This window comes from Bradyrhizobium tropiciagri (assembly GCF_018130505.1).
GTDB lineage: Bacteria > Pseudomonadota > Alphaproteobacteria > Rhizobiales > Xanthobacteraceae > Bradyrhizobium > Bradyrhizobium tropiciagri_B.
This window is the reverse complement of record NZ_JAFCKH010000004.1, coordinates 501,746-559,416: the sequence shown is the minus strand read 5'-3', so window position 1 is coordinate 559,416 and position 57,671 is coordinate 501,746. Positions and strand designations below refer to the sequence as shown.

General features: G+C 65.9%; 38 protein-coding genes (2 of these 38 running past the window's edge). 15 read left to right on the top strand and 23 right to left on the bottom strand.

The window, feature by feature from the left end; all coding sequences use genetic code 11:
- The 3 genes from JQ633_RS13355 to JQ633_RS13345 all read left to right on the top strand — a co-directional run.
- Positions 1-1,321, top strand: the 3' portion of a protein-coding gene (locus tag JQ633_RS13355; protein WP_211985472.1) for a substrate-binding domain-containing protein. 605 nt of this gene lie to the left of the window's left edge; the window shows 1,321 of its 1,926 coding nt (coding positions 606-1,926); its start codon lies beyond the left edge, outside the window; the stop codon is at positions 1,319-1,321.
- Between the two features lie 269 nt (positions 1,322-1,590).
- The gene (locus JQ633_RS13350; RefSeq protein ID WP_211985471.1) at positions 1,591-3,528 is read left to right on the top strand and encodes a substrate-binding domain-containing protein; all 1,938 of its coding nucleotides are present in this window, start codon (positions 1,591-1,593) and stop codon (positions 3,526-3,528) included.
- A gap of 389 nt (positions 3,529-3,917) precedes the next feature.
- Positions 3,918-5,900, top strand: coding sequence for a substrate-binding domain-containing protein (locus tag JQ633_RS13345; RefSeq protein WP_211985470.1), 1,983 nt, complete (start codon positions 3,918-3,920; stop codon positions 5,898-5,900).
- 299 nt (positions 5,901-6,199) lie between these two features.
- Here the strand turns inward: JQ633_RS13345 and JQ633_RS13340 are convergent, their stop codons facing one another.
- The 3 genes from JQ633_RS13340 to JQ633_RS13330 form a co-directional block, all read right to left on the bottom strand.
- Complete coding sequence (locus JQ633_RS13340) at positions 6,200-7,105, bottom strand: FkbM family methyltransferase (protein ID WP_211985469.1); 906 nt, start codon at positions 7,103-7,105, stop codon at positions 6,200-6,202.
- Positions 7,106-7,153: 48 nt separating this feature from the next.
- On the bottom strand, positions 7,154-20,368 hold the full coding sequence (locus tag JQ633_RS13335) for a filamentous haemagglutinin family protein (RefSeq protein ID WP_211985468.1): 13,215 nt from the start codon (positions 20,366-20,368) through the stop codon (positions 7,154-7,156).
- A 382-nt stretch (positions 20,369-20,750) separates the two neighbouring features.
- Positions 20,751-21,263 carry a hypothetical protein gene (locus JQ633_RS13330; protein ID WP_211985467.1) on the bottom strand — a complete coding sequence of 171 codons (513 nt, stop codon included), beginning with the start codon at positions 21,261-21,263 and terminating at the stop codon, positions 20,751-20,753.
- A gap of 343 nt (positions 21,264-21,606) precedes the next feature.
- Here JQ633_RS13330 and JQ633_RS13325 point away from each other — a divergent pair, with 343 nt between their 5' ends.
- The 3 genes from JQ633_RS13325 to JQ633_RS13315 are packed head-to-tail and all read left to right on the top strand — an operon-like array spanning position 21,607 to position 26,831.
- Positions 21,607-23,754 carry a hypothetical protein gene (locus tag JQ633_RS13325; RefSeq protein WP_211985466.1) on the top strand — a complete coding sequence of 716 codons (2,148 nt, stop codon included), beginning with the start codon at positions 21,607-21,609 and terminating at the stop codon, positions 23,752-23,754.
- Between the two features lie 52 nt (positions 23,755-23,806).
- Positions 23,807-26,164, top strand: a complete 2,358-nt coding sequence (gspD, locus tag JQ633_RS13320) for a type II secretion system secretin GspD (protein WP_349631557.1) — start codon at positions 23,807-23,809, stop codon at positions 26,162-26,164.
- Between the two features lie 19 nt (positions 26,165-26,183).
- Positions 26,184-26,831: a hypothetical protein gene (locus JQ633_RS13315; RefSeq protein ID WP_211985464.1), complete on the top strand. Its 648-nt coding sequence runs from the start codon at positions 26,184-26,186 to the stop codon at positions 26,829-26,831.
- Between the two features lie 12 nt (positions 26,832-26,843).
- Here JQ633_RS13315 and gspG read toward each other — a convergent pair whose 3' ends face one another.
- From gspG to JQ633_RS13300, 3 genes are all read right to left on the bottom strand, one after another.
- Positions 26,844-27,332 (bottom strand): type II secretion system major pseudopilin GspG, encoded by a 489-nt coding sequence (gene gspG, locus JQ633_RS13310; protein ID WP_211985463.1) that lies wholly within the window; start codon positions 27,330-27,332, stop codon positions 26,844-26,846.
- A gap of 175 nt (positions 27,333-27,507) precedes the next feature.
- Positions 27,508-28,584 (bottom strand): S1/P1 nuclease, encoded by a 1,077-nt coding sequence (locus JQ633_RS13305; protein ID WP_211985462.1) that lies wholly within the window; start codon positions 28,582-28,584, stop codon positions 27,508-27,510.
- A 100-nt stretch (positions 28,585-28,684) separates the two neighbouring features.
- On the bottom strand, positions 28,685-29,491 hold the full coding sequence (locus JQ633_RS13300) for an enoyl-CoA hydratase/isomerase family protein (RefSeq protein ID WP_211985461.1): 807 nt from the start codon (positions 29,489-29,491) through the stop codon (positions 28,685-28,687).
- Positions 29,492-29,565: 74 nt separating this feature from the next.
- On the opposite strand from JQ633_RS13300, the gene nthA reads away from it, so the two are divergent.
- The 4 genes from nthA to JQ633_RS13280 all read left to right on the top strand — a co-directional run bounded on the left by nthA (position 29,566) and on the right by JQ633_RS13280 (position 32,914).
- Positions 29,566-30,192 carry a nitrile hydratase subunit alpha gene (gene nthA, locus JQ633_RS13295; RefSeq protein ID WP_211985460.1) on the top strand — a complete coding sequence of 209 codons (627 nt, stop codon included), beginning with the start codon at positions 29,566-29,568 and terminating at the stop codon, positions 30,190-30,192.
- Positions 30,189-30,848 carry a nitrile hydratase subunit beta gene (nthB, locus tag JQ633_RS13290; protein ID WP_211985459.1) on the top strand — a complete coding sequence of 220 codons (660 nt, stop codon included), beginning with the start codon at positions 30,189-30,191 and terminating at the stop codon, positions 30,846-30,848. The genes nthA and nthB overlap by 4 nt, the downstream gene beginning before the upstream one ends.
- Positions 30,848-31,225 carry a nitrile hydratase accessory protein gene (locus JQ633_RS13285; protein WP_211985458.1) on the top strand — a complete coding sequence of 126 codons (378 nt, stop codon included), beginning with the start codon at positions 30,848-30,850 and terminating at the stop codon, positions 31,223-31,225. The genes nthB and JQ633_RS13285 overlap by 1 nt, the downstream gene beginning before the upstream one ends.
- A 510-nt stretch (positions 31,226-31,735) precedes the next feature.
- Complete coding sequence (locus JQ633_RS13280) at positions 31,736-32,914, top strand: hypothetical protein (RefSeq protein ID WP_211985457.1); 1,179 nt, start codon at positions 31,736-31,738, stop codon at positions 32,912-32,914.
- A gap of 26 nt (positions 32,915-32,940) precedes the next feature.
- On the opposite strand, the gene queC is transcribed toward JQ633_RS13280, so the two are convergent.
- Positions 32,941-33,669 carry a 7-cyano-7-deazaguanine synthase QueC gene (queC, locus tag JQ633_RS13275; RefSeq protein ID WP_211985456.1) on the bottom strand — a complete coding sequence of 243 codons (729 nt, stop codon included), beginning with the start codon at positions 33,667-33,669 and terminating at the stop codon, positions 32,941-32,943.
- A 129-nt stretch (positions 33,670-33,798) separates the two neighbouring features.
- Here queC and mazG point away from each other — a divergent pair, with 129 nt between their 5' ends.
- Entirely contained in the window at positions 33,799-34,653 is an 855-nt protein-coding gene (gene mazG, locus JQ633_RS13270; RefSeq protein ID WP_211985455.1) for a nucleoside triphosphate pyrophosphohydrolase, read from the top strand.
- 129 nt (positions 34,654-34,782) lie between these two features.
- Here mazG and mgtE read toward each other — a convergent pair whose 3' ends face one another.
- The 8 genes from mgtE to dusB form a co-directional block, all read right to left on the bottom strand.
- A complete protein-coding gene (mgtE, locus tag JQ633_RS13265; RefSeq protein ID WP_211985454.1) occupies positions 34,783-36,153 on the bottom strand; it encodes a magnesium transporter in 1,371 nt (456 codons plus the stop codon).
- A gap of 116 nt (positions 36,154-36,269) precedes the next feature.
- Complete coding sequence (gene hflX / locus JQ633_RS13260; RefSeq protein WP_211985453.1) at positions 36,270-37,682, bottom strand: GTPase HflX; 1,413 nt, start codon at positions 37,680-37,682, stop codon at positions 36,270-36,272.
- 11 nt (positions 37,683-37,693) lie between these two features.
- Positions 37,694-37,942, bottom strand: a complete 249-nt coding sequence (hfq, locus tag JQ633_RS13255; RefSeq protein WP_006020546.1) for an RNA chaperone Hfq — start codon at positions 37,940-37,942, stop codon at positions 37,694-37,696.
- Between the two features lie 391 nt (positions 37,943-38,333).
- Positions 38,334-39,704, bottom strand: a complete 1,371-nt coding sequence (locus tag JQ633_RS13250) for a sigma-54-dependent transcriptional regulator (RefSeq protein ID WP_211985452.1) — start codon at positions 39,702-39,704, stop codon at positions 38,334-38,336.
- An 18-nt stretch (positions 39,705-39,722) separates the two neighbouring features.
- The gene (locus tag JQ633_RS13245; protein WP_211985451.1) at positions 39,723-42,131 is read right to left on the bottom strand and encodes a sensor histidine kinase NtrY-like; all 2,409 of its coding nucleotides are present in this window, start codon (positions 42,129-42,131) and stop codon (positions 39,723-39,725) included.
- 231 nt (positions 42,132-42,362) lie between these two features.
- Complete coding sequence (gene ntrC / locus JQ633_RS13240; protein WP_211985450.1) at positions 42,363-43,805, bottom strand: nitrogen regulation protein NR(I); 1,443 nt, start codon at positions 43,803-43,805, stop codon at positions 42,363-42,365.
- Positions 43,806-43,814: 9 nt separating this feature from the next.
- The gene (locus JQ633_RS13235; RefSeq protein WP_211985449.1) at positions 43,815-44,990 is read right to left on the bottom strand and encodes a two-component system sensor histidine kinase NtrB; all 1,176 of its coding nucleotides are present in this window, start codon (positions 44,988-44,990) and stop codon (positions 43,815-43,817) included.
- The gene (gene dusB / locus JQ633_RS13230) at positions 44,987-45,988 is read right to left on the bottom strand and encodes a tRNA dihydrouridine synthase DusB (RefSeq protein WP_283812775.1); all 1,002 of its coding nucleotides are present in this window, start codon (positions 45,986-45,988) and stop codon (positions 44,987-44,989) included. Before dusB ends, JQ633_RS13235 begins: the two co-directional genes overlap by 4 nt.
- Positions 45,989-46,278: 290 nt before the next feature.
- Here dusB and JQ633_RS13225 point away from each other — a divergent pair, with 290 nt between their 5' ends.
- The 3 genes from JQ633_RS13225 (at position 46,279) to JQ633_RS13215 (ending at position 48,616) form a co-directional block, all read left to right on the top strand.
- Complete coding sequence (locus JQ633_RS13225; RefSeq protein ID WP_211985447.1) at positions 46,279-47,475, top strand: bifunctional 2-C-methyl-D-erythritol 4-phosphate cytidylyltransferase/2-C-methyl-D-erythritol 2,4-cyclodiphosphate synthase; 1,197 nt, start codon at positions 46,279-46,281, stop codon at positions 47,473-47,475.
- Position 47,476: 1 nt separating this feature from the next.
- Positions 47,477-48,076 carry a CinA family protein gene (locus JQ633_RS13220; protein ID WP_211985446.1) on the top strand — a complete coding sequence of 200 codons (600 nt, stop codon included), beginning with the start codon at positions 47,477-47,479 and terminating at the stop codon, positions 48,074-48,076.
- 150 nt (positions 48,077-48,226) lie between these two features.
- Complete coding sequence (locus JQ633_RS13215) at positions 48,227-48,616, top strand: BA14K family protein (RefSeq protein WP_211985445.1); 390 nt, start codon at positions 48,227-48,229, stop codon at positions 48,614-48,616.
- 205 nt (positions 48,617-48,821) lie between these two features.
- Here the strand turns inward: JQ633_RS13215 and JQ633_RS13210 are convergent, their stop codons facing one another.
- Positions 48,822-49,286, bottom strand: coding sequence for a type II toxin-antitoxin system RatA family toxin (locus tag JQ633_RS13210; RefSeq protein ID WP_211985444.1), 465 nt, complete (start codon positions 49,284-49,286; stop codon positions 48,822-48,824).
- 5 nt (positions 49,287-49,291) lie between these two features.
- Positions 49,292-50,251, bottom strand: a complete 960-nt coding sequence (gene lipA / locus JQ633_RS13205) for a lipoyl synthase (RefSeq protein WP_211985443.1) — start codon at positions 50,249-50,251, stop codon at positions 49,292-49,294.
- 136 nt (positions 50,252-50,387) lie between these two features.
- Between lipA and JQ633_RS13200 the strand changes: the two genes are divergently transcribed.
- On the top strand, positions 50,388-51,014 hold the full coding sequence (locus JQ633_RS13200; protein ID WP_211985442.1) for a DNA-3-methyladenine glycosylase: 627 nt from the start codon (positions 50,388-50,390) through the stop codon (positions 51,012-51,014).
- On the opposite strand, the gene JQ633_RS13195 is transcribed toward JQ633_RS13200, so the two are convergent.
- The 6 genes from JQ633_RS13195 to JQ633_RS13170 form a co-directional block, all read right to left on the bottom strand.
- The gene (locus JQ633_RS13195) at positions 50,994-52,298 is read right to left on the bottom strand and encodes a lanthionine synthetase LanC family protein (protein ID WP_211985441.1); all 1,305 of its coding nucleotides are present in this window, start codon (positions 52,296-52,298) and stop codon (positions 50,994-50,996) included. The two genes, JQ633_RS13200 and JQ633_RS13195, sit on opposite strands and share 21 nt — an antisense overlap.
- On the bottom strand, positions 52,295-53,188 hold the full coding sequence (locus JQ633_RS13190; protein WP_211985440.1) for a T3SS effector HopA1 family protein: 894 nt from the start codon (positions 53,186-53,188) through the stop codon (positions 52,295-52,297). Before JQ633_RS13190 ends, JQ633_RS13195 begins: the two co-directional genes overlap by 4 nt.
- Positions 53,189-53,313: 125 nt before the next feature.
- Positions 53,314-54,411: a phosphotransferase gene (locus JQ633_RS13185; protein WP_211985439.1), complete on the bottom strand. Its 1,098-nt coding sequence runs from the start codon at positions 54,409-54,411 to the stop codon at positions 53,314-53,316.
- Positions 54,412-54,492: 81 nt separating this feature from the next.
- Positions 54,493-55,578 (bottom strand): hypothetical protein, encoded by a 1,086-nt coding sequence (locus JQ633_RS13180; protein WP_211985438.1) that lies wholly within the window; start codon positions 55,576-55,578, stop codon positions 54,493-54,495.
- Positions 55,579-56,056: 478 nt separating this feature from the next.
- Positions 56,057-56,443 (bottom strand): VOC family protein, encoded by a 387-nt coding sequence (locus JQ633_RS13175; protein WP_211985437.1) that lies wholly within the window; start codon positions 56,441-56,443, stop codon positions 56,057-56,059.
- Positions 56,444-56,456: 13 nt separating this feature from the next.
- Positions 56,457-57,671, bottom strand: the final stretch of a protein-coding gene (locus JQ633_RS13170) for a valine--tRNA ligase (protein WP_211985436.1). It continues 1,650 nt past the right edge of the window; 1,215 of the gene's 2,865 nt are visible here — the last part of the coding sequence; its start codon lies beyond the right edge, outside the window; it ends in the stop codon at positions 56,457-56,459.

Genomic DNA, 57,671 nt, shown 5'->3' with positions numbered 1-57,671 from the left:
GAGCCCGACCACCACCTACGTCACGCTGGCCAGCCTCACGGTTTCCTCCGCGGCGCCAACCGTCAGCTACAACCCGACCGCGTTCGGCCCGGTGATCCAGATTCCCGCGTTCGAGGTCAACGTCGCGATCGCGGTCAACACCGGTGGTCTCGACCAGAACCACTCGGCCGTCGCCGGCACGGGCGCTCTTCCGGGTACCCAGGCCAACCAGGGCGCCGCCATCCAGCTCAACGCCGGACAGCTCTGCGCGATCTTCTCCGGCCTGGTGACCAACTGGAACGATACGACGGCTCTGAACGTGCCCTACCTCACCAGCGGTGGTACGGCATCGCTCGGCGCCTTCAGCGACGCCAACACGCGGACCTCCGGCTCCGGCTCGGATGCCTACACATCCACCTCCAAGGCCATCACCGTGGCCTATCGCTCGGACGGCAGCGGAACGAGCTTCATCCTGACCAACTATCTGAAGACCGTCTGCCCGCTGCTCGATCCGACCGACGCCAAGAAGTACAAGTCGATCTTCGGCGCCGCCAACCTTCCGAGCACCAACTTCAGCGCCCTGATCACCAACATCAACGCCTTCCGCGTCAACGGTTCGACCATCACGGCGACCTGGATCGGCGCGAACGGCAGCGGCGGCGTGGCATCGGCGGTCAGCGCCAACGATGCGACGAAGGGCGGCCGGATCGGCTACGTCAGTGCCGACTTCACCAAACCCTACACCACGACGGTCGCCGGCGTCACCGCGCCGCTCTCGGCTGCCCTGCAGAACGAACAGCTGCGCATCGCCGGCGTGACCGTTCCGAACGACACCACCGGTACTCTGACGTTCATCGCCCCGACACCGGGCGCTGCACTCAATGCGTGGAGCGACACGCGGCTCCGGGCCACCGCAACGACCTGGACCTGGGCTGACTTCAATATCTACAACAACACCTTCGTCGTCCCGACCACGACCACCCAGGTGATCCAGGGCGGCGTGGATGTGTCCGGCCTGTCGGTGTTGCCGCTCAACAACGTGTCGGGAGCCTATCCGCTCAGCGGCACGACCTTCCTCGACCTCTACAGCTGCTACAGCACCACGGCGGGCGTCGCGCCGGACACCAACCGCGTCACCAGCCTGGTCAACTTCCTGACCTGGTACTACAGCGCCTCGGACAGCCGTCCGACGACAGTGATGCAACGGGCCGGCTTCAACCCGGTTCCGACCGGCTACGCCTCGCTGATCCGGAGCAAGTACCTGGGCACACTCAGCAGCACGCGTATCGCGGCGGGTCTCACGGCCGGCACCGGCTGTGCCAGCGCCAGCGGCGCGCTGTAAGCCGAACGCTGACGACGTTCAACGACACGACGACCGGGCGCCTCGATCGAGGCGCCCGGTTTTTTGGTGCCTGGCGCCACGGCGACGACGTTCAGCATCATTCAAACTTTGAAGGCATCCGAAATCACGTCGCACAACTACAATATTCGGCCGAACGCCTGCGCATCATGCCGCGTGAGATTGTCTTAGAGATACAAGCAGTGCGTGTGGGTGGCGACACTGAACCCGAGAATGGCCCCGCGCCTGCCGCAACAAGCAGGAGCATGACAATGAAGAAGCAAAAGCAATCCCTGGCGGAACATTTGCGCGATACGACGTCCGTATTGGCGCTATCGGCGGCGGCCCTGTTCGCCTCCTCGGGCACGCCCGCGCATGCGCAGGCCACCCTGGCCACACGGCCGATCTACTTCGGCGGCAGCACGCTCGCCTCGCTGGTGTTCCGGCAAATGTTCGACTGCTACTCTCACGGCATCGTCGGATACGGCACCGCGCACAGTGACGGCTTCCACTTCGGCGTGCCCACCGGACCGGGCTCGATCACAACCGCTTGCAGCACCATCGTCACCACGCAGGTGAACGGCCTCTATGCCGGCGTCGGCGCCGGCAACGGCATGCGCGGCTTCATCGCCAACAATCCGCAGCAATGGTATGGTGGCACGATCACGCCGCCCTTGTCGGGCACCACAACGAAAATCGCGTTTCTGCCGGCGATCCAGCCGCCGATTATCGATTACGCCAACGCCGGGGCGCCGCCGACCGTGTTCGGCAGCTATCCTTATCCGCGCGTGGATGCCGGCCTCTCGGAGGCGCCGCTGACGATCTCCCCCGGCACTGCGACGCTAACGACGGTGTCGCTCAGCCTCACCCCGACGCAGAGCTGGGTCACCACCGGCGGTGGGTTGTCGTTCCTGACGGTCAGCAGCTCCACGACAACGGTCAGCTACAATCCGACCAATTTCGGCCCCCTCATCCAGATCCCCGCGTTCGAGGTCAATGTCGCGATCGTGGTCAACACCGGCGGGCTCGACCAGCTCCACTCCGCCGTGGCCGGCACGGGCGCAGTGCCAGGGACCCAGGCCAACCAGGGCGCAGCGATTCAGCTCACCACGGGACAGCTCTGCGCGATCTTTTCCGGCTTGGTGACCAATTGGAACGATACGACGGCCATAAACGTCCCCTACCTCTCCAGTGGTGGTGTGGCGACGCTCGGCGCCTTCAGCGACGCCAATACGCGGACGTCTGGCTCCGGCTCGGATGCTTACACGTCTATCTCCAAGTCCATCACCGTGGTCTACAACTATGACGAGAGCGGAGAGAGCTACATCCTGACCAACTATCTGAAGAATGTCTGCCCGCTGCTCGATCCCACCGATAGCAAAAAATACAGGTCGATCTTCGGCGCCTCGAACCTGCCGAGCACCAGGTTCGCCAACCTAATCGATAACATCAAGGCATTTCGTACCTATGGCTACGATATCACCGTGCGTTGGATCGCTGCGATCGGAAGCAGCGGCGTAGCATCCGCGGTGAGCGCGAACGACCCAACGAAGGGCGGCAGGGTCGGTTACGTCGGTGCAAATCTTACCTATCCCTACACCACCACGGTTGCCGGGGTCACCGCGCCGCTTTCGGCTGCTCTGCAGAACGAACAACTGCGCATCGCCGGCGTCACCGTTCCGAACGACGCCACGGGTACTCTGACGTTCATCGCCCCGACGCCGGGCGCTGCACTCAATGCCTGGAGCGACACCAGACTCCGGACCACCGCAACGACCTGGACCTGGGCCGACTTCAATATCTACAACAACACGTTCACTCCTAACCTGCCCTTCTCGACGCAGGTGATTCAGGGCGGCCTTGATGTGACCGGCCTGTCGGTGTTGCCACTCACCAACGTGTCGGGCGGCTATCCGCTCAGCGGCACCACTTTCCTCGACCTCTATAGCTGCTACAGCACCATGGCGGGCGTCTCGCCGGACGCCAACCGCGTCACCAGCTTGAGGAACTTCTTGAGCTGGTACTACAGCCCCAATGACACCCGTCCGACGATTGTGATGCAGCAATCCGGATTCAATCCGGTCCCCGCCGGCTACGCGGCGCTGATCAGGAACAAATATCTACTTGTCCTTAGTGCCAACGTTATCCAGGCTGCTGGTACGCCCATCGGGGCGAATCGAGGATGCGTCAGCGCCATCGGCGCACTTTGAGCCAACGCCTATGACGGCTCAGCCGGGCCACCTCGATCAAGGGCCCGGCTGTTTCTCTCGCCCGCGAAGCATGGCGTTGCGAGGGACAAGGCGCACGACAGTTCAGCGACGTTCGTGCCGCGCCAAACATTGCTTCGCCGCGAAAATAAGACAACGCGCGCTGCGCTTCGCCTCGATTCAAATTGTCTAACAAGTGTGAGCAATGCACTGGCGTCGTCGATCGGGTGCGGAGGGTTTTGCCCTGCGCGTCTTGTTGCACCGTGATTTACGGACTCTCCCGAAGGTTCTTCATCGCAATCCGCTTCATTCCGTTGAGCAGAATCTTCCGGTCCCGAATCACGAGGCAGGTCGCGGCGCTGCATCACATCGTCAAACAGGGAGTTAAGAACATGAAGACGACATCCTTCGCCGGGCGCCTGCTGGGCTCGACCTCGCTGGTCGTGCTGTCGGCGGCGGCCATTCTCGGCACACAGCCGGCTGCGGCACAGACCACGATCTCGAACGGCATCTATGGCGGCGGCAGCACGCTGTCGTCGCTGGCGCTGCGCCAGCTGTTCGACTGCTATGCCGGCACCACGGTCGCCAATGACGGCCAGACCTTCTCGCCGGCCTTCACCATCGCGCCGCCGAGCCCGAACCTGCTGCCGACCAGCTGCACGCAGTTCTCGACCCCGGTCGAAGGCATGTTCGCCGCGGTCGGCGCCGGCAACGGCCAGCGCGCCTACGTCGCCAACGATCCACGCCAGCTGTTCCGCGGCAGCCCGGACTCCGCGCCGGCGCTGGTGCGCAAGCCCTCGGCGAAGCCGCCGTTCCGCGACAGCGCCAATGCCAACTTCAAGACCTATCCGTATCCGCGCATCGACTTCGCCACCAGCGACCTGCCGCTTGCCGACACCGTTGCGAGCCTGACCACCGTCTCGTTCAGCAACTTCCTGCCTTCGACCAACTGGCAGAACACGCTGCTGATCGCGGCGCTGAGCAAGTCGAGCGCGAGCTTCAACGCCGCGTCCGTCGGCGCGCCGATCCAGGTCCCCGCCATGGAGGTCCCGGTCGCGATCGCGGTCAACACCTCGAACTCCGCTTCGGGCGTGACCTGGACCAACCAGTCGGCGCTGTCGCCGAACAGCCAGGCCGGCGGCGCGATCCAGCTCTCGACGGCGCAGCTCTGCGCGATCTTCTCGGCGACCGTGACCGACTGGCACGACGCCTCGACCATGATCCCCTATCTGGACGCCAACGGCACGCAGCAGTTCCAGCACTTCTATGACGACAACACCAACGGCACCCTGACCCCGGTCGCCTATACCAGCGGCCGCCTGCCGATCAAGGTGGTCTACCGTGCGGATGACGCCGGCACGAGCTACATCCTCACCAACTATCTCGCCAACCTCTGCCCGCTGCTCGATCCGACCGGCACCTACAGCTACAGGAAGATCTTCACCGGTGTCGGCGTCGACGGCAGCACCAGGGCGAACCTGCCCTCGAGCAGGTTCTCGAACCTGCTCGCCAACATCAAGGCGGTGAAGGCGACCGACCAGAGCGATCCGTACGACGTCGACGACGATGCCGAGCGGCCGGATCCGCGCTGGATCAGCGCCTCGGGCAGCAACCATGCCGCGCTCAAGATCGGGACCAACCCGCTCCTCGCCGGCCGGATCGGCTATCTCAGCGCCGACTACACCCAGCCCTATGCGCAGACCGTGACCGAGGAAATCGCCGGCATCACGATCTCCGCCGCGGCTCCGCGCTCGGCCAGCATCCAGAACGAAGCGCTGCGCATCTTCGGCGTCTATCATCCGGGCCAGACCGACGTCACCGGGACGGCGCAGAACTTCGTCGCGCCGACACCGGACAACGTCGCGCAGTCCTTCAGCGGCCTCTCGGCTCCGGCGCTGGGCGGCAGCTACAACGGCTGGAATATCTACGCGCAGCGTTATGCCGACGGGACCGTGCTCGGCGGCGTCGACTACAGCAGCCTGTCGGTGATCGGCATCCCGCTGGTCTCGACCAGCGACTATGCGCTGACGGGCGCGAGCTACGTCAACGTCTATAGCTGCTACAGCGATGCCGGCAGCACGCGGGTGCCCACGCTGAAGAACTGGATGGCCTGGTTCTACGGCGGTTCGGTCTCCGCGCTGCCGGCCTACAACCCGGCGATGTCGAATGCCAACAATCCCGGCTTCGACCCGAACGTCGCGCAGCTCATCCGCAACAACGGCTTCCATGAGCTCGACCCGACCTGGGCCAGCAACGTCCTGGGCGCCTATCTGCGCACCAGCGCTGCGGGCGGGACGCCGGCCTCGATCGCGGCGTACAACGCCTCCGGTGCACAGACCGACGGCTGCGTGGGCGTCACGGGCGGCGCCAAGTAGGCGCGCAAGTAAACGCGCAAGTCGGCGCGCATGAGATCGTGATCCGAGCCGATCGGATCACGATCAAGACTTCGACGGCCGGGTCTCCTTCGAGCCCCGGCCGTCTTTTTATCGGTGACGTAATCTAGCGAAGAGCGCTTCGCCTCTCCGCAGCGAGACCGCCGCAGGGGGCGCGCCGCCAAAACACCGAAAACAACCCCATGCAAAGTAGCGGGCGGCCGCCGCTCGACAGGTCAGCTTGACACGTCGGGCAACTCAGGGGTATTCTTCCAATATTCCGAAATAACGCTTGGCGCTGTTCAGGCCGTCGTCGACGTCTGCGGCCCGACGTTGCGCAGCTCGGTGCCGGTGCGCGTCGCCCGAACGTGATCGAAGTAGCGGCTGCCTGCTTCGGGATCGACCGCCTTGCGGTTGATCAGATGCTGGATGCTGATCGCCGCGAGATCGTGCGACCCGTAGCAATGATGGGCCACCAGCGCGAGATGCTTGAGCGGCTCGGTGCCGATGCCGTCGGCCTGGGTGAAGTCGCGGACATAGACGGCATCCGCCTCGAGCAGCTGATGGATCGCCGCGAACTTGTCGGCGCCGACCATCGGCCAGATCATGCGCCGGTCGATCGAGATCAGGGCATGGGGAATGAATCCCTGGCCGCGCAGTTCGAGGTCGATCTCGCCGAACACCGGCTGCTTCTTGTACAACGGCAGGAACGAGACCTCGGTCTGGATCGCGACGGCGTCGGCAAGGCAGCGGCGCCCGTTCTGGAAGATCGCAAGCTCCGAGCCCTGCACGTCGATCTTCAGGTAGTCCATCGCGTCGATCTCGGCGATGTCGTCGAGCTTGCGCGTGTCGATCCTGCTGTCGGCGACGACCCGCCCCCAGTCGAGGAATCCCGGAAAATGCTTGAGCACGTTGCGGTCGGGCTCGAGCAGGCTGGTCATGCCCGGCGACACGCATTCGCGAAGGCGGGCCTGCTCGCCGTTGCCGACGACATAGGGCAGATAGGTCTCGAGCTCGCTCTTGCGGGCGTTCAACTCGGCCAGCGCCGCGCGCTGCGGCTCGAACCCGAACACGCGGCACAGGCCCTTCTGCAGCATGGCCTTGTAGGGCGGATCGCCGCCGATCGGGTTCGCGCCGATGTCCACGACGGCGGTGAGACGTTGCGGCGCCAGTAGCGCCCACAGCGGATCGCTGTCCGCCGATGGCATGCGCGGAGTGGCTGCCGTCGATTGGGTTGATGATGTCACCACCGAGCCCTACTGCTGCTGTTGCTTGCGGCGGCGCTCGTCGTCGCCGCCGTTGGTCGCGTCATCGCCGCCGCTGCCGCCATAGCCCAGCACCTCGACGATCACGATCGATGGCTGATCGTTGGGCTTGCTCTGCGTCGGCTGGCCGGCCTGCTGGGTGGCGGCGGTCGCGTTGTTGTTGACCGCGGCCAGCGCGGTGTTGGGCGGCTGCGTGAAGGTGAGCCCCGTCACGGTGCCGGTCGACTGGATGTTGAAGGCGTTGAGTACCACCAGCGCCACCAGCGTGATGTCGTTGCCGCGGATGCCCGCCGAGCCGAGGTCGATGGTGCCGCGCGGCGCGATCAGCGTGACGTTGCTCTTGGTCGGGTCCTGTCCGGGCAGCGTTACCAGGCCGGCGATGCCGGCGCCGGTCACCAGTCCCTGCGGATTGGTGTAGCAATAGCCGCCGGTCGTGCAGATCTCGCTGACCGAGGGACTGGAGACGTAGGTCTTCGGTCCCGAGCCGGCGTTGATGTCGCCATTGGCGACGAACAGGCCGATGTCGCCGCCCTGCTGCGTCATGATGCGGCTCTGGTTGACCAGGATCGAGTCGTCGCTGAAGGCACGGATGCTGCCGCCGGCAAGCGTCAGGATGCCCTCCTGGTTCGGCGCCAGCTTGTCGAGCGAGGTGTGCCCGACATTGATGCCGCCGCCCGGCCCGATGATGTTGATGTCGCCACCCATCTGGGTCTCGAGCACGGAGGCGGCGATGTTGAGCTTGCCGGTCGCGATCTTCGGCGCGGCCTTGCCGTCAACGCTCAAGCTGTTGTCGGTGTAGCCGAGGCCGGCCGGGAACAAGGTCGAGATCGCGGTGTAGGCGCGCGCATACTGCGCGAAATAGGGGCTCGACGGATTCTTGAAGTCCTTGCCCACCTGGATCACGAAGTCGAGGAAGGCGCGGTTGACCAGAAGCTGCTGCCGCACCGGCGACAGGCCCTGAAAAGTGGTCCAGGCCTGATCGCGCGGCTGGCCGAGGATCGCGGCAATGTCGGTGAGGAAGTCGATGCCGCCGACGCCGGCCTGCGCCGGATTGACGTAATGCGCGATCGCCGCCGCATAGTCGATGCCCGGCTTGACGCCGTACAGCAGGTCGAGCTCGGCGCCCTGCGCCGGCAGATAGGGCTTGGGCTGGAGGCCGTTAAACGTGCTGCCGACAGCGCTGCCGTTGCCGAGCGTGCCTACGCCTCCAGCTGTACCCCGCGTAGTCGCTGCGGCTGTCGCAGGCGACTCCGTAAACGGCCCAAGGTCGTGACCGGCTTGCAGCACGAAGGTGCCGGGACCGTAGAGCGCGTAGGTACCGCCGGCCAGATCGTTGCCCGCGACGATGCTGGTGATGTCGGAGGCATTGTTGTTCTGGCCGACGAATTGCGAACCGCCGTTCGCAATGATGTCGTTGCCGGCCTCGATCCGAGCCGGCTTGATCAGTGAGAGGCTGGTCAAGGTGATATCCTTGCCCGCGGCGATGATGACCGGATCGGGATCGTTCGCGTGCAATGCCAGGGTCAGGTTGGGCACCGGAATTCCAAGCGGGCTGATGTAACCTACATCAGGCATCGCCAGGCTACCGAGATTAATGGATTTGGCGGCAATTGCGGTGAAATTCCCGGTCGCGTCTCCGGTCTGGGTCGGATACGCCATCAGGTTCGCGCTTCCGCCACCGGTGTTGAAGGCAAGGTCGCCGGCGAGCGCCACCAGATCGAGCGTAGCGGGCAACAGCTGCCCAACGATGTTGTATCCCAGGCTATCCGTCGGAGACTTGACCGCAAAAAGGCCGCCGACCGACGATTGAGACGTAGAAACCGTCAACGCCGTGACATCGCCCGTAAGGCTGGTCAACGAAACGCCGCTATCTGGACCAAAGCTGGTGAACAGATTGCTCCAGATCGAATCGTGTGTGCCGGGCAGAGACGCAACCGGCGTCTGCGCGGAAGCACTCAGAGGTAATGAGGCCGGATCGAAGACGTTTCCGAGTGTGACTGAGCCGCGCGCGGCCAGCGTGACCGAGCCGTCCTGCACGGCCAGCAGCAGCGGCAGCGCGTAGGATCCGGCGATGTTTCCGAGGTTATCAATCGAAATACCCTTGGTCGGCTTGCCCTGGTTGAGCGGATTGCTGGTGGTGGCTTCGACCGCCCCGCCCACCTTGATCAGGCCGGTGCCGCGGCCGACCAGGAAATTGCTGCTCAAGAGGTCGCCGCCGGCGGTCACGCTGAGATTGCCGCCGCCATACCAGGTCGGCTTCGGCGGATCGGCCGTGGTGAAGCCGCCGCCGACCGCGAGCGTCTCCGGCAGCGATGCGCCGATGTCGACGATATCGGCGCCCGCCGACAGCGTGATGTCGCCGCCGCCGAGCGCGCCAAAACCCTGGAAGAAGGTCGCGTAGTTGATCCATGCCGCAGTCTGGCACGCGACCGAGCCCGCAGCCGCGCAGTCCGCGAACGGCGTCCCGCTGCCGTTGGACTTGCCGTAATGGATGTACCAGGCGCTCCACAGCTGCCCGGTCGGGCCGCCGACAATGCCGGTCTGGCTGCCGTCGACGTCGGTCGGCATCTCGATCCCGATGATCGACCCGCCCGCCGTCACCGTCACCGCACCGCCGCCGGTGGCCCAAGTCGGGGTGCTGACAAGGCCATTCGGATTGTTGGTGTAGCTTCCCGGCAACGTCGGCGCATTGAAATCGGCTGGCGTCGCCGTGACGGCGCCGGCCGTATAGACCGAGCCCGGCGCTACCTGGTCGAGTAATAAGACGTTTCCAGCCGCCGCGATGGAAATAGAGCCAGTGCCGGTGCGTACTAGCGTCGGAATGTTGATGGTCTGCCCGTTGACTAGCGTGTTCGCGTACGAGGTATGGCCGTCGATCGTCACGTTTCCTGTGACGGTTGGCGAGAGCGAGGAAACCGAAATTACCGCGTTGGGATCGACCGGTGGGGCGTTGTCTGCTCGGAATGCGGCACCGGCGACGAAATTGTAGGAGAACGAGCCCTTGCTTCCGCCGAGGCCCCCTTGCATCAACGGTGTTGCCGTCGTGGTATTGGGGAGAGCCGCCGTCGGGTTGTTGGCGATTTGGTTGGCGGGTGGCGCTGTCGATGGCGACGGCGGGCCCGGCGGCGCGTACGTGTCCTGGAAAAGCGACAGATAGGCCAGCGGGGCAGATGGCGGCGTGACGGCAAAACAACTGAGGCAGTACTGAGCATCAATTCCGGCCGTGTTAGCGAGCGTCGGAAAACCGCCCACTGCAGCGGCCAAGTTCGGTGGAGCGCCGAATACGATATTGCTGATCATCGGAAAGTTGTTCTGTAGATTCACATCGATGACGCCAAGGAAATAGTTCGTCCATTGCGTCACATAGTCCGGCTGGGCGCCCGAGTTTCCAGAGATGTTGTAATACAGGTAAGGATTCGTGGCACTCGGCGCCGCCACGAAAGCCGGCGGAGCAATAAATGGAAGAGCCTGCCCCGTATAGAAGTTCGACACGTCGGCATAACTATTGTAAGCGCCAAATCCTCCGCCCAATACCGATGAAACGGCATTGGTGTCTACCTGCACGATCTCGACCATATAGGCGTGATACATCTTCACGTATTGAACATAGAACTGGTTGTATTGATCGATTACCTGCGCGAGCAGGATCGGATTGCCCGCAAGAGTTGGATCATTGTTGAAGACACCCATCTCCACCGGCCTCTGCAAATGGAATTGCAGTGAATTGAATAGAGCCAGGTTTTCGGGTGTTCCGTCGAGGCCGAAGAATGCAGCGTTTACCTGCGGCGAGGTGTCGAAGGCGCCAACCAGGATAAGATCGCTGACGGTTGCGGTGTAGAACAGCGAACCATCTGGACTGAACAGCGCCTGATAGCTGTTGTAGACGTCGGCTGCCACTTGCGTTTCGTTGAAATACGCGTCTGCCGCCGTGAGACCCGGCAGCGGCTGGCTATTCGGCAGGTAGAAGCCGTCGCTGATCGTGGCGTTGATCTGCACGTTGTTGAGTGCGCGCAGCAGCAGCGTGCCCGCCTCGCCGGCGCCGCTGGTGCGGTAGTAGAGCCTGGTGTTGCCGCCGACCGTCGCGCCCGAGCCGAAATTCCAGTTGCTGGCGACGGTGATGTTGCCGTTGTTGATGGTCATGCTCGGATTGACGAGGTCGATCTCCGGCCGCAGATGCAGCATCGATGACGGCAGCGCCGTCGCCGGCGCGCTGCCGACCTGCAGCCTGGCGCCGGCGAAGTTCGCGGCCACCGCGGCGGTGTCGAACGGCGTGTTGACGAAGCCCTGCAGGACGCTCTGGTAGAAATTGACATGCGGCATGTAGGCGCCGGCCGCCGGCTTGTCCGGTGTCGAGACCGGATAGAAGCCGTTGCTGTCGGCGAGGATGATCTGGCTCGGCTTGCCATTGCTCAGCGTGGCGTCGAAGAAGCCGGCCGGATCGATCACGCCGTCGAAGTGGCGGTCGAGCTGCTTCTGCTGGTCCGGCGTCAGCGCGTTGTAGGCGGCAACCGTGTCGACCGCGCCGCAGCCGCCCGCGATCAGCGCGCAGCCGTCGGTGGTGCTCCAGACCGCATAGGCGTTGAGCACGACGCCGCTGCCGCTGGCATTGCCGGCCGCATCGGCATTGGTGATGACGGTGCCCCTGAAGCTGGCGTTGACATTGCCGCTGGTCAGGATCGGCGCGCGGAGGATGACCGAGCCGCCGGTGTTGTCGATGTTGGCCCCGCCGGGACCGCCGCTGACGTTGAACACGGCGCCGTCGGCCACGTTGATCGCGCCTGACGTCACCACGTTCTGGTAGCCATAGGTGGTGTTGAGTGTGCCGTCCGGCGCGCCGGTGGTGCCGAGCGTGATGGTACCGCCCTTCTGCACCAGCGCCGAGTTGCCGTTGCCATAGAGCGGATCGCCCGCGGCATAAGGCTGCCAGGACGCATCGAGCACGGCGCCGCCGTTGACCGTGACGCCGGCGCCGCCATACAGCCCGATCTGGCCGCGCCCGCCGCTTGCATCGATGGTGCCGTTCACGGTGACGGTGCCGGTGTCGGCGACCAGCAGCACCTGGTTGGAGACCAGCGCGCCATCGATGGTGATGTCGCCGGTCGCGCGCCGCACCGTGAAGCTGCCGGCGAAGGCGCCGAGCGGCAGGGTGCTGGACGGATCGATCGAGCCGGCCTGCAGCGTGAAATCGCCGCCCACGCTCTTGAACGCGGCGCGGCCGTCAAGCGTGCCATTGAGCACCGCATTGTTCGCGGCCAGGATCGACAGCGATCCGGCAAAGCCGTTGCCGGCCGCCGCGACGCTGACGCTGGCGCCCGAATTGACGATGACGTTGCCGGCGGTCGACATCAGCCGCACGTTGCCGCCCGGCGCATCCTGCACGAGATCGAGAATCTGGATGCGCGAGCCGGACGCATCGATGACGGCCCCTGTCCCGAGCACGACGTCGCCGGCGAATGCGGCGAGGTTGACGGTGCCCGACAGCGCGCGGATCGTCGCGTTGTCCGCGATCGATGCGGCGGTGACGGCGAGCGAGCCACCGATATTGGTGGGATCGCTTGCCGGCGCGGTCCCTGCCCCGGTGACGAGGCTGACCTGGCCCCGTGTGGAGAGCGACTGCGACGCACCGCTGTTGACCACGATCACGGGCGCGGACAGCGTCATGTTCGCGGCGCCGGCGCCACCGCCGGAGAACGTCACGGTCGGCATGCTGGAATAGCCGGTGCCGCCCTTGGTCAGCGCGAGGTCGGTCACGATTCCGCCCGACGCTGTAGCGACTGCCGTGCTGGCGGACCCGCCACCGCCGCTGATGGTCACGGTGGGCGAACCGAGATAGCCATCGCCGGGATTGGTCAGGGTGATGCCGGTGACGGCGGCGAGCCCCTGCGCGATGGCGCCGCTGCCGTCGCCGCCGGAGAACGCGAACGTCGGAATGCTGGTGTAGCCCGAGCCCGCATTGGTGACGGATACGCTGACGACGCCGAGCGATGCGGTCAGCGTGGCACCCGAGCCCGTGGCACTCGTGACATCGACCGAGGTGATGGCGCCGGTGAAGCCGGAGCCGCCCGCAGTGATCTTGACGCCGGTGATCGCGCCGCTCGCGTCGACGATCGCCGTGCCGGTGAAGCCGGTGCCGTCTGGGCCGGTCACGGTGACCGGATCGCCGTTGCTGTAGCCCGCGCCGCCTGCGCTCACCGCGATACTCACGACGCCGAGCGAAGCCGTGGCCTGCGCGCCGGATCCACCGGTGCCGCCGATCGTCACCGTGGGAACACTGGTGTAGCCGCTGCCGCCATTCACGAGCGTGACGCCGCTGACATTGAACGTCAGCGACGCCCCGCCGACCGGTCCGGAATCCAGGCTGCCATTGCCGCTGAAGGCGATCGCCTGGCCGGCGTTCAAATTGACCTGGCTGAAGCCGCCGAGGCTCTTGGCGCCGAGATCCTCGGTGATGGTCTGCGATGCATTCATCGTCAGCGTGCCGCCGGCCCCGGCGATGCCGGTGCCGGTGCTGCCGCGGCTGTTGGCGAGATTGATGTTGGTGGCATTCACGGTGGTGCTGCCGCCCTGCCCGTACAATCCGGCGCTGTCGAAGGTCAGCGTACCGATCGGATGCGCGACGTCGCCGATCTCGAGCCCGGTGGCATCATAGAGATTGATCACCGTTCCGCTGCGCAGCCGCACCGAAACCGCGTCGTTGAAGTTCGCCAGCACGGTCGAGTTCAGCACCACGCCGGACGTGCCGCCGCCGATGTTGATGACGGAGCCGGCGATGTCGTAATTCCTGGCGTTCAGCACGGCGCTCGAGGCGAGCGAGCCATCACCACTGGTGTCGAGCGTCAGCGCATTGCCGCCGTCGATGATCACGCGGGCGCCAACCGAGAACGCGCCCTTTGCTGTGGTGCCGCTCGGCGGCGTGCCGGGACCGTTGTACTGCCCGGGCACGAAGTTCCGCGTCACGTCCACGACGGCGCCGTTGGAGACCCGCAGCAACGCACCGTCGCCGCTCACGCCGGCGGTGTATCCGGTCACGCTTCCGCTGATGTCCTTGATCGCAACGGGGTCGATGCCGAACACGATGTCGCGGCTGGTGCCGTCGGGCACCGAGCCGACAGCGCGGATGACGCTGCCGTCATCGACGACGACGCCGCGGCCGCTGCCACCCAGCGAGATCAGCAGCAGTTCCGGCCCCGTCAGTGGATGATCCGCGTCGGTCTTCACCTCGAGGTCGAGCGCCGTGGCCGAAATCTGCTGCTTGCCATCGATCACGCTGGCGGTGCCGCCGATCAGCACCGAGGCGGCGCCGAGATTGGAGACCTGGTCGGGGTCGAGCACGAGGAAACCCGCGGGCGCGGATTGCCCGGATTCCAGATGTGTGATCAGGATCTGGCTGCCGCCGATCTGAACCTGGCCGCCGCCGCCAACCAGTCCCGGCGCGAGAGCGCTGGAGCCGGGCGCGAACAGATTGGTGCCGCCAAGCTTGAGCGATTGAATGGCGCCGAGCACCAGCACGCCGCCGTCGATCGGCAGCGGCGGCGGGTTCTGCTTCGCCGTCAGCGCCTGGTTGCGGAAGAAGGTGGTGCCCGACGTGATGTCGATGCGCGAATATTGCGACCACACCGACTGCGACTGCAGCTGGAACACCGCAGTCTGCGACGACCGCGCGCCGGTCAGCGCATTGCCGAGCGTGCCCAGCACATATTGCGAGCCGTCGGGACTGGTCGCGCTCTGGGCCATGCCCGGATTGACGTTGTTCGCCACCTGCACGACGCGATAGGCGCCGGGCAACGTCGCATACATACCGGGCAGCAGCGTGTAGGTGCCGGCGGGAACGCCGCTGCCGGCGCCGATCGTCACGGTCTGGCCCGGCGCGATCGCATTGGGGGATGTGCCGGTGCCGGACGCATTCACGCCGGAATTATAGGGAGCATAGGCGAAGTTGGGATCATAGGCCGCAACCGGAGCCTGATAGCTCGGGACCAGCGCATAGACCTGCCGCCCGTCCGGAAAGGTCGGCGTGAGAGCGCCGGTGGCAGGATCCTGCTGGTAGGCGGTGAGCACATTGCGGCTGCCGCCAGTGCCGGCGACGAATTCGGTGGCATAGATGTCGCCGCCGCCACTGAGGTCGAGTGTTGCGCCGGCACTGGTGGTCACCTTGCTGCCCAACAGGCTGATCGACTTGGCCGGCGGCGCAGTGAGCACCGGCGGTATGGGGGCGACGAGGACGTTCTCGGTATGGGGAGCACCTTGGTACCAAGTGATGCCGTCGACCGTATAACCGTCGGGAATGACGAGGCCCGCGGCCGAAACCGAGGTCAGGCTGCCTGCACCCAATGTCACGCTCTGGGTTGGTGCGAACGCGCCGGGAGCAAATAGACCGGCAGTGTCAACCATATTTAAGAATGCGGCAGAAAACTGGGCCGGCAAATCGCTTGCCGTCCGCATTCCCAGCACGATGCTCCCAAGCGGCGCCCAAAGCGTGCCGCCCTGCTCGATCGTCCGCGCGCTGATGACAATGGTGCCACCGGCCGAGAGCGGCGCGGTCGGTACACCGTTCTGTGCGATAGTGACGGTACTCGCGCCGGGAAGCGTGCCGGTCGACATCAAGAGAAAAGCAGTATTGCTGACCGGATAGATCTCGGCCGCCCGCAGCGTCAGATTGCCCGGCGCAAGGAGCGCACCGCCGAAGGTGGAGAGCCCGCTGTTGTTGCTTGTGACAAATCCATAGTCGAGCGGCAGCAGCCGGATGGCGGACGTGCTGCTGAAGCTAGCGGAGGCGGCATTGTCGAGCGCGATCGCGCGCTGCAAGTCGATCCATTGGGCAGAGATGTTCAATGTACCGTCGGCCAAGCTCGGAGAGGCGACAAAACCTGCCCCCTGGTTCCGTCCGATGACGTGGACGTAGCCGGCGTTCACGTTCACGGTGGTGCCACCGATGTCGGGTATGCAATTCGTTCCGCAACTGGGCGCATAGGTCCTGGGGTCGTTGAAGTCGATCCCAGATGGCATCAGCCCCGTGCTAGCCGCCAGCAGCACGAAGTTTCCCTTGTCCGACCGCAATGTCAGGGCACCGGGAATCGTCACATCGACCGAACCGGCGAATGCAACAGCAAGATTGGCGTTCAGCGTGACGGAATCGAAGCCGCTGTTGCTGAGCGTGTCCGCTCCGATGAACGCGCCGGGCACGGGCGACGAACCAGCCGCAGGCAGGTTCGCCGCGACGCTGCCGCCGGGCTCGATCACGATTGCTTCAGGCGGGGTGCTGAATGCTGTCGGCGGCACCAGACCTGAGACGATGCTCGGGATGGTGACATCGCCGATCGTCAGGCTGCCGCCGCTCGCCAGTGGCGCGCCGCCGGCCGCATCGACGCTGCCGGCGAAGAAGATGCTGGTGCCGACGAGTTGCAGGCTGCCGCCATCGCTCCACGCCGCCTGCCCGATCATGGTCGGCGTGAAGCCGGCCTGGCGCACCTGGATCAGGTTGCTGTCCGCCGTGACGGCCGCGCCTCGCAGGTCGAACTGCGCGCCGGGCTGCGCCACGACGTTGATACCTCCGAGCGTAATGGTACCGCCGCCGAGCACCGTACCGGTGGAATAGCCGACGACTTGCGGATTTGGCAGGAACGTCCCGCTGACATCAAGCCGCGCGCTGGAGCCGATCGAAACGGCATCACCGAATACGTTGATGGCGCCCGCCGGCGCGACCACACTGCCGAGGACAGTGACGTCGCCCAATGCGGCAAAGATAGTGAGGGTGGGGCCACCACTGGCATCTGTGCTCTTGACAAGGTTGATGGCATTGCCCCCAACGAGCGTGATGGTGGCTTGGGGGTCGGCCTGGATGGCGGCGCCACGATCGACGAGAACGCTGGTTCCGTCCAACGTCAAGCCAACCGGCTTGCGCAAACCGTCGGGCAGCAGTCCCAAGGACGCGAAGTCGCGCAGCACCGCACCGGTCGGAATCTGGGCGGCGCCGACGTTGGACAACGCGGCCGTCGGCTGTTGCAGCACCAGTTGCGTGCCGGCGGTGACAATGGTGCCGCCATAGATGTCGTTCAGCGTGTATTGCGAGAAGCCGCCGCTGGTGAAGAACGATGTCGGCAGAACCAGCTGGCCGGCCTTCACATCCGACACGGCAACGTTCGTAGATGGCAGGGCGCCTTCGGCGGCGATGGCCGTCGCCGAGGCAGTCGGGAGATAGGAGGTGACATCCGACGCGGCGCCGTCGATGACGATCGTCGAAGCTTGCAGCGTCAGCGTTCCGCCGCCGTCGAAACCTCCCGCATAGATCGTGCCACCCAACAACACATTGGCCTGATCTGGATGATTGGCCCCCGTCGGCACGACATTGAAGCGCGTCGTTCCCTCGGACCCAAATCCAGCCCAGCGGGCGCCTCCATCCTTCGCCGTATAGGTCTGAAGCGCGAGGCTGCCGCCCTTGCCGACAGCCAGGCCGTCGGAACCGGTCTTGAGCTTGCCGGTGGTGTCGACATAGCCGCCGCCGGACACGTCGATCGTGCTGCCGGGTGACAGCACGATACTCTGGGTGACGTCGGCAAAGGTGCCGTCGCCGCTGGCCGACGGTACGCTGGCGGCGAGCGTCGAGATGCTCACGCTGCCGCCGTTGACGTAGGCCTGGCCCTCGAGCTGGTCCGGCAAGCGGTTGGTGTCGTTGACCCAGCGGCCGCGCACGTCGATGACGGCGGTCGATCCGATCACCACCGCGGGTGTCGACGGCCGCTGCGGCGTGCCGCTGGCATAGGTGAATCCGGTCAGGCTGATCTTGCCGGCGGGCGCACTGAGCGTGCCGTCGATGGTCCCGACACCGTCGAGCGTGATGCTGCCGCCCGGGCGCACCGACAGGACGGCGTTGCTCGCCATGTCGAGCTGTTGCGCACCCTTGATGGCGATGGCGCCGAGCGATGCTTTCGAGAGCACGTCGGTGAAGATCGGGAAGACGCCGTTCGAAAGCACCGGCGTCCAGGTCGACGCATTGGCGAAGCTCAGGCCGCCGAGACCATACGGATCGGCTCCGGCATCCGCCTGCGGCAACAGCACCACGTTGTTCAGGTTGGCGCCGCGAGGCGGGTTTGCGAAATTGATGTTCAACGACGCGCCGGTCGGCATCTTGTCCGCGGGCGCGAGATTCGAGGATCCCGCCAGCGCGCGCTGGCGGTCACCCGCCACCAAATTGCCGATGATGTCGGAGATGATCGGGTTGACGGCGGAGACGGTCACGTTGCCGGCATTGGCGCCGGCGACGTAGCCCGGCTCGTAATGGCCGCCGCCGCGCCTGAGCGGGTTGAGGTAGACTTCGGTCAGCCGGTCGTCGACGACACCGTTGATTTTGTGCAGGACGGTAAAGCCGCCGCCGACGGCGAGATAGGCGATGTTCGGGTTGGCGCTGCCGATATCGTAGGTCCGCCCGTCGGCGCCGACCACGCGCGAGGTGGTGATGACGCCTCCGGTGTACTGCACATAGCCCGCGGAGACGTTGATCACCGCGCCCGGCTTCTGCACGACGTTCAGTGCCGTTGTCGTGAAGCTGCCGCCGGCGGTGAGGAGCTGGTCGATGCTCTGGGGGATCAGCCCGGTATAGCCGCTGACATTGAGGATCGGCGAGCCGACCCGCGCATCGATGGTCACGGTCTTGCCGATCAGGCTCTTCGACAGCGGGTTGTCAGCGACCTCGGCGCTGGTGACGAGGATGCTGATCTCGTTGATCGACATCGGCAGCGTCACGCCGGCGATGCCGGAGAGATCGATGGTGCTGCCCTGCTCGAGCAGAACCGTGCCGGTGTTGCTGGCGGCGATCGTCAGCGCGGCGCTCGGCGCCTTGATCAGCGCACCATCGCCGCCGGCGCCGCTGCCCTGCACGTCGACACTGCCCCGCGCCTGGATATTGATCGTCGGTTGCAGCACCGCCTGGAAATATGCCGCTGCGCTATTGGCACCGTTGACCGTGACCGAGGAGTTGGCGGTCGCCGTCGGCAGCGTGCCGCTGGTCTCGTCCGGCAGGATCGCCGTGAGGCTCGCGGAGCCCAGCACGATGTTGCCGCTGGCACCGACCGCGCAGGTGCCGATCGGACAGACCGTGTTGAGGCTGATCGATCCGGTACGGGTGGTGCTGGTGGTCGCGACGAGGCCGCCGAGCTGATTGATCGCGCCGCCGGCGAGCGTCACGGCGCCGTCATTGGCGACAAGCAGCCCGCTGGCCTCGTTGCTCACGATACCGCCGCCGCCGACCACCTGCATCGCGGTCCTGGTCCCGACGAAATTTGGCGGCGGCGTAACCAGGTACAGCGCGCTGTCCGAAGCGAGAATGATCTGCCCGTTCTGAGTGGTGATGCTGCCGGCATTGCTGACGCCGCCGTCGGCGAGCAATGCCACGTAGCCTCCGTCGCCGGCCGAGGTGATCTTGCCCGTGGTATCGATGATGGCGCCGGGCTGAACCGTGACCTTGCCCTTGCTGCCCTGGTTGAAGATCGCCGCGCCCGAGCCGCTGACGCCGGCGCTCGTCGGCACGTCGTTGAGCAATGAGAACAACCCGCTCTGCAGGAAGCCCTGATAGTTGTTGGCGCTGAGTTTCGTCGAGAGATCCAGCGTCGAGGCGATCAGGGTGTGGACGTTGATCTGGCTGGTGCCGCCGAAGATGATGCCGCTCTGATTGATGACGTAGACCGCGCCGTCGGCCTTGATCGCGCCCAGGATCTGGCTCGGCGACGTACTCGCCGTCACCTTGTTGAGCGCGGCCCAGTCGGCATGCCCCTGCTGATTGAAATTGACCGTCGTGTCCCTGCCGACGTTGAACGTTTTCCAGTTCAGCACTGCCTGGGACTGGGTCTGGTCGATATTGACCGTGGTCTGGCCGCCGCTCGTGGTCTGGGTCGGCGTATTGGCGCCGACCCAAGTGGTTACTGGATTGGCGATGCCGGGAGATTTCAGGCCACTGTCCGGAACCAGGCCGCCGGCATTGAGGCCGTTGGCGACCGAGCTAGGGGCGTTCGCCGCGATCCCGCGCGCCGCGCTTTGCGCCGCCCGCAGCGCCTGGATCGCCTGCGTCGCGCGGGTCATCGACGCCTGCGAGTTCTGCGCCGCCTGCTGCGCCTGTTGCGCGGCGGACTGCGCCGCATTCATCGCCGCCTGCGTCGCCGCGGTGTTCCCATTGCCCCAGGTCCCGAATGGACGGGCGGCGGCGGGCGAGCTCATCGCAATCGCAATCGAACTTACACCGGCAAGCAACAGGGCGCGGCGCGACGTCGAACGAGAGCGGGGAAGCGAATGCATGCGAGGCCTTCCAATGCACCAGGTGATGCCAAACGAACATGACACGCCAATGCACCGGCCAGCCTGACTCCAGGCTGGAACGGCACCGACAGGTCGATGAGAGGCGCACAGCATCACGGCGCGTGCCCGCCTGCCCCAGACGGACACGCCCGACAACTCGGGACACCTCTCCTATTCCCTAAGACAGTTTGGGACGGGCTAACGCGAAGCGATCCGGCAAAAAAACTTCAAGCTGCAGCTAAACTTTAGGTTTCGCCGGGCCGTCGGCGACATCTGGCGCAAGCGTCTGAAACGCAACGACAATTCAGTCGGGCGCGACCACCTTGAGCCGCGGCATGCGACGCTCGGCGGATTTTGTCGGCTTCGTCGGCTTAGCGCCGCCGCCGAACATCGCAAAATCCACCGACCGTTCGCCCTGGGTAAGAACCAGGCGGCGCGACTCGACCCGCTCCACCTTCCAGCCGCCGACATCGTCGCCGGCGCGCACCCGCAGCACCTTGTCGCTCGTGCCCGCGGCGCGGATCGCCGCGCGGCCGCTGCCATTCTCGCTGACGATGCCGAGCACCACCACGCTCGGCGGCGGTGCAGGTGGCGGCGGCGGTTCCTGCCGCGCCACCGGCGCCACCGGCTTCGGCGGCGGCCGCCGCGTCGGCGTGAACAGCGGCTTGTCCTTGGTCGCATTCAACTGCTGCAGCGACTGCAGCTCCACCGGATTGTTGACGGCCGCCTCATCGTTGTCCGACGTCTCCGCTGCGCGAGCAAACGGCGCACACAGGCAAAGCACAACGACCATCAGCACTTGCAATGCGATCGACATGGTTCCTGTCCACGTGTCTCTTTGCATCGATTTGCACCAGCGTCGATCGATCGTCATCCGCGCGTGCGACGATCAACCTGCGCCGGGCGCGCACGCGTTGCAAGCCTGCCCGTGACGCGTGATGCAAAATACCGCGCATCGCATGGTGTATGCGTCAAATCTGTGAAGACGAATCACAACCACACATCGTCGCCATGCGCCTTGCCGCGGCCGTTGTTACGACGACGTCATCGAAGCCGCACACAGTCCGCGCGCTGCGATGGACGCATCCCGCCGACGCCGCGGCTGAATCGACACCGAAGATCAACGAGACGAAATACATCGATATCGACGACGTGGTGTCATGCGTTCGAGTTGCATCCCTGCCGGCCTCGTGCCGCTGTTGCGCGGCGTCCTGTTCCTGGTCCTGGTTTGCATCTTGGCGTGCAGCACGGGCTCCGGTCAGGCGCTGGCCGCATGCGAGTTGCGTTCGCGCGGCGGTACGAGCACACGCGTGGTTCAGATCCAGCTCGACAATTTGCACCTGCGCCGCGACACCCCCAATGTGCCGTCCGATCTCGAGCAGATGCCGCATCTGCGCGAGTTCCTCACCCACGACGGGATCATCGGCAGCAATCATCAGATATCGCCATTGGCGCAGACGGCGACCGACGCCCTCACCATCCTGACCGGGCTGTATGGCGACCGCATGGGGGTGCCGCTCGGCAGCAGCGCCACGTTCCGCAGCGATGGCAGCGTCGGGTTCGCCAGCGCCTTCGCGTACTGGACCGCCATCAATGCCGATGGCAGGCCGCTGATGCTGACCGACACCGACCGGACCGTGCCGGCCCCGTGGGTGCCGTTCACGGTCGCGGGTTGCGATGTCGGTGCCTACGCAATGACGGGCCTGACGCTGCAGGACAGCGTCGACGTTGCAAGTACCCTCGGCGCTTCCGACGCGCGCGTTGCGGCCGGTGACCCGCTCAAGGCGCGGGCGGACTGGTTCGGCATCGCCATTCATTGCGCGCGCGGCAGTGCACTGTGCAGTAACGCCCACGCGCGGTCCGATCTGTTGCCTGATGAGCCCGGCGGCTATGCCGGCTACAGCGCGCTGTTCGGCAATCGCCATATCCAGCCGGTGATCTCGCCCGGCGGTCCGCTGAAAGATCTTGGCGGCGAAATCATCCGCGATGAAACAGGTCGACCAGGCTTCCCCGGTGCAACTGCGACGACGGCAAGCCAGTCGCTCGGCTACGCGGCTGCGATGCTGGAGGCCGGCGTACCCGTGGTCTATGTCGGGATCGGCAACGCTCACGTTCCATCTGCCGCGGCCGCACGCCGCCGCGCGTTCGGCCCCGGTGAGCGCGATCATGTCGCACGGCTCGCCGCCGACGATGCGGCGTTCAAGAGCTTCATCGACCGGCTTGCGGCAAGCGGGATCACCACGCGCAACACGCTGTTCATCGTCGTCTCGACGGGTGCCGACCGCTTTGTCGGAGGACCGCCGAACCCGGCCGCATGCGACGGCCGTACGGTGCCCTGCAGCTACGGGCAGGCCGGCGCTATCGGTCTTGCGATCGACCGGCTGCTCGCGGCCGAGCGCCGCAACGTCACCACCTTCGATGTGCAGCCCGGCAACGCGCCGCCGTTCTACATCCACGGCAATCCATCGCCGACCGATCCACTGACCCGCATCCTGGCGCAGGACATCGGCAAGCTCACCGCCCTCAATCCGGTGACCGGCAAGACCGACCGCCTGACGTCGATGCTCGCGGATCGCGCCCAGATGCAGCTGATGCATCTCGTCACGGCCAGCCCCGCGCGCACGCCGCATGTCATCATGTTCGGCGACCCCGACTACCTCAACCGGACCGCGGCAAGCCGCGCCGATTGCGCCGCGCCGCCGGCCTGCATCGCGGTCGATCCCGAGGTGGCTTGGATGCGCGGCGACATCCCGCAGATTCTCGCCGGCAGCTGGTTCGGCATCGCCGGCCCGGGCATTCGCCGCCGCGGTGAGACAGCCGACATCGTTTCCAATCATGCGGATCTGCGCCCCACCCTGCTGGCACTGCTGGGGCTGAGCGACCGCTACGTCCACGACGGCGTTGTGCTGGTGGACGCGCTCGAACCCGGAGCACTGCCGGGCGCGATCGCGGTCGATCCCGACACCTATGCCGCGCTGGCGCGCGCCACCAGGACACTCAACGATCCGCTCGGGCAGCTCGCCCGCAACAGCCTTGCGCTGGCGACCCAGGCCGTCAGGGGCAGCGACGCCGGTTACGAACGTTATCTCGCCACCATCGGCGCGATCACCGCGCGACGCGATGCGCTGGCGCGCGAGATGTACGCGCAGCTGAACGGCGCGGCCTTCGCACAACGGCCGATCAACCCGGCCTATGCCCACGCGCTGATCGGCCGCGCCGGAGCGCTGGTCAGTGAGGTTGAAAATCTCGCCGGCAGCAGCCTGACGCCCGCTGATCGTCGCTGGAAGGCAGCAAGCGATGCGCGGTGACGACAGGACTGCCGGCGCGAGCGCCTGCCCGCCAAGCGAAGGGAGAACTATCGTGCAACTTCCGGAATGTTACCGCGTCTCGCGTGCGGCAAAGCTCGCTGCCGCGGCCGGCGCATGGCTTGCCATCGGCAACCTGCTCGGCGGCTGCATGATGGACAAGAGTATCGACCTGCCCGGCCGCGACCAGGTCACCGATCCGATCCGCGACGCGGATCTGCGCGCGCGTTGGACCGGCCCGGTCGGCGGTACGTCCGGCGCGACGGCGCCTGCCCGCGCGGCGCAGCCCATGGTGTATCCCGGCGTCGATCAGGCACCAGTGCCGGAACCGACGTCGCGCACCGCCGGCACGACAGCAACGACGCGCGTTGCGACCGCGGTCGACGGCGACGTGGTCGGCGAGGACGGCGTCGAGCTGAATTTCGACAATGCCGATCTGCCGACGGTGGTGAAATCCGTGCTCGGCGACGGGCTTGGCCTGAACTACGTGATCGATCCGCGCGTGCAGGGCACGATCACGCTGGCCTCGGCGCAGCGGATCCCGCGCAAGGACGTGCTGCCGATCTTCGAGAACGTGCTGCGGATCCTGAACGCGGCGGTGCTGCGCGAGAACAATCTGGTCCGCATCGTGCCGCTGCCGGAAGCCGCAGGCGCCGGCGCTTCGGCGGTCGGCGCGGGGCAGCCCGGCTACGGCGTCTCGATCGTCCCGCTGCGCTACGTGTCCGCCGCGGCGATCGCCAAGACGGCGGAGAGCTTCCTGTCGCGGCCCGGCGCCGTCCGCGTCGACCAGGCCCGCAACGTGCTGTTGATCCAGGGCACCGCCTCCGAGCGCCAGGCCGCGCTCGGCGTGATCGGCACGCTCGATGTCGAGTGGCTGCGCAGCCAGTCGGTCGCGCTCTATCCACTGAAGTCGACCGCGCCCGACACCATGATCCGCGAGCTCGAGAAGGTGTTCGACACCGCCGAGGGCGGCCAGGGACAGGGCGTGATCAAGTTCCAGCCGGTGTCGCGCATGAATGCGGTGCTCGCGGTGAGCAAGAACAGCAAGGTGCTGGAGCGCGCCACCCAATGGGTGCGGCGGCTCGACCGTTCCGATCCGACCGGCACGACGGTGCGGGTCTACAGCCTGCGCTTCGGCAACGCGCGCAGCATCGCGCGCATCCTCAACGAGATGTTCGTCGGCCGCTCCTCGCAGTCTGCGCAGGACAGCCAGACCAGCCCGACCGCGCCCGGACAAAGCGGAGCGACCTCGCGGCTCGACTCGCTCGGCAGCGGCACGCTCACCAGCAGCAGTAGCAGCAGCAACAACACTTCGGGCACGCCCACCCAGGGCGGAACCGACAACTCGGGCAATGCCGGCAGCAGCGGCAAGACCCAGGTCGGATTTGCCGACCGCAAGGACGACGACCAGGACACGGCGAGCGCGGGCAACGGCCCCGGTCAGGGAAGCCTCCCGCGCGGCGTGTTCCAGAATGTCCGCATCACGGCCGACAAGTCGACTAACTCGGTGATGGTCTATTCCAACCAGGAAGACTATCTCGTGATCGAGCGCGCGCTGGAGCAGCTCGACCGGCCGCGATTGCAGGTCGCCGTCGACGCCATGGTCGCCGAGGTCACGCTGACCGACCAGTTGCAATATGGCGTGCAGGCCTATCTGACCAGCGCCAATGCCGGGGCGGGCCCCGACAAGGGATCGGTCGGCCTGTTCGGTGTCGCGCAGTCTGCCGCGCAGACCTCCCTGCTCGCGCGCGTGCTGCCCGGCTTCAACCTGCTGCTCGGCGCCGAAGCCAATCCCAAGCTGGTGCTGAACGCATTGTCCACCCTGACCAGCGTCAAGGTGCTTTCAGCACCCTCCCTCGTGGTCGCCGACAACGAACCGGCGATCCTCGAGGTCGGCGACCAGGTGCCGATCTCGACCGGCAGCACCGTCACCGGCCTCAACGTGGTGAGCAGCATCAGCCGGCAGAACACCGGCATCATCCTGAAAGTGCTGCCGCACGTGCATCCGAATGGCTCGATCGAGCTCGAGATCGAGCAGGAAGTCTCAAACGTCGTCAATCCGGGCGGCGCCAGCGCACAGAACCTGACGCCCACCATCTCGCAGCGGCGCATCCATTCGACCGTCGGCACCAGCAGCGGGCAGACCGTGCTGCTCGGCGGATTGATCAAGGAGGACGACGAACGCACGGTGGCCGGACTGCCCGGCCTCAACCAGATCAAATATCTCGGCGACCTGCTCAGCCAAAAGAGCGACAGCAAGACCCGCTCGGAGATCATCGTGTTTGTCACCACCAAGCTGGTGCGCAACGCCCACGACGCCCAGGTGGTCGCCGACGAGTTCCGCGAGCGGCTCGACAGCATGCGGCGTGCGCCGACAACCTTCGACGCGCCGGCGCCGCTGGCGCGCAAGTGAGAAGCGGAGCGAGCCGCCGATGAGGATGCTCTCGTCCATCCTGAGGCTGCTGGCGGCGTCGGTCGTCAGCACGGCCGCGACCGCCGCCGAGCTGAGCAGCGTGACCATGGCTGATGACGTCACCATCATCGCGCTCGGCGGCGACGTCGCCGAGGGCGACACCGAGGCGGCCGAGGCACTGATCAAGACCGCGAACGACGCTGATCGGCTGATCTCGGCCGTGCGGCTCGATTCACCCGGCGGCAGCCTCGCCGAGGCCGTCAAGCTCGCGGCCCTGATCCGCAGGGCGAAGCTGCCGACCATCGTCGCGGCGGGATCGCGCTGCGCCTCGGCATGCTTCATCGTGTTCGCCGCCGGCAACGAGAAGTTCGCAAGCTACGAGGCGGCGATCGGCGTCCACGGCGTCTCGGACAAATTCGGCCATGAAACCGCGCAGACCAGGGAGGCGACCATCGCCATGGCGCGCGTCGCCAGCGGGTTCGGCGTGCCGCCGCGCATCATCGCACAGATGGTGACGACCCACGCCCACGAGATCGCGTGGCTGACGCCCGACGATCTGCGCGCCATGGGCACGATCATGACCGGCCGGCCGGAACATCGCGCTCCGCCAACATCGCCGGACGCGCAATGGCTTTCCGGCATGCAATCGGGAACGAAAAGAAGATAGCGCAGTCTGACCTTACTGGTTGCTGGCGCTCATCTTGTCCAGCGAGATGTCCTGCGCGGTGCCACTGCCGCCCTCCTGACCATCGGAGCCGTAGGAGAGGATGTCGTAGGGCCCGCGATCGCCGGGCGCGCGATAGACGTAAGGATGGCTCCACGGGTCGTTCGGAACCACACCACCCTTCAGGTAGGGACCGTTCCAGCTGGCGACACCCGACGTCCGCTGAACGAGCGCGGCGAGCCCCTCGGCGCTCGACGGGTAACGGCCGGTGTCGAGGCTGAAGAGATCGAGCGCGCTCGAGAAGCTCTGCATCTGGATCCGGGCCGCCTTGACCTTGGACTCGCTGAGATAGCTGAGCACACGCGGACCGACCAATCCCATGATCAGGCCGATGATGGCGATGACGACGAGCATTTCGACGAGCGTGAACCCCTGCTCGCTGTGCCGCGCTCCACTCGGCGCGAAACGCCGCGCAAGAGCGATGCAGATTTGCTTCGATGTCATTGTTGCATCCTCATTGCTATACCCAATGAGTTACAGGGTACGAGTCCTTGCCGCGGGCCGAGGCGGCATCGCATCGTCTGGTTGAACAATAGGCCTCGCCGCTGCCGCGACAATTGATTTATTTGATTTCTTTTCTGCGCATCTGGCGCGTGCCGATTGTCTATCTAAGAAGGCCTCATTGCCAGATCGCATTGAGCAGTTCCGCGAGGCGCGCGCCGCCCTTGGCGAGCTGCTTGCGCTTGATCGCGTCGGACGTCTGCAGATAGTCCATGTGATTGTCGAACGTGACGATCCATTTGTTCTGCGCCGGCGGCGACGTCGGCTTGAAGCCAAGACCCTTGAAAGCATCATGGGCGACCAGCAGCGTGTCGGTTGCCCAGGCGACCGGCCAGGCCTCCGGCAGGCCCGGGCTCGGCGGCACCGCCTTCGCGGCATCGACGAGCTCGCTGGTGGCGGCATCGCCGAGATCGGTTGGGATGTCGTCCCATTCATGGTGCAGGTTGAGCGTCTGAAACGAGACCGCGACACCGTCCTGGATCGCATTGCCGCCGATCGTTTCGGTCTCCGGCTCGATCTTGTGCGCCACGTCTGGATCGACCAGCCGGCCGTCGGGATCGAGATAGACCGAGCCGATATGCAGCGGCTGGTGCAGATCGCCCATCAGATGCGCGAGCAGCAGCAACGCTTCCTTCTTGTCCTTGATCGAGAACGGGAACGGCGGCGGGATCGGCTTGCCCTGCAGCACCGCGATGGCCGCGCTGATTGTTGCGACCAGGTCGTGCGGATTGGTGCCCTGGAAATTGCGGTCGAAACTGTCGCGCTGGATTGCAACATCGGCGAAGTGGAACGTGTTGTGGCAGCCGCGCTCGAAGCCATCGGGCGTGTAGGAGCAGGTCGACCAGTTGCGGCCGACGTAATCCACCATCCGCGCCCGCTCCCGCGCCGCGTTGAACGGCGTGCACGGCACCTCGTATTCGAGATGATCGGGATCGACCTCATAGTGGAAGCGGCCGTCATCGTGCCGGACCACGCTCTTCACGCAATCGAGCCACGGCGCCGCCTTGCGCAGGTCGATGCCGCGCGTGTCGCCCTCGTTGAGGATCTGCTGCACCTGGGCTTTCGCAGCGGGCGTGAGCAGCCGGTCCGCGATGGCGCCGACGACCCGGTGCCCCTGATAACCCCAGGCGGAGGCCGCAGTCGGGCTGAGCGTTACGGCGACAAGCCAGCCCAAGGCAATGACGGTTCTCATCATGATACACCCCGCTAATCGGCGACACGTATCATGGTTGTACCCATTGTAAGCGGCAACCATGCGACAGGGCGGCCGCGGCCGGGTCCATGGCCAAATCCTGTCAGCGCCCCCTGAAGCGCGGCTTGCGCCGTTCGAGGAATGCCGCAACGCCCTCCTTGTGATCGTCGGTCAGGCTCGCCAGCGCGAACTGGTCGAGGTCCATATGGCCGGCCAGATCGTCCAGCGCATGCGCCAGCCGATTGACCGTCAGCTTGGTCATCGCGACCGAGATCGGCGGCTGCGCGGCGACCTTGGCCGCCAGGGCCATCGCAGCCTCATAGGACTTGCCGGGGTCAGTTACCTGCTCGACCAGGCCCCATTCGTAGGCGTCCGCGGCCGAAATCCGGTCATCGGCCAGGATGACGGCCTGCTTGGTGCGGGCCGGCCCCATCAGGTGCAGCATGCGCGGTACGCTCTGCCAGCTCATGTTCATGCCGAGCCCGGTCTCGGGCACCCGCATATGAGCATCGCGTGCCATGACGCGGAAATCGAGGGCGACGGCGAGCGCCACGCCGCCGCCGACGCAAAAGCCCTCGATCGCGCCGATCGTGACCTGCTCCATCTCCTGCCAGGCGCGCGTCAGGCGCGGCCCGAGCTTGAGGTGCCGGCGCAGTGTGCCCATGTCCATGGTTCGGCGTGCGCGTCCCTCAGCATCCTTGAGGTCGAAGCCGGCGCTGAACGATTTGGCGCCGCCGGTTAGCACGACGACGGAGGTTCCGCCGTCGTCCTCGAAACTGCGAGCCGCATCCGTCAGTTGCCGCAGTGCCTCCGGCGACAGCGCGTTGATGCCGTCGCCGCGGTCGAACCGCACTACCGCAATGCGTCCCTCCGGCCCGAGGCCCCTCTCGATCGTCACATAGCCGGTCATGCATACCTCCCCGCTCGCATTGTTGTGTACTCCTTGCCTCGACATAGCACGGCCTGTTCGCCTATCCTGCCCCCATGAGCGAACATGACCACCACCACGATCACGACCATTCCGAGCTGTCGGAAATGGAGCTGCGGGTCCGCGCGCTGGAATCGATCCTGAGCGAAAAGGGCTATTTCGATCCGGCGGCGCTCGATGCCATCGTGCAGGCCTATGAGACCAGGATCGGCCCGCACAACGGCGCCCGCGTCGTCGCCAAGGCATGGAGCGATCCGGCCTTCAGGCAGGCGCTGCTCGACGACGCCACCAAGGCGGTCGGCACGCTCGGCCATGTCAGCCGCGTCGGCGATCACCTGGTCGCGGTCGAGAACACGCCCGATCGGCACAACATGGTCGTCTGTACGTTGTGCTCCTGTTACCCTTGGGAAATGCTCGGACTGCCGCCGGTCTGGTACAAGGCGGCGCCGTATCGTTCGCGCGCAGTCAAGGATCCGCGCGGCGTGCTGGCGGATTTCGGCGTCAGCCTGCCGAAGGAGACTGAAATTCGCGTGTGGGATTCGACTGCCGAGACCCGCTTCCTGGTGCTGCCGATGCGGCCCTCCGGCACCGAAGGCTGGAGCGAGGACCAGCTCGCCGACCTCGTGACGCGCGATTCCATGATCGGCACCGGATTGCCGAAGACGCCGGGAGCGCCGTCATGAACGGTGTCCACGACATGGGCGGCATGGACGGGTTCGGCAAGGTCGAGCCGGAGCCGAACGAGCCGATGTTCCACGAGGAGTGGGAATCGCGGGTGCTGGCGATGGTGCGCGCGATGGGCGCGGCCGGCGCCTTCAACATCGACGCCTCGCGGTTCTATCGCGAGAGCCTGCCGCCGCACGTCTATCTGTCGAGCTCCTACTACAAGAAGTGGCTGCTCGGGCTCGAGGACCTGCTGCTCGCCAAGGGCTATATCGGCAAGGAGGATGTCGCCGCCGGACACGCCGTGATACCGGCAAAGCCGCTGAAGCGCGGCCCGTTCGCCGTCGCCGATGTCGAGCGCGTGATGGCGCGCGGCAAGTTCGGCCGCACCGCGCCGGCGGCTGCGAAATTCAAGGCCGGCGATCGCGTGCGCGCAAAGAATATCCATCCCGCCACCCACACGCGGCTGCCGCGTTACGTTCGCGGCCATGTCGGCGTGGTCGAGCGCGATCATGGCTGCCACGTCTATCCCGATACGGTCGCCAACGACGCCGGCGAGAACCCGCAATGGCTGTACACCGTCGTGTTCGACGGCCGCGAGCTGTGGGGACCGGACGCCGACCCGACCATCAAGGTCTCGATCGACGCGTTCGAGCCGTATCTGGAACCGGCGTGATGGACGCGTCCGCGGCCGCGCGCGCCACCAGCGCCGTCTCCAGCATTCCGCGCGACGACGACGGCCCGGTGTTCCGCGCACCTTGGGAAGCGCAGGCCTTCGCCATGGCGCTGACGCTGCATGAGCGCGGCGTGTTTACGTGGCCGGAATGGGCCGCAGCACTGGCCGACCAGATCAAGCGCGCGCAGGCCGCCGGCGATCCCGATACCGGCGAGACCTATTACCTGCATTGGCTCGCAACGCTGGAACATCTCGTCGCCGCCAAGGGCGTGACGACGGCCGAGACGCTGAACCGCTATCGCAACGCCTGGGATCACGCCGCCGACCGCACCCCGCACGGCAAGCCGATCGAGCTGACACCGGCAGATTTCGAGTAGCGCGCACTGCACTCTCCGCTGTCGTCCCTGCGAAAGCAGGACCAATACGCCGCGGCGGATGTTGCAGGCGGGACTCGTCGTTCCAGCATCGCGCAACAATCGACATTCGTGGTTATGGGTCCCTGCTTTCGAAGGGGCGACAGCGAGATGTTGCACAATCGTCCACCAAACAACGCGGTGTCATCACCCGGCTTGACCGGGTGATCCAGTATTCCAGAGGCAGCAGTGCTTGAATCGAGGAGCCGCGGCGTACTGGATCGCCCGGTCAAGCCGGGCGATGACAGTGTGGGTGGTGACGCGGCATCGCCATCTCGATAGTTGAATTGCCCTCGCCTTTGATCCGCACGCGCACTCACCGAAGACGCCGCGCCGCGGTCGCAATCAAGTCCAGTTCTCGGCAAATCTCCGTCATCAACCCGAAGTAGCTTTGATCATCGAAGCGCGGTGACCGTGTTTCGTAGACGCTATTGCTTTGTCTTCGCTTTCCGCAAATGAAATGGAGTTCCCGCCATGCACCGTTTGCCTGACGACACCATCACGCTGAATCTCCCGAGCATCAGTTTCGAAACCCTGTTCGGCGATCCCGATTTCCCGGCCAATGCACATGGCGGCAACGACACCATCACGGTGGGCACCGAGGGCATGACCTTCGTCAACCTGATCGGCGATACCGCAGCCCTCTCGGATCATTCCCTGGGCGGCAACGACACGCTGACGGTGCACATCGAAGCCTCGCTCAATACCGTGATCGTCGACGGTGATGCGCAATCGATGTCGGGCTATGCGAAAGGCGGCAACGACACGGTGACCGGCGACAGCACGAACTCGGTGCGCAACGGCTTTTCGCTTTATGGCGACACCGAAGGCGCGATGTCCGACCATGCCCAGGGCGGCAACGACACCGTCATCGGTGTGTTCGGCGGCAGGTCATCCAACGGGTTGGTCGGGGACGGCGGCACCATGACCGGCGACGCCCATGGCGGCAACGACACGCTGCTCGCGTTCCAGGCCAACCAGGACGGCTCCGCGGGGCTGTACGGCGATGCCCTCGGCATGACCGATCACGCGCAGGGCGGTAACGACACCCTCACCTTCACCATCGGGAGCGATGCCCAGAACGGGGGTGGAGCTCTGTACGGCGATGCGGGTGAACTCGCGGGAGATGCCCGTGGCGGCAACGACGTCCTCACCGTCGTCGATCTCAGCGGCCACGAGAACTGGGAATCCTTCACGCTCGTCGGCGATGCCTGGACCATGTCGGGCAGCGCGCATGGCGGCAATGACATCGTCACGGGCGGATCGTACGCCGACTACGTCGTCGGCGATGCCATACAGTACAATCCCGCGACGCCCGGTTCGATCACCGGCGGCAGGGACATCCTGAACGGCGAAGGCGGCAATGACGAGATGTGGGGCGGACCGAACAACGACATCTTCGTGTTCGACAAGGGCTCGGGCCAGGATCTGGTCCACGATTTCAATCAGGGCAACAAGGCGGTCGGCAGCACCGCGGCCGAGCACGATCTGATCAACGTGCACGATTACGGGTTCGCGGACTGGACCGCGCTGAAGAGCCTGATCAGCGACGACAGCGCAGGCAACGCCGTGATCCATCTGACGGCCAGCGATACGATTACGCTGCAGGGCGTCCATACCGCGGACCTGCATGCGACAGACTTCGTGATCTAGCGCGTGCGATCCGGATAGCGGCGAGATCAGTGGCTGGCGCGAACGCCCTGCGCGACGTATTCGCGCCAGCCCTTGGCCCGCAGGCTGCATGCCGGGCATTCACCGCAACCGTAGCCCCAATCGTGCTGCGCGCCGCGTTCGCCGAGATAGCAGGTGTGGGAGTGCTCGCGGATCAGGTCGACCAGCTCCGCCCCACCGAGCTCATGCGCGAGCCGCCAGGTCGCGGCCTTGTCGAGCCACATCAGCGGCGTGTGCAGTTCGAAGGTCTTCGCCATGCCGAGGTTGAGCGCCGACTGCAGCGCCTTGATGGTCTCGTCGCGGCAGTCCGGATAGCCGGAGTAATCGGTCTCGCACATGCCGCCGATGATGTGGCGGATGCCGCGCCGGTAGGCCAGCGCCGCGGCGAAGGTCAGGAACACGAGATTGCGGCCGGGCACGAAGGTGTTCGGCAGGCCATCCGCGCCCATCTCGATCGCGACGTCGCGGGTCAGCGCGGTGTCGGAGATCTCGGACAGTGTCGGGATCGCCAGCGTGTGGCTGTCGGCGAGCCTTGTCGCCCAGTCCGGCCGCATCTGCCTGATCCCGTCCAGCAGCCGGTCGCGGCAGTCGAGCTCGATCGCGTGGCGCTGGCCATAGGAAAAGCCGAGCATTTCGACGCGGGCGAAGCGCGACAGCGCCCATGCGAGGCAGGTGGTGGAATCCTGGCCGCCGGAAAACAGCACCAGTGCGGTGTCGGAATTGGTCTGATCGGTCATGGAACGCGCTTTACCATCCCTGCGCGTCGCGGCCAATCGGTGGACATCACGGCGATTTCAGGGGCTCCGGCTGGGATCGGCCGGCCCGATTTGGCATAAGACCAGTACCCTTCACGCTCCGGTGCATCCATGACCCCTTCCCGCGACATCTCCCGCCTGATCGAGATCATGGCCGCGCTGCGCACGCCGGTGACCGGTTGCCCCTGGGACCTCGAACAGAATTTCTCGACCATCGTGCCTTACACGATCGAGGAGGCCTATGAGGTGGCGGACGCGATCACGCGCGGCGATCTCGACGATCTGCGCGAGGAGCTCGGCGACCTCCTGCTGCAGGTGGTCTATCACGCCCGCATGGCCGAGGAGCAGAACGCGTTCGCGTTCGGCGACGTGGTCGAGGCGATCACAAGGAAGATGATCCGCCGTCATCCGCATGTCTTTGCCGACAAGGACGGCAACATCCAGCCCGCCGGCGTCAAGAGCGCCTGGGAGCGCATCAAGGCCGAGGAGAAGGCCGAGCGCGCCGCGCGGCGACCGGCTGAGGACACCGCGCACAAATCGCTGCTGGCGAGCGTGAAGGCCGGCCTCCCCGCGCTGACGCGCGCGATGGAATTGCAGCGCAAGGCCTCGACCGTCGGCTTCGACTGGAACGACCCGCGTGCGGTGCTGGCCAAGATCCGCGAGGAAGCCGACGAGATCGAAGCCGCGCTCGACCGCGACGACAAGCAGGAGATCGCGGAGGAAACCGGCGACCTGATGTTCGCGCTGGTCAACCTCGCGCGCCATGTCGGCGCCGATCCGGAGACGGCGCTACGCGCGACGAATGCGAAATTCGAGCGGCGATTTGGGTATATCGAGAAGGCACTGGCGGCGAAGGGGCGCTCGCTCGAAGCAGCATCACTCGAAGAGATGGACGCACTGTGGAACGAGGCAAAAACCGCAAACATCGCTGTCGTCCCGGCGAAGGCCGGGACCCATACCGCGTGATCTATCGGTTGGTGGCGGTGCCAGTCCCGCGTGCATGCGGAACTGCTACCGAGCTCAACAATTGAGGCCTGTGGTTATGGGTCCCGGCCTTCGCCGGGACGACGGTGTGTTTGTGGGTTGCAGCGTAGTCTACAACAGCGTCCCGCGCAGGATCACCGCCGCGACACCGAAATAGATCACGAGACCTGTGACGTCGACCAGCGTTGCGACGAACGGTGCGGAGGCGCTGGCCGGGTCGAAGCCGATGCGCTTGAGGATGAAGGGCAGCATCGATCCGCACACCGATCCGAAGGTGACGATGCCGACCAGGGCCGCGCCGACGGTGGCGGCCACCAGCACCCAATGCGGGCCGTAATCGAACAGGCCAAGCGTCTGCCACAGCGTGATCCTGACGATGCCGATCAGGCCGAGGATGGCGCCGAGCACGATGCCGGTCGGCAGCTCGCGCATGGCGACGCGCCACCAGTCGCGCAGCCGCACCTCATGCAATGCGAGCGAACGGATCAGCAGTGAGGTCGCCTGCGAGCCGGAGTTGCCGCCGGAGCTCATGATCAGCGGGATGAACAGCGTCAGGACGATCGCCTTCTCGAGCTCGCTCTGATACGACTGCATCGCGGTCGCGGTCAGCATTTCCGACAGAAACAGCGCGCACAGCCAGCCGGCGCGCTTCTTGATCATCTCGCCAAAACCGATCCGCAGATAAGGCTCGTCGATCGCTTCCATGCCGCCGAATTTCTGGGCGTCCTCGGTCGATTCCTCGACGATGGCGTCGATGACATCGTCGACCGTGACGATGCCGAGGATATGGCCGGGACCATCGACCACGGCGACCGCGAGCAGGTCGTAACGCGAGATCAGCCGCGCCGCCTCCATGCGGTCGGCCTCCGGCGCGATCATCAGCGGCTTGCGCGCGGGAGCTGCGGTCAGCACATTGGCATGCGGATCGCCGGAGATCAGACGACGCAGCGGCACCGCCTGGATCAGCGTCTTCTTCACGGGATCGGTGACGAAGATCGAATAGACGGTCTCGCGGGTGCGCTCGACCATGCGGATGTGGTGCAGCACCTCTGCGATGGTCCAGGTCGCGGGCACGCTGACGAACTCGGTGGTCATGATCGAGCCGGCGCTGCGCTCGGGATAGGCGAGCAGGCCCGAGATGACGGCGCGGGTCTCCGGATTGAGGCCGTTCAGCAGCGTGGTGCGTAGCGGCTCGATCAGCTCCTTGAAGATGTCGGCGGCGCGGTCGTCGGAGACGCCCGACAGCAGCGACACCGCGGTGTCGGTCGGCAGCTCGGCCAGGATCTCGCAGGTGTTGTCGAGGCCCGGCAGATCGAGCACCTCGATTGCGCGCTCGTGCGGCAATGACCGCAGCAGCTTTGCGGCCTCCACGGGCTCCTGCGCATTGAGGGCCTCGACGATTTCCGGCGCCCGCTCATGGGCGAGGTCGCCGTTCTGGCCGGCGAGCGTCTCGTTGGTGATGGTTTCGCTGGTGTCCTGCATCGGTCGGCCTCGGCTTTGCGTTCTGCAGCGCAATGAACCAAGGCGGCGGAGATTTCAAACGGAAAGTGCGACGGCGCGCCGCAGGCGCGACGCCGCAAGCTCGCGTCACGGCTTCGTCATATTTCCGGAGATTGCGAGGCCCCACCGGGAACGGCGTCGAACCGGCTCATCACGATGTCGCGCTTGGTCTCGTCGACGCGGACCGTCATGTCGAAGCGCTCGCCGTGCAGCTCCTTGTTGAGCACCTCGGCATTGCGATGCAGCCAGCTGATGCCGGCGCCGTCGGCAGCATCGATCGAGAGGTTGAGCGTCGTGCGCTTGGTCGCGAGGCGATCCTCGATCGCACTGAGCAGTTCGCCGATTCCCTCGCCCGATACGGCGGAGACCAGAAAGCACGGCCGCTCCGGCGGTCGCCGCGCGGCGATGTTGCGCAGATTGTCCCGCTCCTCGGCATCGAAACGGTCGATCTTGTTCCAGACCTCGATGATGCGCTGACCGCCATCGGCATCGGGATCGATCCCGAGCTGGCGCAGCACCGCGTCGACGTCGCGTTCCTGCGCCTCGGCATCTTCATGCGAGATGTCGCGGACATGCAGGATGATGTCGGCTTCCAGCACCTCCTCCAGCGTGGCGCGGAAGGCGGCGACGAGCTGGGTCGGCAGATTGGAGATGAAGCCGACGGTGTCCGACAGCATCGCCTTGCCGCCATGCGGCAGGTTGAGCGCGCGCAATGTGGGGTCCAACGTCGCAAAGAGCATGTCGGCGGCCTGCACATCGGCGCGCGTCAGGCGATTGAACAGCGTCGACTTGCCGGCATTGGTGTAGCCGACCAGCGCCACCACGCGATACGGCACGCGCTGGCGGCCGGCGCGATGCAGCCGCCGCGTCGCCTGCACCTTCTTCAGCTCCCCCTCGAGCCGCGTGATGCGGTCGCCGATCAGGCGGCGGTCGGCCTCGATCTGGGTCTCGCCGGGGCCGCCCATGAAGCCGAAGCCGCCGCGCTGGCGTTCGAGGTGGGTCCAGGACCGCACCAGACGGCTGCGCTGGTAGTTGAGATGGGCGAGTTCGACCTGCAGCGCGCCCTCCTTGGTCTTGGCGCGGCGGCCGAAGATTTCCAGGATCAGGCCGGTGCGGTCGAGCACCTTGGTGCTCCAGGCCTTCTCGAGATTGCGCTGCTGGATCGGCGACAGCGCGCAATCCATCACCACCAGCTCGATATGGTTGCCGGCGACGAGGCCGGTGATCTCCTCGACCTTGCCCTTGCCGAGATAGGTCGCGGGACGGATCTGGCTGATGGTCGCGACGACGGTCTCGATGACGGTGAGGTCGATGGCGCGCGCGAGACCGGCGGCCTCCTCGATCCGCGCTTCATAATCGCGGACAGAGGATTCCGTTTGCGCATCGCCGTCGCCGCGGCGCGTACGCAGATACGGGCCGATGACGATCACCCACCCGGTGCTGTTGTCACTTGCCGACCCAGGTAGAGACTTGGGACGGTCGGCGCCCCCTTCACGGTTGAAGGGTTCCAATCAGTTCACTCTCAAGCAGGTGCGTCCTCACCGCCTTCGAACAGCTGGATCGGAGCGCCAGGCATGATGGTCGAGATCGCGTGCTTGTAGACGAGCTGCGAATGACCGTCGCGCCGGAGCAGCAAACAGAAATTGTCGAACCAGGTGACAATGCCCTGTAGTTTCACTCCGTTGACCAGAAATATCGTCAGTGGTGTTTTGGTTTTACGAACGTGATTAAGGAAGGTGTCTTGTAGATTTTGTGCGCGGTCTGCCGCCATTGTTTTTGTCCCGCAAGCTTGTGCTTCTTATTATTAAAACCGGTCGTGACCCTCTCACGGAGCCCTTCTCCGGCTGCCCGCCTGCCCTGAGATCCCCCTCTGGCAGGTGTAGCGGTAGGATTAGAGGCTACGCGCGCGTATTAGGCAAGCCGGTTCGCGGCGCAGTCGGTAGGAACACGGTGGCAATTCTAAGAAAGTCCGGGGAAAGAGACGATTATTCTCGTCCGAAGTGGATAAATCCCCGGTTGTCCCGCCATCCGCGCCGCACCGGCGCCTCCGTCGAAAACGACCGCCAAAAACGCTGCCAGGAGTCGCCGGTCCTTATGCCCGATTACGTGCAGTCGGCCGCGAAACCGGCGACGTCGCCCTGCCCGCCTCGCCGGCCTGATGGTCAGCCGACCCCCAGCGCCTTCAGCTTGCGATGCAGCGCCGATCGCTCCATGCCGACGAACTCCGCGGTGCGCGAGATGTTGCCGGAGAAGCGGCTGATCTGGGCGATCAGATAGTCGCGCTCGAACACCTCGCGCGCCTCGCGCAGCGGCAGGCCCATGATGTGCTCGCCATTGCTCGAGGTCGGCATCGCCGGAACCATCGAGCCGACGTCCTGCGGCAGCATGTCCGCGGTGATGATCGCCTCCGGCCCGCCGCCGGCGAGGATCATCACGCGCTCGACATTGTTGCGGAGCTGGCGGACGTTGCCGGGCCAGACATGCGACTGCAGCACGGCCATCGCGTCCTGCCCGATCTGGCGCTTCGGCAGGCCGGTCGCGGCCGAGATCTGATCCATGAAATAGTCGATCAGCTCGGGGATGTCCTCGCGCCGCTCCGATAGCGGCGGCACCCGGATCGGCACCACCGAGAGCCGGTGATAGAGATCCTCACGGAAGCGGCCGGCGGCGATCTCCTCCTCGAGATTGCGCGCGGTGGACGAGATGATGCGGACGTCGACATGCACCTTGGCGGTGCCGCCCTGGCGCTGGAAGGTCTGGTCGACCAGCACGCGCAGGATCTTGTTCTGGGTCTCGCGCGGCATGTCGGCGATCTCGTCGATGAACAGCGTGCCGCCATGCGCCTCTTCGAGCGCGCCGGGCTTGCGCTGCTGCTCGCCGTTGGCGCCCTCGACGCCGAACAGTTCGAGCTCCATCCGCTCCGGCGTGATCGCGGCGGCGTTGATCACCACGAACGGTCCCTCGGCACGCGCCGAGGCGATGTGCAGCGTGCGCGCGGCGAGCTCCTTGCCGGCGCCGGCGGGCCCGACGATCAGGATGCGGCTGTTGGCCTTGGCGGCGCGGTCGATGGTCTGGCGCAGCTGGTTCATGCAGGCCGAGCGGCCGGTCAGCACGCTCGCCGCCGGAGCCAGTTGCTTGAGCTCCTTCACCTCGCGCTTCAGCCGCGAGGTCTCCAGCGCCCGCGTCGCCACCAGGATCAGGCGGTCGGACTTGAACGGCTTCTCGATGAAGTCGTAGGCGCCGCGCTTGATCGCGGCGACCGCGGTCTCGATGTTGCCGTGGCCGGAAATCATCACGACCGGCAGGTCGGCATTGTCCTTCTTGATCTGCTCGAGCAGTTGCAGGCCGTCGAGCTTGGAGCCCTGCAGCCAGATGTCGAGGAACACCAGATGCGGGCGGCGGTTGGCGATCTCGGCGAGCGCCGAGTCGCTGTCGCGCGCGGTGCGGGTGGAAAAGCCCTCGTCGTCCAGGATGCCCGCAACGAGGTCGCGAATATCAGCCTCGTCATCGACAATCAGAATGTCGCTTGCCATGGGGTTACACCTGCCTTGTCAATTGCCCGTCGCGGCTTTGATTTTTGGTTCATTGTTGGTCGTGTCAGCCGGGTCGCCGGTCGGCTCCCCCGGCGGATTTTTTTCAGCGTCCTGACCGGCCGAAGCCGCCTTCGCCTCCGGCGCGGACGCGTTATTCTCAGGCTTTGCAGCGTGTTCCTCGGGCCTCGCAGCCTGGCCCTCGGATTTGGCCGCCTGGCCCGACACGGCGAATCGTAGCCGCATCCAGGCACCGCGCTGGCCCTCGCGGAAATCGGATGCATCCTTCAGCTCGATGCGGCCGCCATGGTCTTCGAGCACCCGGCCGACGATCGCGAGGCCGAGACCGGTGCCCTTGGCGCGGGTCGTGACATAGGGCTCGAGCAACCGCGCGCGGGCGACCTTCGGCAGGCCGATGCCGTTGTCGACGACGTCGATCAGAATGTCGTCATTCTCGCGCTGGGCGACGACGTCGATGCGGCCCTTGCCGAGCTCTTCCGGCGGTACCTGCTCGATCGCCTCGGTGGCGTTCTTGATGATGTTGGTCAGCGCCTGCGAGATCAGCCGGCGGTCGAACTGCGCGGGCAGCGGGTCCTGCTTGATGTCGGCCTCGATGTCGAGATCGGGATTGGCGACCTTCATCAGGAACACCGCCTGGCGCACCACGTCGGCGACGTCCTCGCCTTCCATCACGGGTTTCGGCATCCGCGCGAAGCGCGCGAACTCGTCGACCATGCGCCTGATGTCGTCGACCTGGCGCACGATGGTGTCGGTGCACTGGTCGAAGATCGACTTGTCCTTCTCTTCGGTGATGGTCTTGCCGAACCGCCGCTTGATGCGCTCGGCGGAGAGCTGGATCGGGGTCAGCGGATTCTTGATCTCGTGCGCGATGCGGCGGGCGACGTCGCCCCAGGCCGAGGTGCGCTGCGCGGAGACCAGTTCGGTGATGTCGTCGAGCGTGATGATGTAGCTGTCGCGCGACTGGCTGGTCTGCTCGGCCGAGATCCGCACCGACAGATTGCGCTCATGGCCGTCGCGGTTGATCGTGACCTGGCCCTGCACCAGCCGCTGGGTGCCTTCCCGCGCGGTCTTCATCATCTCGTCGAGCTCGGGCAGCACGTCCGACAGCGGATGGTCCAGCGTCTCTGACTCGGCGTGGCCGATCAGCTTTTCGGCCGAGCGGTTGAGGATGCCGACGCTGCCGGAGGCATCGACGCCGATGATGCCGGCGCTCGCCGAGGACAGCACCGCCTCGATGAAGCGCCGGCGGCTATCGATCAGCTCGCTGGCGTTGACGAGCTCGTCGCGCTGGGTGCGCAGCTCCTGCGTCATCTTGTTGAAGGTGTGCCCGAGCTGGGCGAGATCGCCCTCGGACTTCACCTCGGGCACCTGCACATGCAGGTCGCCGGTCGAGACCTTGTTCGCCGCGCTCATGATGTTGCGGATCGGCTCGACCAGCCAGTTGGCGAAATTGAGTCCGATCAGCACCGAGGCCATCAGGATGGTCAGCGCGATCACCGCGAACATCAGCGCGAAGGTGACCTGGATACCGAGCCGGCGCGACTCTGTCTGGGCATATTCGGCGACCGAGGCCTGGGTCTGCTTCAACTGGCTGATGACGCGCGGATCGAGCAGACGGGCGACGTAGAGGAAGACATTGTCGAAGCCGCGCAGCCGGACCACGGCCGCGACGTAGTTCTCCTCGGGAAACACCGAGATCTCCGGCTTCTGCTCGCCGACATCGTCGAGCAGCTCCTTCGGCGGCGTCACGAAGGACTGCGTGATCCCGGTATCGGCGGTCTCGACGACCACACTGTCCTTGTTGAGCAGCATCGCGCCCGGCAGGTCGCGCGCGGCGGCGCTGGCGGTCAGGTATTCCTTGAACGAGCGCCGATCCTGATCGTACAGCGGCCGCGCGTTGGAAAGGTCGCTGGCCATCGCGAGGATGTCGCCATTGATCAGCTGGGCGTGCTCGTAGGTATAGGCCCGGGCGACGCTCAGCGAGTTCTGGATCGCCTCGCGGGTGGGCCCGGAGAACAGCCGGTCGAGGCCGCGGTCCAGCGTGACATTGGCCACCACCGCGACCAGCACGGCCGGCAGCACGGCAATGATCGAGAACAGGCTGACGATCTGGACATGGAGTCTCGCGGCCGCCCGCCCGCGGCGGCGGGCCTGGATCACCTTCCAGACCTCGCGGGCGATGATCCCGACCAGCAGCAGGATGGTGGCCGCGTTGATCAGGAGGAAGGAATAGACGACGTGCTTGGTCGGCGCGATCGGGGTCAGGCCGCTCAGCACGACGAAGGTCAGGAAGGCCGACAGCAGCGCGATCGCCGCCGCGAACGGCGCCAGCCACTTTCGCAGGGCGAAGCCGTCGGGTTCGGCAGGTGACGTGTCGATCGTTGCGGCCGTGGTCTCTGCGCTGGTCATACCGGCAATTGAGCTGAGTGCTTTCGCCCGCGGGAATTGCGAACTGATGCAATCATATCACAATGTTGCCGAATTGCGACATTTCCGCGGCGCAAAGGCCCGATGCGGCGCCGTGTCCCCAAGACTGTCGGTCAAAGGGATTTCAACAATAAATTCAATAAGTTCTGCGACGCGCAGCCGCGCACCCGAGGCAGCCTCTTGGAGGTACCCCGGAATGACGGGCGGAAAAAGCTAAGTCCCGCTCCGGTACACTTGGATGTCGAGGTCCCTGATCTTCTTGCGCAGGGTGTTGCGGTTCAGGCCGAGCAGGTCGGCGGCGCGGATCTGGTTGCCGCGGGTGGCGGCCAGCGCCGCGGTCAGGAGCGGCACCTCGATCTCCTTGAGGATGCGGTGATAGAGCCCCGGCGGCGGCACGCCGTTCGGGAAGCCGGAGAAGTGCGAGGACAGATAGGCCTCGACCGCGCCGCCGAGATTATCGACGCCGATCGTAGTATTGCCGCCGGAGGCGACGGCGGGCGGCGCCAGCTCGCCGTCGATGACCGAGGACGTGATGACGTCCTGCGGATAGAGCGCGGCCAGCCGCCGCGCCAGGTTCTCCAGCTCGCGGACGTTGCCCGGCCAACGGTGCTGCTTGAGCCGCTCCAGCGCCTGGGCGTCGAGCTTCTTCGGCGGCAGGCCGTCCTTCTCCGCCAGCGAGAAGAAGTGACGAATGAGGTCCGGCAGGTCCTCGATGCGTTCGCGCAGCGGCGGCAGCCGCAGCGGCACCACGTTGAGGCGGAAGAACAGATCCTCTCTGAAAAGCCCCTGCTGGATCAGGATGCGCAGGTCCTTGTTGGAGGCGGCGACGATGCGCACGTCGGTCTTGATCGGGGTGCGGCCGCCGACGGTGGTGTACTCGCCCTGCTGCAGCACACGCAGCAGCCGCGTCTGTGCCTCCATCGGCATGTCGCCGATCTCGTCGAGGAACAGCGTGCCGCCCTCGGCCTGCTCGAAGCGGCCGGAGGCGCGGGTGTTGGCACCGGTAAACGCACCGCGCTCATGACCGAACAGTTCCGACTCGATGAGGTCGCGCGGGATCGCCGCCATGTTGACCGCGACGAACGGGCCGTTGCGGCGCCGGCCGTAGTCGTGCAGCGCGCGGGCGACGAGCTCCTTGCCGGTGCCTGACTCGCCCGAGATCATCACGGTAAGGTCGGTCTGCATCAGCCGCGCCAGCACGCGGTAGATCTCCTGCATCGCCGGCGAGCGGCCGACCAGCGGGATCGAGTCGAACTCGCCGTCGTCGTCGGCGCTCGACACCCGCTCCTTCGGCTCGGCCAGCGCACGGCCGACGATGGTGATCAGCTCCTTCAGGTCGAACGGCTTCGGCAGGTATTCGTAGGCGCCGCGCTCCGAGGCGCGGATCGCGGTCATGAAGGTGTTCTGCGCGCTCATCACGATGACCGGCAGGTTCGGCCGCATCTTCTTGATCCGCGGCAGCAGGTCGAACGCGTTCTCGTCGGGCATCACCACGTCGGTGATGACGAGGTCGCCCTCGCCCTGGCTGACCCAGCGCCACAGCGTCGCGGCATTGCCGGTCAGGCGCACCTCGTAGCCAGCGCGCGACAGCGCCTGGTTCAGGACGGTCCGGATGGCGGTGTCGTCGTCGGCGACAAGTATGCTACCTGCAGGCATCGTGGTTCCTCATCGTGCATCCTGAGAGGCAGGCGACGGCGTACCCGGAACGTCATCGCGGTTGCTTGGGTCGTGTTGCTTGGCGGCGCTGTAGACAGGCATCAGCACGCGGAAGGTGGTTTTGCGCGGCTGCGACTCGCATTCGATGATGCCGCCGTGATCGCCGATGATCTTGGCGACCAGCGCGAGGCCGAGCCCGCTGCCGGTCTGCTTGGTGGTTACGAAAGGATCGAACAGGTTCGGCAGCAGGTCTTCCGGCACGCCCGAGCCGTTGTCCTTGACGCAGAACTCCAGCGGCAGCGAGACCCGCGATTTCTTGCCCGGCACCGACAGCCGCACGCCCGGCCGGAACGCAGTGGTGAGCTGGATCTCGGCATCGGTGCCGAGATCGGCGACCGCCTCGGCGGCATTCTTCACGAGGTTGAGGAACACCTGGATCAGCTGGTCCTGATTGGCCAGCACCGGCGGCAGCGACGGATCGTAGTCCTCGGTGAAACGGACGTTGCGGGCAAAGCCCGACTGCGCCAGCCGCTTCACATGGTCGAGCACGGAATGGATGTTGACCGGACCGCGCGCCACCGGCCGCTCGTCGCCGAACACCTCCATGCGGTCGACCAGCGTCACGATGCGGTCGGCCTCGTCGCAGATCAGCCGCGTCAGCAGCCGGTCCTCTGACGACGCCTGCTGCTCCAAAAGCTGCGCCGCGCCGCGGATGCCCGACAGCGGATTCTTGATCTCATGCGCCAGCATCGCCGCCAGCGCGATCACCGAGCGCGCGGCGCTGCGATGGGTGAGCTGGCGGTCCATCTTGTCGGCGATGGTGCGTTCCTGCAGCATCACCACGATGTGGCCGGGCCGCTCGGTCAGCGGCGCGACGTGCAGGTCGACCTGGCGGTCGCCGCCGATCCTGGGCGTGCCGAGATCGACCTTGTATTCGTTGACCGGCGAGCTTGAGGTCCGCACCTGCTCGATCAGCGCCAGCAGCGGACTGCCGAACGGCACCAGCTCCTTCAGCGACTGCCGGCGCAGGAATTGCGCCGAGATCTCGAAGAAGGATTCGGCGGCGATGTTGGCGTCGACGATCCGCCCGTCGGGCGCGATCAGCAGCACCGGATTGGGCAGCGCGTTGAGGATCGCTTCGCCGTCAGTCGGCAGCGGCCGGCGCTGTTCCATCGCTGACGTCATGCGGCAGCACTCCAGGCAAAATCATCGTAGGCCGCTGCGAGCGCGCGATGCACGCCGGACGGCTCGTCCGCGGTCAGGATCGCCTGCCGCCAGGTCTTCAGCACCGCGGCCGGCGCGCAGCTATAGGCGGCGGCCGCGTCCAACGCCCAGCCGAGATGCTTGCGCGCATGCTTCAGCCCGATCCGCAGGCCGTAATGGTTGCAGATCTCGTCATAGAGCGCGCGGACATGATTGAGCTGCTCGGCGAGCGGCGGCGCGGTCTCGGCCACACCGGTCTCGAGCCGGCGGCCAAGCTGGCCCGGGAGCCAGGGCTGACCCTGCGCGCCGCGGCCGATCATCACCGCATCGGCGCCCGATTGATCGAGCGCGGCGACCGCCTTGTCGAACGAGGTGATGTCGCCGTTGACGACGACCGGGACCGTGACGGCGTCCTTGACCGGGCGCACCGCGCTCCAGTCCGCCTCGCCCTTGTAGAATTGGCAGCGGGTGCGGCCGTGCACGGTGATCATCTGCACGCCGGCGGCTTCGGCGCGGCGCGCCAATTCCGGTGCGTTCAACGAACGATCGTCCCAGCCGAGCCGCATCTTCAGCGTCACCGGCACCTTGACCGCCGCGATCGTCGCCTCGATCAAGGTGAGCGCATGGTCGAGGTCGCGCATCAGCGCCGAGCCGGACTGGCCGCCGGTCACGTGGCGTGCCGGGCAGCCCATGTTGATATCGATGACGTCGGCGCCGGCGCCTTCGGCGATGCGGGCACCCTCCGCCATCCAGTGCGCCTTGCAGCCGGCGAGCTGGACCACATGCGGCCCGATCCCGGCTGCCTCGCAACGCAGCTTCGACATCGGCTTGCCGTTCACCAGATCGTCGCTGGCGGTCATCTCCGAGACCACCAGGCCTGCGCCGAGCCTGGCGGTGAGTCGCCGGAAGGGGGCGTCGGTGATGCCGGACATCGGCGCGAGAAGAACCCGGTTGGCGACAGCAATATCGCCTATCTTCAACGGGTTACGAGAAACACTTTGCACGCCGGTCACAGCCGTCTCGCCGCTCTGTCGACCACGCCATTGCAGCCGATATGTTCATTCTCAGCGCACAATCCTTGTGCAGTCAAGCGCCTTGCCTACAGTTTAGACAATCCTACCATCGATGCAAGTGCACTGCAACATAATCTGCTTTTCCCACAGCCATCCGGAAACGCACTGTTCTTGCGCAGCGGGCATGGTAAGGGGCTGTGCGCGACGACCTCGTCGCGCCCTCACCTCATCCCCGATTCGTCTGTCACTGGTTCAAGATGCCGAAGCCTGAGCGTACCGCAGCCATCCTCGTTGCAGCCGGCCGTGGCCTGCGCGCCGGCGCGGGCGGGCCGAAGCAATACCGGACGATCGGCGGGCAGACGGTGATCTACCGCGCCATGGAAGCCTTCTCCGGCCATCCGAATGTCTTCGCCGTGCAGCCGGTGGTGAACCCCGACGACACTGCACTGTTTCGCGACGCCGTCGTCGGCCTGCGCCACCAGCCGCCGACGCCGGGCGGCGCGACCCGCCAGGCATCGGTGCATGCGGGGCTCGAAGCGCTCGCGAACGAGAAGCCGGACATCGTACTGATCCACGATGCCGCGCGCCCGTTCGTCAGTTCGGCCGTGATCTCGCGCGCGATTGCGGCCGCCGGCCGCACCGGCGCCGCAATCCCGGTGGTCCCCGTCACCGACACGATCAAGCTCACCGGCGACGGTGGCGATGTGGAGGCGACGCCCGACCGCGCGCGGCTGCGGATCGCGCAGACGCCACAGGCGTTTCGCTTTGACGTGATATTGGAGGCGCATCGCCGCGCGGCGCGCGAGGGCCGCAGCGATTTCACCGACGATGCCGCGCTGGCGGAATGGGCGGGATTGACGGTTGCGACATTTGAAGGTGATCCTGCCAACATGAAACTCACCACACCCGAGGATTTCGTGCGCGAGGAAGCGCGGCTTGCGAGCCAGCTCGGCGACATCAGGACCGGCACCGGCTACGACGTGCACGCTTTCGGCGACGGCGATCATCTGATGCTGTGCGGCGTGCGTGTGCCGCACACCAAGGGCTTTCTGGCGCATTCCGACGGCGACGTCGGGCTGCATGCGCTGGTCGACGCCATCCTCGGCGCGCTGGCCGACGGCGATATCGGTTCGCACTTCCCGCCGAGCGATGCCAAATGGAAGGGCGCCTCCTCCGATCAGTTCCTGAAATATGCCGTCGAGCGCGTTACCGCGCGCGGCGGGCGGATCGCCAATCTCGAAGTGACGATGATCTGCGAGCGGCCGAAGATCGGCCCGCTGCGCGACACCATGCGGGCGAAGATCGCCGAGATCTCCGGCGTCCATATCTCGCGCGTCGCGGTGAAGGCGACCACCAGCGAACGGCTCGGCTTCACCGGCCGCGAGGAAGGAATCGCCGCAACCGCCAGCGCCACGATCCGTCTGCCCTGGGACGACAAGAGCTGGAGTGCGTGACATGGGGGGCAGCGACGCTCGTGCCCTGTCCCGCTCGCTGCTCGACCTGTGCCGGATGCGCAAGCTGACCATCGCGACTGCCGAGTCCTGCACCGGCGGGCTGGTCGCGGGCGCCCTCACTGACATCCCCGGCTCCTCCGACGTGATCGACCGCGGCTTCGTCACCTATTCGAACGAGGCCAAGCGGGTGATGCTCGGCGTCAAGGCCGCAACGCTCGAAACCTTCGGCGCGGTCAGCAAGGAAACCGCGACCGCAATGGCGATCGGCGCGCTGGAGAAGGCCGGCGTCGACCTCGCGGTCTCCATCACCGGCATCGCCGGTCCCGGCGGTGCGACGCCGGGTAAGCCGGTGGGCCTCGTGCATTTCGCGGTCGCCGCGCGCGACGGCCGCATCCTGCATCGCGAGCAGCGCTTCGGCGCGATCGGCCGCAGCGCGGTGCGCCAGCGCTCGGTGGTCGAGGCGTTGCGCATGCTGATGGAGCTGGCGCGCCCGCCGCAGGCCACCAAGCCGCGCCGCGAGGCCGCCAGCCGGCTGCGGACCCGCGTCGCGCGGTCGCCGCGCAGCCACGCCGCCAAGCGCCGGCGGCTACCGCGCGGATGAATGTGCAGTGCGAGTCGCGCGCCGTCGATGTTGACCGTGCGCGTCAATGCGACTTAGTGATGCTATCTCAGGTGGAACCGGGTCGCAGGTTCGCCGTTATCCTTTGCTCCAACTCTGCTGTTTCAGCAGCAATCCCACAACAAGGAGAAAATGATGAAGTTGGGTAGTTTTGTCGTGGCCGGCATTGCCGCCGGTGCCATGACGCTGTCGACTGTCGTCCCCTCGCTCGCAGCCCCGCTCGCGCCGGCGCAGTTGCAGGATCAGCCTACCTCCGTTCAGCAGGTGCAGTACCGGTACTATCATGGCGGCCCGCGCTACGGCTATCGCGGCGGCTACTATGGTCGCCGGTACTACGGCGGCGGCGGAAACGCCGGTGCGGTCATCGGCGGCCTTGCAGCCGGCGCGATCATCGGCGGTGCGATCGCCGCGAGCCAGGCCAAGGCCAACAACGACGCCTACTGCTCCCAGCGCTTCCGCTCCTACGATCCGGCCTCCGGCACCTACATCGCATCCGGCGGCGTGCGTCGTCCCTGCCCGTAAGGCGAACACTCTCCTCGTCTTTGCGAGGAGCGCCAGCGACGAAGCAATCCATCGATCCGCGTACGCCGACCAATGGATTGCTTCGCTTCGCTCGCAATGACGTTGAAGATCCTGTAGCCCGGATGGAGCGCAGCGTAATCCGGGGCCGCTTTCGCCCGTTGATCGACCGTCCCGGATTACGCTGCGCTCCATTCGGGCTACGGACCTATGATGCGGCAGGCTTGCCGTAGATCTGGTCGGCCCGCTTCTCGAATGCGGCGGCAAAGCGCGAGAACGCGGCGTCGAACATCGAGCCCATCAGCATCGCGAGCATCCGGCTCTTGAACTCGTAGTTCAGGAAGAAGCCGACGTCGCACTCGGTTTCCGACTTCGGCTCGAAGCTCCAGCGATTTTCCAGATTGCTGAAGGGACCGCGCAGATATTCGACCAGGATCTTCAAATTGGGCCGGTCCAGCGTCACCTTGCTGGTGAAAGTCTCCCGCACCAGCTTGAACGACACCGTCATGTCGGCCACTACGATTTCGGTGCCGTCGTCCTTCGGCGTGCGCTGGCGGATCTTCAGCGACTGGCACAACGGCACGAATTCCGGATAGCGCTCGACGTCGGCGACGAGATCGAACATTTGCGAGGCGGTGTGGCGCACCCGCCGCTTGCTTTGGAATCGCGGCATCGTGTCTAGCGGCCGCGCGCTGTGCGCGCCGCTTGCAGCTTGGCAAAATCCTCGCCGGCGTGATGCGACGAGCGCGTCAACGGGCTTGCCGACACCATCAGGAAACCCTTGGTGTAGGCGACCCGCTCATAGCCGGCGAATTCATCCGGCGTCACGTAGCGCATCACGGCGTGATGCTTGCGCGTCGGCTGCAGATACTGGCCGATGGTGAGGAAATCGACGTCGGCCGAGCGCAGATCGTCCATCACCTGCAGCACCTCGTGCCGCTCCTCGCCGAGCCCGACCATGATGCCGGATTTGGTGAAGATGGTCGGGTCCATCTCCTTGACCCGCTGCAGCAGGCGGATCGAGTGGAAATAGCGCGCGCCGGGACGCACCGTCAGATAGCCCGACGGAACCGTCTCCAGATTGTGGTTGAAGACGTCGGGCTTGGCGGCGACCACACGCTCCAGCGCGCCGTCCTTGCGCAGGAAGTCCGGCGTCAGGATCTCGATGGTGGTGGTCGGGCAGCGCGCGCGGATGGCGCGGATGGTCTCCGCGAAATGCTCGGCGCCGCCATCGGCGAGATCGTCGCGGTCGACCGAGGTCACCACGACATGGGTCAGGCCGAGCTTGGCGGTCGCCTCGGCGACGTATTCGGGCTCATGGGCTTCGAGCGCCGCCGGCATGCCGGTCTTGACGTTGCAGAACGCGCAGGCCCGCGTGCAGGTGTCCCCCATGATCATGAAGGTGGCGTGCTTCTTGTCCCAGCACTCGCCGATATTGGGGCAGCCCGCCTCCTCGCATACCGTGACGAGGCCGTTCTCCTTGACGATGCGGCGCGTGTCGGCATAGCCGCGCGTGTTCGGCGCGCGGACCCGGATCCAGTCCGGCTTCGGCGGCGACACGGCATCCGGCCGGTTCACCTTTTCGGGGTGCCGCGGGCGCAACGGGGTCGTGGAGATGGTGTCGACGATGGTGACCATAGGTGCCTGCAAGTCGCGAGAGAACCTTAGCTAATCCGTGTTGGTGCGGCCCGCAACCCGGCTCACGCAAACCCTAGCAGACCGCGCCGGATATTGGCAGTGTTGGGGCCTGTTCCGCCGCGATTCCCACCTCAAAATGGCTCAAAAACCCAAATCAACCACGGAAGCGACGCCGCGCCTCGGCAAGCCGCTGAAACGTTCATTCTTTGACCGCAGCGTGCATGAGGTGGCCCCCGACCTGATCGGCGCGACCTTCCTGGTCGGCGGCGTCGGCGGCACCATCGTTGAGGTCGAGGCCTATCATCACACCGAGCCGGCAGCGCATTCGTTCAACGGCCCCACGCCGCGCAACCAGGTGATGTTCGGCCCGCCCGGCTTTTCCTATGTCTATCGTTCCTACGGCATTCACTGGTGCGTGAACTTCGTCTGCGAGCAGGCCGGCTCCGCCAGCGCGGTGCTGATCCGCGCGCTGGAGCCGACCCACGGCCTCGCCGCGATGCGCCGGCGGCGCGGACTGGAGGACGCGCGTGCGCTGTGCTCGGGGCCCGGCAAGCTCTGCGAGGCGCTTGGCATCACCATTGCCCATAGCGAGCTGCCGCTCGACCATCCGCCGATCGCGCTGTACGCCCGCACGGACAAGCCCGACATCGCGACCGGCGTGCGGATCGGCATCACAAAGGCCGCCGACCTGCCCTGGCGCTACGGGGTGAAGGGATCGAAATTCCTCAGCAAGCCGTTCGAGTCAACGCAGCGGCGCGCTTGACGGCGGCGACGGCGGCAGCACGACCATGCTGCGCAGCTCTGCGACGCGCCGCGGCCGCGGGATCAGCACCGACGGCACGTTCGCGGGATCGTAGAGGCGCAGGTAGAAATGACCGATGCCGGCGAGCCCGAGCATCAGGTTCGGGGTCTCGCCGCCGCCGAGTACGCCGCACGGCCACGGCAGGTCTTTCCGGCGATAGGTTTCGATGCCATAGCGCCCGACCCCGTCGGCAACCGCGCGCGCGGTCTGATCGCCGAGCACCTCGGCGGCCGTGACGAACAGCTCGGCATTGCCGGCGCGGCCGTGGCACAGCGTAAAATCGAACTGCGAACCATAATTCGGATCGGAGAGCGTCCGCATCGTCGTGCGCATCGCGGCCTCGGCCTCGGCCCGCGTCGTGGGATCGCCGGTCAATTCGAAGGCGCGCAGGCGCGACAGGCCGATGCCGGGCGCGCCATGGCACCACGCCACCATGAAGCCCGGCTGGCTGGCTGCTGACGGGAGATCGGCGCGGAAATCCGGCCAGTTCTCATGCGTCTTGCTGAACCATTGCCGCTCATAGGCAAAGCCGCGCTCGGCGGCGTCACGAAAGTGGCTCTCACCGGTCGCCGTCGACAGTTCGAGCAACGCCCAGGCGACGCCTGCCGCACCATGCGAGAAGCCGGTGAGATTGTGCTCGGCGTGCCCGGCATGGCTGCCCCACGACCATCCGCCCTCACCGCGCCTCGCCCGCGCCAGCAGCAGTTCGCCGAGGCGCCGGGCGATCGCCAGCAAATCGCGCCGCGCGAGATGCTGCAGATCGATCAGTGCGACGATGGCGCCAGCTGCGCCCGCGAGCACGTCGAGCACGGTGTCATCATCGCTTTGCGTCGCCGCGACGAGCATATCGCACGCCTTGTCGATCAGAGCCTGATCCGCGAAGGCTTCGCCGGCGACCGCGGTCGCATAGGCGATGCCGGCCGATCCGGTGTAGAGCCCGATCCGCTGCGCCGCCGGCATCTTTTCGGCGTGCGCATGGGCGTGCGCCAGCGCTCCGAGCGCAGTGGTCCGCAGCGCTGGCTCCGCGGTCAGCCGATACAGCCGCGCCAGGAACAGCGCGATGCCGCTGGTGCCGCCATAGAGATCGGACGCCAGCGAGCGATGCACCACGTTCCAGCCGCCGTCGATGTACTCCATGGAGTCGCCGAGCCAGTTGCAGCGCTCGCCAGACCACAGCGCGTCGCGGCACAGCCGACGCCCGACAAAGGCCGCGGCCTCGAGAAATGCCTCGTCGCGGGCGGTCATGCTGCAAGCGGCTCCCTGACGTCATAGAGATCGATCGACCCGGCACCGAGATAGGGCCGGTCGAGCGACAGCCCTGCGGCCGCAAACGCCTCGGCCAGCGCGCCGAGCCGTGCCGCGGCCGACTCCTGGCCGCGTTCATGGGCGCGGCAGATCGCCTCCGCCATCAGCCGGCAGCGATGCATGCCGAAGCTCTCGCCGCTGCGTGGATCCTCGGCAAAGCCGAGGCCCTCGGCCAGGTGCCTGGAAAACAGCGGCGTTGCCGGCTTCAACTGCGGGCGCACGGCGGCATAGATCTCGGGCAGGAGCATCGCGACGATGCGATGGTGCCGCCGCGCGACATAGAGAACCGCCGCATCGCTGCGGTCGTACATCGCCTGCATCCGCAGGCATTTGAAGCGGAACGGAATCGCGAAGCGATTGAGCGCCGTGCTGATCGCACCGACCAGAAGCGGGGCGCCGCCTGCGCTGCTGTTCCAGTAGAACCGGACCACGCCAAGATCCTCCTGCTGATCGGCGAGAGCCTCGCCGAACGCGTGATAGAATCCGGGCTGCGACAGCAGCGACTCGCGCGCCACGAACAGGCTGATCTCGGCACCGGGCTGCGCCGGCATGCCGGGCGCACCGTGGGCATGAAACGCACCGGGCCAGGCCATGCGCGTCATCGCGCCCTTGACCGCGACGATCTGGCCATTCGGCAAAGTCTGCAGCAGTTGCCAACCGGCGTCCCAGCGCTCGCGGCTGCTGTTGGCGGCCGACAACGCCGGCGCCAGATCATCGCCTGCCGGTGGCGCGGCAGAACGCCCGGCCGCCGCGCCGTCGAAGCGCCGGCAATAGCAATGCTCATAGAGCAGCGATTGCAGCTGGCCGACCAGCGGACTGCCCTCCGCCATGTGCGGGGAATCTGATCCGGCCCCGGTCTGAGGCATTATGCGGCCGGCCAATGCGACGACGCCCGGCGCCGGGAACGCCACGGCCTGCATGATTGCCATCAACTCCTGTTGCAAGGCCTGCTGCATCACAACCCCAGAAGCTCGGTGGCGGCGCGCTTCGGCTCCTTCAGGATGTTGAGGCTGACCTGAAGCAGCGCGAGCGCGCTGGGCGAAATCTGCGGCGAATATTGCATCGCTTCATAGGCGGTCTGAATCATCCGCGCGGCGCCGTATTTGACGCCGCGCATCAGCATGGTGTCGGCAGCTTGCGGATCGAGCTCCAACTCGGCGGCATACGCAGTCCAGAATGCGCGGATCGACGGCTGCATGCGCGCGATCGGATATGGCGCGGTCTTCTCGACCGTCGCCAGCGGCACCTCGCCATCGAATTGCATGGTCAGGATCCAGAAGCAGATATAGGCCTGCAGCATGCCGCCGACGTCCCAGGCCGGATCGCCGATATCGGCGAGCTCCCAGTCGACGATCCGGGCGTCGAGCCGGCCGTCCTCGGATCCGGCTGGATATACTACGCAATTCTCCCACTTGAGGTCGCCATGCACCAGCCGCTCGAGCCGCCAGTCACGGCGCATCTCGTCGAGCGTGCGCTGGAAATCCGGATAGGCCTGGAGGATCTGCAATAGCTTGCTGCTGCCGCCGCTGAGCGCGCCGAACATGGTGCCGCTGAGGTGGCTCGACAGCGCCCATGGCGGCTGACGACGAAACAGCGACGCTTCGGCGCGTCCCTCCAGCGGCGGCATCGGCTCGCGATGCAGGCGGCCGAGCTGGCCGCCGAGCAGTCGCGCGACCTCAACGGGAAAGGCGTTGAGCCGGCGGTGATGCTCCATCAGCGACTCCGCGTTCGGAAGCAGCCCGGTGACCAGGATGTGGCGTTGCGCGTCATAGAGAAGATCGCGCGGCACGATCGCTGCAAGTGCGGACAGCCCCGGCTCCTCGCGTGCCAACCGGTAACAGCCCGCCTCGGCCGCGAGGGTGGCGACCGTCTGCGCGTCCCACCCCTGCACCTGCTTGATGAAGAACCCCTGCTTCGCGCCGCGCAGCACCTTGAAATTGCGATTGCGCCGCGTGCTGTCGGAAACCATGACTTCGTCATCGACAACGGAATCATAGCCAAGCAGCCCCTGATCGAGGAGATAGTGGACGACGTTGCTGCGCGACAGGATCATGCGGGACGAGCCACCGGAGCGATGTTGACAAGGTCGTCCGCCGGCGCGGGAGGCTCCGGCGGACGATCATGCGTCAGGCCGTTAGCCCGCCGGTGGGCACAGGTACCAGGTGCAGTTGCCGAAATTGGTCGGCATGAACTGCACCAAGGTGTGCCCGGGGCCCGGACAATTGACCCCGAAGGTCGGGCAAATGTGCCCCAACGGCGTGATCGTTGGGAACGAGAGCTGGACCAGTGTCTGGCCACCGCCGCCACAGCCCGGCAAGTGGGTCGAGCAGACAACTCCTTGCGGCGTGATCGTGGGGATGGCCATGATGGTGGGGTGCCCACCGCAACCCGGCGTATGGCTCGGACAGATGTGACCAAGCGGCGTAATGGTTGCGATCGCAGCCTGCGCTTGCGCCTGCGGCGCTGCTGGTGCTGCCGCAGCCTGAGGCGTCCCGACTTGCTGGCCGGGATCGCCGCACTGGATCGACGGGCAGCCGCCGAGCGTCGGGCACGCGACATTGGCCGAGGCGAGACAGCCGGGATCGGCGATGGTGCGCGGCAGGCAGGCCGGACCGACGATGGTCTGGAAGCAATGCGGGCCGATCCGGGTCGGCAGCGGGTGGCATCCCGGCGCCTGAGTGATGCACCCGACCAGCGTCGGATGGACGTCGCAGATCGGTCCCCGCGTCGCACACGGGAAGTGCAGCGTCGGGCAATTCTGCACGGAAAGCGTCGGGCACTGGACTTGAATAATGGTTCGCGGCGGACATTGCGGCGGATGCAGCGTGATCGGACACTGCACCGGACTGATCGTGATCGGACAGAGCATCGGTGCATGCGTGGGCTGGAGCGCGGCCACCCCGCCCGCGGCGGCCATGTGATCCTGCATGATCTGGCCTTCCAGGAACGTCCCCTTGGGACGCTCGGCTGCGGGGGCACCCTGGATCAGCTGGGCGCTGCGCGCGATCCAGACGTAGCTCGCCTGCAGCCCGTCATCCGATTTCGCGTCCTGCTGATGCAGGATCGCGCTGTTCGGAATGTCGACGTAGCTGCTCAGATGCGGATCGAAATAGAGCCGCGTGTGGTCCGGTTCCGATGATCCTCCGAGGTAGCCGGTCAGCATCACGGTTGCAGGCGGGTTCTTTGGATCTTTGACAATCTTGTCGACGAAATCAGCCATGGACAAAGTCCTCCAGGAAAACCTCAAGTGAAGTCGCCACGCCTCTTTCGGCCAGGACGGGCGGAGGTGAGACGAAGCATCCTGATTGCTATTGGGCGGCTCGAAGCGTGCAGATCCGTTTCAAATCCGGTGTCGCGTCAACGACGGACACATCCGAGATAAAATCCATGGTCGTCTGAATATCACGGCCATCACTTCGCACACGGTTCGAAGTCGCGCCGACAGAAATCATCTTCAGCATCCCATGACCGGGTGCATGCGTCAATATTTGCTACCTCAGCGTTTATCGCGACCAGATTGTGGAAATGTCTCCGCGCAACAATGGGTTCGCTTCGCGTCCAGCGTCGGAGCGCGTAACCGGGAACGTTATCGTGATACAACCTCTGCGAGCTTGTCGCCATGCGGCTCGCAATCCGGCGCGCTGTGTGACAGCGGCGTGACGGCATCGACCGGCGATTTGTGCCAAGCGCTGCGCCGATCACACCGGGTGATGGCAGACCGCCTCGAGCTTGTTGCCGTCGGGATCGCGCAGGAAGGCGGCATAATATGAGGTGTGATAGTCGCGCAGGCCGGGCGCGCCGTCGTCAGTGCCGCCGGCGGCGATGCCGGCATCCCAGAACGCGTCGACCTCGGTGCGCCACTTCGCCTTGAAGCACCAGTGGCGGCCGGTCGCCTCCTCCGGCCGCGTGCCCTTGCGGATCGTGAGATAGATGCGGTCCGGATAGGCCGGTCGCGCCCGCTCGCCATAGCCGATCCAGTCGTCGCGGCGGCCGACCTTGACCACGCCGAGCGCCTTCATGATGGCATCGTAGAAGCGTTCGGCGGCGGCGATGTCGGAGACCGTGATGGAGACGTGATCCAGCATCGCTGATCGTTACCTATGACGCCTTCTTCAGCCGCTCCAGAGCCTCGAGGATCTTGGCCTTGCGCGCCAGCGCGGCCTCGCGCTTTTCCTTCTCTTCCTCGACGAGCTCTTCCGGCGCGTTGGCGACGAACTTCTCGTTGGAGAGCTTGGCGTCGACCCGCTTGATGTCGGCGTCGGCCTTGCCGAGCTCCTTCTCCAGCCGCACCCGCTCGGCGGCCAGATCGACCACGCCCTTCAGCGGCAGCGCGACGACCTCGCCGCGGACCAGCAACTGCACGGCGCCTTCCGGCGCGGCGGCCGCGAACGAGATGTCCGACAGCCGCGCCAGGCGCTTGATGGTCTCGTTCCAGCGCTGCGCGCGATCGCGCGTCTCGTCGGAGGCGCCGGCGATCACCAGCGGCGTCAGCGTCGAGGGCGGGATGTTCATCTCCGCCTTGACCGAACGCATCTCGGTGACGAGGTCGACCACCCAGCCGATCTCGGCTTCCGCCGCGGGGTCGCTGAAGTCGTCGGTCTCGAGCGCGAGGATGACCGGCGGAATGATCTCTCCGGCGGGGCCGGACGTCGTCATCGCCGCCAGTTCCTCGGCGCTCACGGCGGCCCTGCGCGGCCACGGCGCGAGCACCAGCAGGCTGTCGCGCTTCGCCGTCACCGCCCACAACTCCTCGGAGATGAAGGGCATGAACGGATGCAGCAGCTTGAGAATCTCGTCGCGCGTCCAGGCCACCATGGCGCGGGTTTCGGCTTTGGCGGCGCCCTCCGCGCCCATCAGCACCGGCTTGGCCAGTTCGAGATACCAGTCGCAGAACACGTTCCAGACGAAGCGGTAGATGGCGGCGGCGGCATCGTTGAAGCGATGATCCTCGATCGCCTCGGTCACCTCGCGGGTGACGCGCGACGTCTCGTGCGCGATCCAGCGGTTCAGCGTCTCGGTCGCGGCCTTGGCATCGAAGCCGTCCGGCTTCACGCACTCGTTCATCTCGGCGAAGCGGCAGGCGTTCCAGAACTTGGTCGCGAAGTTGCGGTTGGTCTCGACCAGATGCGGCGACAGGCGGATGTCGTGGCCCTGCGCCGCCTCGCGGGTCAGTGCGAAACGCAGCGCGTCGGCGCCGTATTCGTCGATCACGCCGAGCGGGTCGATGACGTTGCCCTTCGACTTCGACATCTTGGCACCCTTCTCGTCGCGGACGAGCCGGTGGATGTAGACGGTCGAGAACGGCGCCTGCTT

What these genes read in the sequence shown, in the direction of transcription:
- JQ633_RS13200 (WP_211985442.1), top strand. Translation starts at nt 50,388, where the DNA reads ATGGCTCAAAAACCCAAATCAACCACGGAAGCGACGCCGCGCCTCGGC.
- ntrC (WP_211985450.1), bottom strand. Translation starts at nt 43,805, where the DNA reads ATGCCTGCAGGTAGCATACTTGTCGCCGACGACGACACCGCCATCCGG.
- JQ633_RS13325 (WP_211985466.1), top strand. Translation starts at nt 21,607, where the DNA reads ATGCGTTCGAGTTGCATCCCTGCCGGCCTCGTGCCGCTGTTGCGCGGC.
- queC (WP_211985456.1), bottom strand. Translation starts at nt 33,669, where the DNA reads ATGACCGATCAGACCAATTCCGACACCGCACTGGTGCTGTTTTCCGGC.
- JQ633_RS13190 (WP_211985440.1), bottom strand. Translation starts at nt 53,188, where the DNA reads ATGGCGGAGGGCAGTCCGCTGGTCGGCCAGCTGCAATCGCTGCTCTAT.
- JQ633_RS13185 (WP_211985439.1), bottom strand. Translation starts at nt 54,411, where the DNA reads ATGATCCTGTCGCGCAGCAACGTCGTCCACTATCTCCTCGATCAGGGG.
- JQ633_RS13195 (WP_211985441.1), bottom strand. Translation starts at nt 52,298, where the DNA reads ATGACCGCCCGCGACGAGGCATTTCTCGAGGCCGCGGCCTTTGTCGGG.
- JQ633_RS13345 (WP_211985470.1), top strand. Translation starts at nt 3,918, where the DNA reads ATGAAGACGACATCCTTCGCCGGGCGCCTGCTGGGCTCGACCTCGCTG.
- JQ633_RS13340 (WP_211985469.1), bottom strand. Translation starts at nt 7,105, where the DNA reads ATGCCATCGGCGGACAGCGATCCGCTGTGGGCGCTACTGGCGCCGCAA.
- JQ633_RS13250 (WP_211985452.1), bottom strand. Translation starts at nt 39,704, where the DNA reads ATGGCAAGCGACATTCTGATTGTCGATGACGAGGCTGATATTCGCGAC.
- JQ633_RS13235 (WP_211985449.1), bottom strand. Translation starts at nt 44,990, where the DNA reads ATGACGTCAGCGATGGAACAGCGCCGGCCGCTGCCGACTGACGGCGAA.
- JQ633_RS13220 (WP_211985446.1), top strand. Translation starts at nt 47,477, where the DNA reads ATGGGGGGCAGCGACGCTCGTGCCCTGTCCCGCTCGCTGCTCGACCTG.
- JQ633_RS13315 (WP_211985464.1), top strand. Translation starts at nt 26,184, where the DNA reads ATGAGGATGCTCTCGTCCATCCTGAGGCTGCTGGCGGCGTCGGTCGTC.
- JQ633_RS13350 (WP_211985471.1), top strand. Translation starts at nt 1,591, where the DNA reads ATGAAGAAGCAAAAGCAATCCCTGGCGGAACATTTGCGCGATACGACG.
- JQ633_RS13245 (WP_211985451.1), bottom strand. Translation starts at nt 42,131, where the DNA reads ATGACCAGCGCAGAGACCACGGCCGCAACGATCGACACGTCACCTGCC.
- JQ633_RS13180 (WP_211985438.1), bottom strand. Translation starts at nt 55,578, where the DNA reads ATGGCTGATTTCGTCGACAAGATTGTCAAAGATCCAAAGAACCCGCCT.
- nthB (WP_211985459.1), top strand. Translation starts at nt 30,189, where the DNA reads ATGAACGGTGTCCACGACATGGGCGGCATGGACGGGTTCGGCAAGGTC.
- gspG (WP_211985463.1), bottom strand. Translation starts at nt 27,332, where the DNA reads ATGACATCGAAGCAAATCTGCATCGCTCTTGCGCGGCGTTTCGCGCCG.
- mazG (WP_211985455.1), top strand. Translation starts at nt 33,799, where the DNA reads ATGACCCCTTCCCGCGACATCTCCCGCCTGATCGAGATCATGGCCGCG.
- hfq (WP_006020546.1), bottom strand. Translation starts at nt 37,942, where the DNA reads ATGGCGGCAGACCGCGCACAAAATCTACAAGACACCTTCCTTAATCAC.
- mgtE (WP_211985454.1), bottom strand. Translation starts at nt 36,153, where the DNA reads ATGCAGGACACCAGCGAAACCATCACCAACGAGACGCTCGCCGGCCAG.
- JQ633_RS13210 (WP_211985444.1), bottom strand. Translation starts at nt 49,286, where the DNA reads ATGCCGCGATTCCAAAGCAAGCGGCGGGTGCGCCACACCGCCTCGCAA.
- JQ633_RS13285 (WP_211985458.1), top strand. Translation starts at nt 30,848, where the DNA reads ATGGACGCGTCCGCGGCCGCGCGCGCCACCAGCGCCGTCTCCAGCATT.
- JQ633_RS13280 (WP_211985457.1), top strand. Translation starts at nt 31,736, where the DNA reads ATGCACCGTTTGCCTGACGACACCATCACGCTGAATCTCCCGAGCATC.
- JQ633_RS13330 (WP_211985467.1), bottom strand. Translation starts at nt 21,263, where the DNA reads ATGTCGATCGCATTGCAAGTGCTGATGGTCGTTGTGCTTTGCCTGTGT.
- JQ633_RS13215 (WP_211985445.1), top strand. Translation starts at nt 48,227, where the DNA reads ATGATGAAGTTGGGTAGTTTTGTCGTGGCCGGCATTGCCGCCGGTGCC.
- JQ633_RS13175 (WP_211985437.1), bottom strand. Translation starts at nt 56,443, where the DNA reads ATGCTGGATCACGTCTCCATCACGGTCTCCGACATCGCCGCCGCCGAA.
- JQ633_RS13300 (WP_211985461.1), bottom strand. Translation starts at nt 29,491, where the DNA reads ATGACCGGCTATGTGACGATCGAGAGGGGCCTCGGGCCGGAGGGACGC.
- JQ633_RS13305 (WP_211985462.1), bottom strand. Translation starts at nt 28,584, where the DNA reads ATGATGAGAACCGTCATTGCCTTGGGCTGGCTTGTCGCCGTAACGCTC.
- lipA (WP_211985443.1), bottom strand. Translation starts at nt 50,251, where the DNA reads ATGGTCACCATCGTCGACACCATCTCCACGACCCCGTTGCGCCCGCGG.
- JQ633_RS13335 (WP_211985468.1), bottom strand. Translation starts at nt 20,368, where the DNA reads ATGAGCTCGCCCGCCGCCGCCCGTCCATTCGGGACCTGGGGCAATGGG.
- JQ633_RS13225 (WP_211985447.1), top strand. Translation starts at nt 46,279, where the DNA reads ATGCCGAAGCCTGAGCGTACCGCAGCCATCCTCGTTGCAGCCGGCCGT.
- nthA (WP_211985460.1), top strand. Translation starts at nt 29,566, where the DNA reads ATGAGCGAACATGACCACCACCACGATCACGACCATTCCGAGCTGTCG.